Origin of the sequence: Pseudomonas sp. TAE6080 (assembly GCF_018732265.1) — a bacterium.
In the GTDB taxonomy this organism is placed as follows: domain Bacteria; phylum Pseudomonadota; class Gammaproteobacteria; order Pseudomonadales; family Pseudomonadaceae; genus Aquipseudomonas; species Aquipseudomonas brenneri.
The window spans coordinates 56,648-109,195 of the sequence record NZ_JAHIDY010000012.1; the positions used below are offsets into that span (position 1 = coordinate 56,648).

General features: G+C 61.8%; 69 protein-coding genes and 1 tRNA gene (2 of these 70 only partly in view). 11 read left to right on the top strand and 59 right to left on the bottom strand.

Features of this window, described 5'->3' with window-relative positions; all coding sequences use genetic code 11:
- The 3 genes from aguB to KL786_RS11345 all read left to right on the top strand — a co-directional run.
- Positions 1-428, top strand: the 3' end of a protein-coding gene (gene aguB, locus KL786_RS11335) for an N-carbamoylputrescine amidase (RefSeq protein WP_215517676.1). 451 nt of this gene lie to the left of the window's left edge; 428 of the gene's 879 nt are visible here — the last part of the coding sequence; its start codon lies off the left edge, out of view; the stop codon is at positions 426-428.
- 5 nt (positions 429-433) lie between these two features.
- A complete protein-coding gene (gene aguA / locus KL786_RS11340) occupies positions 434-1,540 on the top strand; it encodes an agmatine deiminase (protein ID WP_215517677.1) in 1,107 nt (368 codons plus the stop codon).
- Positions 1,541-1,783: 243 nt separating this feature from the next.
- Positions 1,784-1,996 (top strand): hypothetical protein, encoded by a 213-nt coding sequence (locus tag KL786_RS11345; protein ID WP_032856606.1) that lies wholly within the window; start codon positions 1,784-1,786, stop codon positions 1,994-1,996.
- 57 nt (positions 1,997-2,053) lie between these two features.
- On the opposite strand, the gene KL786_RS11350 is transcribed toward KL786_RS11345, so the two are convergent.
- Positions 2,054-4,141 (bottom strand): TonB-dependent receptor, encoded by a 2,088-nt coding sequence (locus KL786_RS11350; protein WP_215517678.1) that lies wholly within the window; start codon positions 4,139-4,141, stop codon positions 2,054-2,056.
- Between the two features lie 469 nt (positions 4,142-4,610).
- Between KL786_RS11350 and KL786_RS11355 the strand changes: the two genes are divergently transcribed.
- Positions 4,611-5,906 (top strand): OprD family porin, encoded by a 1,296-nt coding sequence (locus KL786_RS11355; RefSeq protein ID WP_090292708.1) that lies wholly within the window; start codon positions 4,611-4,613, stop codon positions 5,904-5,906.
- A 74-nt stretch (positions 5,907-5,980) separates the two neighbouring features.
- Here KL786_RS11355 and KL786_RS11360 read toward each other — a convergent pair whose 3' ends face one another.
- The 4 genes from KL786_RS11360 to KL786_RS11375 all read right to left on the bottom strand — a co-directional run bounded on the left by KL786_RS11360 (position 5,981) and on the right by KL786_RS11375 (position 10,332).
- Positions 5,981-7,546: a M48 family metallopeptidase gene (locus KL786_RS11360; protein ID WP_032856609.1), complete on the bottom strand. Its 1,566-nt coding sequence runs from the start codon at positions 7,544-7,546 to the stop codon at positions 5,981-5,983.
- A gap of 12 nt (positions 7,547-7,558) precedes the next feature.
- Positions 7,559-7,924, bottom strand: coding sequence for a hypothetical protein (locus KL786_RS11365; protein ID WP_032856610.1), 366 nt, complete (start codon positions 7,922-7,924; stop codon positions 7,559-7,561).
- A 38-nt stretch (positions 7,925-7,962) separates the two neighbouring features.
- The gene (locus tag KL786_RS11370; protein WP_215517679.1) at positions 7,963-9,306 is read right to left on the bottom strand and encodes a CHASE2 domain-containing protein; all 1,344 of its coding nucleotides are present in this window, start codon (positions 9,304-9,306) and stop codon (positions 7,963-7,965) included.
- Positions 9,307-9,444: 138 nt separating this feature from the next.
- Positions 9,445-10,332 carry an EamA family transporter gene (locus tag KL786_RS11375; RefSeq protein ID WP_215517680.1) on the bottom strand — a complete coding sequence of 296 codons (888 nt, stop codon included), beginning with the start codon at positions 10,330-10,332 and terminating at the stop codon, positions 9,445-9,447.
- Between the two features lie 120 nt (positions 10,333-10,452).
- On the opposite strand from KL786_RS11375, the gene KL786_RS11380 reads away from it, so the two are divergent.
- Positions 10,453-11,235 (top strand): AraC family transcriptional regulator, encoded by a 783-nt coding sequence (locus tag KL786_RS11380; protein WP_215517681.1) that lies wholly within the window; start codon positions 10,453-10,455, stop codon positions 11,233-11,235.
- 151 nt (positions 11,236-11,386) lie between these two features.
- On the opposite strand, the gene KL786_RS11385 is transcribed toward KL786_RS11380, so the two are convergent.
- From KL786_RS11385 to KL786_RS11485, 21 genes are all read right to left on the bottom strand, one after another.
- Positions 11,387-12,247: a tetratricopeptide repeat protein gene (locus KL786_RS11385; protein ID WP_169877124.1), complete on the bottom strand. Its 861-nt coding sequence runs from the start codon at positions 12,245-12,247 to the stop codon at positions 11,387-11,389.
- Positions 12,248-12,877: 630 nt separating this feature from the next.
- Positions 12,878-14,020, bottom strand: a complete 1,143-nt coding sequence (locus KL786_RS11390) for a site-specific integrase (protein WP_169901068.1) — start codon at positions 14,018-14,020, stop codon at positions 12,878-12,880.
- Positions 14,017-14,226, bottom strand: coding sequence for a DUF4224 domain-containing protein (locus KL786_RS11395; RefSeq protein ID WP_010213998.1), 210 nt, complete (start codon positions 14,224-14,226; stop codon positions 14,017-14,019). The genes KL786_RS11390 and KL786_RS11395 overlap by 4 nt, the downstream gene beginning before the upstream one ends.
- Before the next feature lie 78 nt (positions 14,227-14,304).
- Positions 14,305-14,511, bottom strand: coding sequence for a DUF7696 family protein (locus KL786_RS11400; protein WP_169901069.1), 207 nt, complete (start codon positions 14,509-14,511; stop codon positions 14,305-14,307).
- Positions 14,504-14,776, bottom strand: a complete 273-nt coding sequence (locus KL786_RS11405) for a type II toxin-antitoxin system HicA family toxin (RefSeq protein WP_236299364.1) — start codon at positions 14,774-14,776, stop codon at positions 14,504-14,506. The genes KL786_RS11400 and KL786_RS11405 overlap by 8 nt, the downstream gene beginning before the upstream one ends.
- Entirely contained in the window at positions 14,773-15,399 is a 627-nt protein-coding gene (locus KL786_RS11410; protein ID WP_169901070.1) for a hypothetical protein, read from the bottom strand. The genes KL786_RS11405 and KL786_RS11410 overlap by 4 nt, the downstream gene beginning before the upstream one ends.
- Positions 15,392-15,586: a hypothetical protein gene (locus KL786_RS11415; protein ID WP_099169298.1), complete on the bottom strand. Its 195-nt coding sequence runs from the start codon at positions 15,584-15,586 to the stop codon at positions 15,392-15,394. Before KL786_RS11415 ends, KL786_RS11410 begins: the two co-directional genes overlap by 8 nt.
- Positions 15,579-15,959: an ASCH domain-containing protein gene (locus KL786_RS11420; RefSeq protein WP_169901071.1), complete on the bottom strand. Its 381-nt coding sequence runs from the start codon at positions 15,957-15,959 to the stop codon at positions 15,579-15,581. The genes KL786_RS11415 and KL786_RS11420 overlap by 8 nt, the downstream gene beginning before the upstream one ends.
- A complete protein-coding gene (locus KL786_RS11425) occupies positions 15,956-16,288 on the bottom strand; it encodes a hypothetical protein (protein ID WP_169901072.1) in 333 nt (110 codons plus the stop codon). The genes KL786_RS11420 and KL786_RS11425 overlap by 4 nt, the downstream gene beginning before the upstream one ends.
- The gene (locus tag KL786_RS11430; RefSeq protein WP_169901073.1) at positions 16,278-16,475 is read right to left on the bottom strand and encodes a hypothetical protein; all 198 of its coding nucleotides are present in this window, start codon (positions 16,473-16,475) and stop codon (positions 16,278-16,280) included. Before KL786_RS11430 ends, KL786_RS11425 begins: the two co-directional genes overlap by 11 nt.
- Positions 16,468-17,031, bottom strand: a complete 564-nt coding sequence (locus KL786_RS11435) for a DUF2786 domain-containing protein (RefSeq protein WP_169901074.1) — start codon at positions 17,029-17,031, stop codon at positions 16,468-16,470. The genes KL786_RS11430 and KL786_RS11435 overlap by 8 nt, the downstream gene beginning before the upstream one ends.
- Positions 17,028-17,510: a hypothetical protein gene (locus KL786_RS11440; RefSeq protein ID WP_169901075.1), complete on the bottom strand. Its 483-nt coding sequence runs from the start codon at positions 17,508-17,510 to the stop codon at positions 17,028-17,030. The genes KL786_RS11435 and KL786_RS11440 overlap by 4 nt, the downstream gene beginning before the upstream one ends.
- A 58-nt stretch (positions 17,511-17,568) precedes the next feature.
- Positions 17,569-18,531 carry a hypothetical protein gene (locus KL786_RS11445; RefSeq protein ID WP_169901076.1) on the bottom strand — a complete coding sequence of 321 codons (963 nt, stop codon included), beginning with the start codon at positions 18,529-18,531 and terminating at the stop codon, positions 17,569-17,571.
- A gap of 53 nt (positions 18,532-18,584) precedes the next feature.
- On the bottom strand, positions 18,585-18,725 hold the full coding sequence (locus KL786_RS11450; protein ID WP_169901077.1) for a hypothetical protein: 141 nt from the start codon (positions 18,723-18,725) through the stop codon (positions 18,585-18,587).
- Between the two features lie 48 nt (positions 18,726-18,773).
- Positions 18,774-21,491 carry a toprim domain-containing protein gene (locus tag KL786_RS11455; RefSeq protein WP_169901108.1) on the bottom strand — a complete coding sequence of 906 codons (2,718 nt, stop codon included), beginning with the start codon at positions 21,489-21,491 and terminating at the stop codon, positions 18,774-18,776.
- A 15-nt stretch (positions 21,492-21,506) separates the two neighbouring features.
- Positions 21,507-21,740: a hypothetical protein gene (locus KL786_RS11460; protein WP_098480574.1), complete on the bottom strand. Its 234-nt coding sequence runs from the start codon at positions 21,738-21,740 to the stop codon at positions 21,507-21,509.
- Positions 21,741-21,806: 66 nt separating this feature from the next.
- Positions 21,807-22,169 (bottom strand): hypothetical protein, encoded by a 363-nt coding sequence (locus tag KL786_RS11465; protein WP_169901078.1) that lies wholly within the window; start codon positions 22,167-22,169, stop codon positions 21,807-21,809.
- Positions 22,170-22,172: 3 nt separating this feature from the next.
- Positions 22,173-22,475, bottom strand: coding sequence for an ogr/Delta-like zinc finger family protein (locus KL786_RS11470; protein WP_122428401.1), 303 nt, complete (start codon positions 22,473-22,475; stop codon positions 22,173-22,175).
- Positions 22,476-22,590: 115 nt separating this feature from the next.
- Positions 22,591-23,133 carry an antA/AntB antirepressor family protein gene (locus KL786_RS11475; protein WP_169901079.1) on the bottom strand — a complete coding sequence of 181 codons (543 nt, stop codon included), beginning with the start codon at positions 23,131-23,133 and terminating at the stop codon, positions 22,591-22,593.
- The gene (locus KL786_RS11480; RefSeq protein ID WP_169901080.1) at positions 23,130-23,606 is read right to left on the bottom strand and encodes a YmfL family putative regulatory protein; all 477 of its coding nucleotides are present in this window, start codon (positions 23,604-23,606) and stop codon (positions 23,130-23,132) included. Before KL786_RS11480 ends, KL786_RS11475 begins: the two co-directional genes overlap by 4 nt.
- Before the next feature lie 35 nt (positions 23,607-23,641).
- Entirely contained in the window at positions 23,642-23,878 is a 237-nt protein-coding gene (locus KL786_RS11485) for a helix-turn-helix domain-containing protein (RefSeq protein WP_169901081.1), read from the bottom strand.
- Positions 23,879-23,968: 90 nt separating this feature from the next.
- Here KL786_RS11485 and KL786_RS11490 point away from each other — a divergent pair, with 90 nt between their 5' ends.
- The 3 genes from KL786_RS11490 to KL786_RS11500 are packed head-to-tail and all read left to right on the top strand — an operon-like array spanning position 23,969 to position 25,317.
- Entirely contained in the window at positions 23,969-24,385 is a 417-nt protein-coding gene (locus KL786_RS11490; RefSeq protein ID WP_169901082.1) for a helix-turn-helix domain-containing protein, read from the top strand.
- A gap of 37 nt (positions 24,386-24,422) precedes the next feature.
- Positions 24,423-24,740 (top strand): hypothetical protein, encoded by a 318-nt coding sequence (locus KL786_RS11495; RefSeq protein WP_169901083.1) that lies wholly within the window; start codon positions 24,423-24,425, stop codon positions 24,738-24,740.
- Positions 24,741-24,765: 25 nt separating this feature from the next.
- Positions 24,766-25,317, top strand: coding sequence for a hypothetical protein (locus KL786_RS11500; protein WP_169901084.1), 552 nt, complete (start codon positions 24,766-24,768; stop codon positions 25,315-25,317).
- Between the two features lie 92 nt (positions 25,318-25,409).
- On the opposite strand, the gene KL786_RS11505 is transcribed toward KL786_RS11500, so the two are convergent.
- From KL786_RS11505 to KL786_RS11630, 27 genes are all read right to left on the bottom strand, one after another.
- On the bottom strand, positions 25,410-26,681 hold the full coding sequence (locus KL786_RS11505; RefSeq protein WP_169901085.1) for a phage late control D family protein: 1,272 nt from the start codon (positions 26,679-26,681) through the stop codon (positions 25,410-25,412).
- Positions 26,678-27,130, bottom strand: a complete 453-nt coding sequence (locus KL786_RS11510; RefSeq protein WP_010213956.1) for a phage tail protein — start codon at positions 27,128-27,130, stop codon at positions 26,678-26,680. Before KL786_RS11510 ends, KL786_RS11505 begins: the two co-directional genes overlap by 4 nt.
- Before the next feature lie 6 nt (positions 27,131-27,136).
- Entirely contained in the window at positions 27,137-29,719 is a 2,583-nt protein-coding gene (locus KL786_RS11515; RefSeq protein ID WP_236299366.1) for a phage tail tape measure protein, read from the bottom strand.
- On the bottom strand, positions 29,709-29,831 hold the full coding sequence (locus tag KL786_RS11520) for a GpE family phage tail protein (protein ID WP_010213954.1): 123 nt from the start codon (positions 29,829-29,831) through the stop codon (positions 29,709-29,711). Before KL786_RS11520 ends, KL786_RS11515 begins: the two co-directional genes overlap by 11 nt.
- An 8-nt stretch (positions 29,832-29,839) precedes the next feature.
- Entirely contained in the window at positions 29,840-30,202 is a 363-nt protein-coding gene (locus KL786_RS11525; protein ID WP_099169280.1) for a phage tail assembly protein, read from the bottom strand.
- 58 nt (positions 30,203-30,260) lie between these two features.
- Entirely contained in the window at positions 30,261-30,776 is a 516-nt protein-coding gene (locus KL786_RS11530) for a phage major tail tube protein (protein WP_169901086.1), read from the bottom strand.
- A gap of 47 nt (positions 30,777-30,823) precedes the next feature.
- The gene (locus KL786_RS11535) at positions 30,824-32,014 is read right to left on the bottom strand and encodes a phage tail sheath protein (protein ID WP_169901087.1); all 1,191 of its coding nucleotides are present in this window, start codon (positions 32,012-32,014) and stop codon (positions 30,824-30,826) included.
- A gap of 155 nt (positions 32,015-32,169) precedes the next feature.
- Positions 32,170-32,307, bottom strand: a complete 138-nt coding sequence (locus tag KL786_RS11540; protein WP_169901024.1) for a hypothetical protein — start codon at positions 32,305-32,307, stop codon at positions 32,170-32,172.
- 91 nt (positions 32,308-32,398) lie between these two features.
- Positions 32,399-33,004 (bottom strand): phage tail protein, encoded by a 606-nt coding sequence (locus KL786_RS11545; RefSeq protein WP_186353186.1) that lies wholly within the window; start codon positions 33,002-33,004, stop codon positions 32,399-32,401.
- A 1-nt stretch (position 33,005) separates the two neighbouring features.
- A complete protein-coding gene (locus KL786_RS11550) occupies positions 33,006-34,685 on the bottom strand; it encodes a phage tail protein (RefSeq protein WP_169901088.1) in 1,680 nt (559 codons plus the stop codon).
- Positions 34,682-35,296 carry a phage tail protein I gene (locus KL786_RS11555; protein WP_169901089.1) on the bottom strand — a complete coding sequence of 205 codons (615 nt, stop codon included), beginning with the start codon at positions 35,294-35,296 and terminating at the stop codon, positions 34,682-34,684. Before KL786_RS11555 ends, KL786_RS11550 begins: the two co-directional genes overlap by 4 nt.
- Entirely contained in the window at positions 35,296-36,207 is a 912-nt protein-coding gene (locus KL786_RS11560) for a baseplate J/gp47 family protein (protein ID WP_169901090.1), read from the bottom strand. Before KL786_RS11560 ends, KL786_RS11555 begins: the two co-directional genes overlap by 1 nt.
- Positions 36,204-36,557, bottom strand: a complete 354-nt coding sequence (locus tag KL786_RS11565; RefSeq protein WP_169901091.1) for a GPW/gp25 family protein — start codon at positions 36,555-36,557, stop codon at positions 36,204-36,206. The genes KL786_RS11560 and KL786_RS11565 overlap by 4 nt, the downstream gene beginning before the upstream one ends.
- A complete protein-coding gene (locus tag KL786_RS11570; protein WP_169901092.1) occupies positions 36,554-37,129 on the bottom strand; it encodes a phage baseplate assembly protein V in 576 nt (191 codons plus the stop codon). The genes KL786_RS11565 and KL786_RS11570 overlap by 4 nt, the downstream gene beginning before the upstream one ends.
- A gap of 74 nt (positions 37,130-37,203) precedes the next feature.
- The gene (locus KL786_RS11575) at positions 37,204-37,656 is read right to left on the bottom strand and encodes a phage virion morphogenesis protein (protein ID WP_099169271.1); all 453 of its coding nucleotides are present in this window, start codon (positions 37,654-37,656) and stop codon (positions 37,204-37,206) included.
- Positions 37,653-38,063 carry a phage tail protein gene (locus tag KL786_RS11580; protein WP_099169270.1) on the bottom strand — a complete coding sequence of 137 codons (411 nt, stop codon included), beginning with the start codon at positions 38,061-38,063 and terminating at the stop codon, positions 37,653-37,655. Before KL786_RS11580 ends, KL786_RS11575 begins: the two co-directional genes overlap by 4 nt.
- A complete protein-coding gene (gene lysC / locus KL786_RS11585; protein WP_236299399.1) occupies positions 38,060-38,281 on the bottom strand; it encodes an Rz1-like lysis system protein LysC in 222 nt (73 codons plus the stop codon). The genes KL786_RS11580 and lysC overlap by 4 nt, the downstream gene beginning before the upstream one ends.
- Positions 38,178-38,609, bottom strand: a complete 432-nt coding sequence (gene lysB / locus KL786_RS29560; protein WP_099169269.1) for an Rz-like lysis system protein LysB — start codon at positions 38,607-38,609, stop codon at positions 38,178-38,180. The genes lysC and lysB overlap by 104 nt, the downstream gene beginning before the upstream one ends.
- A complete protein-coding gene (locus tag KL786_RS11590; protein ID WP_099169268.1) occupies positions 38,606-38,851 on the bottom strand; it encodes a hypothetical protein in 246 nt (81 codons plus the stop codon). Before KL786_RS11590 ends, lysB begins: the two co-directional genes overlap by 4 nt.
- Positions 38,848-39,690, bottom strand: coding sequence for an N-acetylmuramidase domain-containing protein (locus KL786_RS11595; RefSeq protein ID WP_099169267.1), 843 nt, complete (start codon positions 39,688-39,690; stop codon positions 38,848-38,850). Before KL786_RS11595 ends, KL786_RS11590 begins: the two co-directional genes overlap by 4 nt.
- Positions 39,687-40,001, bottom strand: coding sequence for a phage holin, lambda family (locus tag KL786_RS11600; protein WP_019817924.1), 315 nt, complete (start codon positions 39,999-40,001; stop codon positions 39,687-39,689). The genes KL786_RS11595 and KL786_RS11600 overlap by 4 nt, the downstream gene beginning before the upstream one ends.
- A 99-nt stretch (positions 40,002-40,100) precedes the next feature.
- Positions 40,101-40,310: a tail protein X gene (locus KL786_RS11605; RefSeq protein WP_010213927.1), complete on the bottom strand. Its 210-nt coding sequence runs from the start codon at positions 40,308-40,310 to the stop codon at positions 40,101-40,103.
- Positions 40,310-40,507, bottom strand: coding sequence for a DUF7415 domain-containing protein (locus KL786_RS11610; protein ID WP_099169266.1), 198 nt, complete (start codon positions 40,505-40,507; stop codon positions 40,310-40,312). Before KL786_RS11610 ends, KL786_RS11605 begins: the two co-directional genes overlap by 1 nt.
- Positions 40,507-40,971, bottom strand: a complete 465-nt coding sequence (locus KL786_RS11615; RefSeq protein ID WP_169901093.1) for a head completion/stabilization protein — start codon at positions 40,969-40,971, stop codon at positions 40,507-40,509. Before KL786_RS11615 ends, KL786_RS11610 begins: the two co-directional genes overlap by 1 nt.
- A 103-nt stretch (positions 40,972-41,074) precedes the next feature.
- Positions 41,075-41,776, bottom strand: coding sequence for a phage terminase small subunit (gene gpM, locus KL786_RS11620; protein ID WP_169901094.1), 702 nt, complete (start codon positions 41,774-41,776; stop codon positions 41,075-41,077).
- Positions 41,777-41,779: 3 nt separating this feature from the next.
- The gene (locus KL786_RS11625) at positions 41,780-42,850 is read right to left on the bottom strand and encodes a phage major capsid protein, P2 family (RefSeq protein WP_169901095.1); all 1,071 of its coding nucleotides are present in this window, start codon (positions 42,848-42,850) and stop codon (positions 41,780-41,782) included.
- Positions 42,851-42,881: 31 nt separating this feature from the next.
- Complete coding sequence (locus tag KL786_RS11630; RefSeq protein WP_169901096.1) at positions 42,882-43,742, bottom strand: GPO family capsid scaffolding protein; 861 nt, start codon at positions 43,740-43,742, stop codon at positions 42,882-42,884.
- A gap of 154 nt (positions 43,743-43,896) precedes the next feature.
- On the opposite strand from KL786_RS11630, the gene KL786_RS11635 reads away from it, so the two are divergent.
- Together KL786_RS11635 and KL786_RS11640 are read left to right on the top strand one after the other, a co-directional pair.
- Positions 43,897-45,648, top strand: a complete 1,752-nt coding sequence (locus KL786_RS11635; RefSeq protein ID WP_169901111.1) for a terminase ATPase subunit family protein — start codon at positions 43,897-43,899, stop codon at positions 45,646-45,648.
- Positions 45,648-46,706 (top strand): phage portal protein, encoded by a 1,059-nt coding sequence (locus tag KL786_RS11640; RefSeq protein WP_169901097.1) that lies wholly within the window; start codon positions 45,648-45,650, stop codon positions 46,704-46,706. Before KL786_RS11635 ends, KL786_RS11640 begins: the two co-directional genes overlap by 1 nt.
- Positions 46,707-47,186: 480 nt before the next feature.
- On the opposite strand, the gene KL786_RS11645 is transcribed toward KL786_RS11640, so the two are convergent.
- Both KL786_RS11645 and KL786_RS11650 read right to left on the bottom strand, forming a co-directional pair.
- Positions 47,187-47,570, bottom strand: coding sequence for a DUF2513 domain-containing protein (locus KL786_RS11645; protein ID WP_169901098.1), 384 nt, complete (start codon positions 47,568-47,570; stop codon positions 47,187-47,189).
- A 704-nt stretch (positions 47,571-48,274) separates the two neighbouring features.
- Positions 48,275-48,350, bottom strand: a tRNA-Thr gene (locus KL786_RS11650).
- A 341-nt stretch (positions 48,351-48,691) separates the two neighbouring features.
- On the opposite strand from KL786_RS11650, the gene bcsQ reads away from it, so the two are divergent.
- The gene (bcsQ, locus tag KL786_RS11655; RefSeq protein WP_215517683.1) at positions 48,692-49,531 is read left to right on the top strand and encodes a cellulose biosynthesis protein BcsQ; all 840 of its coding nucleotides are present in this window, start codon (positions 48,692-48,694) and stop codon (positions 49,529-49,531) included.
- Positions 49,532-49,761: 230 nt separating this feature from the next.
- Here bcsQ and KL786_RS11660 read toward each other — a convergent pair whose 3' ends face one another.
- From KL786_RS11660 to KL786_RS11675, 4 genes are all read right to left on the bottom strand, one after another.
- A complete protein-coding gene (locus KL786_RS11660) occupies positions 49,762-50,985 on the bottom strand; it encodes a methyltransferase (protein WP_215517684.1) in 1,224 nt (407 codons plus the stop codon).
- A complete protein-coding gene (locus KL786_RS11665; RefSeq protein ID WP_032862362.1) occupies positions 50,966-51,655 on the bottom strand; it encodes an ABC transporter permease in 690 nt (229 codons plus the stop codon). Before KL786_RS11665 ends, KL786_RS11660 begins: the two co-directional genes overlap by 20 nt.
- A 38-nt stretch (positions 51,656-51,693) precedes the next feature.
- Positions 51,694-52,389 (bottom strand): ABC transporter permease, encoded by a 696-nt coding sequence (locus KL786_RS11670; protein WP_215517685.1) that lies wholly within the window; start codon positions 52,387-52,389, stop codon positions 51,694-51,696.
- Positions 52,390-52,462: 73 nt separating this feature from the next.
- Positions 52,463-52,548: the end of an ABC transporter substrate-binding protein gene (locus KL786_RS11675; protein ID WP_032862321.1), read on the bottom strand. The gene runs 667 nt beyond the window's last position; only the last 86 of its 753 coding nucleotides appear in the window; its start codon lies beyond the right edge, outside the window; its stop codon occupies positions 52,463-52,465.

The window sequence follows — 52,548 nt, forward strand, 5'->3', positions numbered from 1 at the left end:
TGGGCATCTGCTGGGACCAGTGGTTCCCGGAATGCGCCCGCAGCATGGCGCTGCAAGGCGCAGAAATCCTGTTCTACCCGACCGCCATCGGCAGCGAGCCACACGACAAGACCATTTCCTCCCGTGACCACTGGCAGCGCGTGCAGCAAGGCCATGCCGGCGCCAACCTGATGCCGCTGATCGCCAGCAACCGTATCGGCAATGAAGAGCAGGACGGCTACGACATCGACTTCTACGGCTCGTCGTTCATTGCCAACCAGTTCGGCGAAAAAGTCCAAGAACTCAACGAAACCGAAGAAGGCATCCTGGTGCACAGCTTCGACCTCGATGAGCTGGAGCACATCCGCAGCGCGTGGGGCTCGTTCCGTGATCGCCGGCCGAACCTGTACGGCGCGCTCAAGACCCTCGACGGTTCCCTGGAGTCCTGATCGCCATGACCACTTTGCACAGCACGCCTCGCGCTGACGGCTTCCATATGCCAGCCGAGTGGGCACCCCAGACCCAGGCCTGGATGATCTGGCCCGAGCGCCCGGACAACTGGCGCCTGGGCGGCAAGCCAGCGCAGGCGGCCCATGTGGCGGTGGCCAAGGCCATTGCGCGTTTTGAGCCGGTGACGGTCGCAGTGTCGGCCGGGCAGTACGAAAACGCCCGGGCGCGCCTGGATGTGCCGAATATCCGCGTGGTGGAGATGTCCAGCGACGATGCGTGGGTCCGCGACAGCGGGCCGACCTTCGTGATCAATGACCAGGGTGAAGTCCGTGGCGTGAATTGGGATTTCAATGCCTGGGGCGGGTTTGACGGCGGCTTGTATGCGCCGTGGAACCGCGACTCCCAGGTGGGCGGCAAGATCCTTGAGATCGAGCGCAGCCCGCGTTATCGCACCGAGGGGTTTGTGCTCGAAGGCGGTTCGATTCACGTCGACGGTGAAGGCACGCTGATCACCACCGAGGAATGCCTGCTCAACCGCAATCGCAACCCGCATCTGGAGCGTGGGCAAATCGAAGCGGTACTCAGCGCCAACCTGGCTGTGGATAAGATCATCTGGCTGCCCGACGGTCTGTTCAACGACGAAACCGACGGCCATGTGGATAACTTCTGCTGCTACGTGCGCCCGAGTGAAGTGTTGCTGGCCTGGACCGATGACCCGCAAGACCCGAACTATGTGCGCTGCCATGCCGCCATGGACGTGCTGCAAAACAGCACTGACGCCAAGGGGCGCGCGTTTATCGTGCATAAAATGCCGATCCCGGGGCCGTTGTATGCGACCGAGCAAGAGTGCGCCGGTGTTGACCCGGTGGACGGTAGCCAGGAGCGTAATCCGGGCGAGCGGTTGGCCGCCTCCTACGTCAACTTCCTGATCGTCAACGGCGGCATTATCGCGCCGAGCTTTGATGACCCGCTGGACGAACGCGCCCGGGAAATCCTCCAGGGCCTGTTCCCGCAACATGAAGTGGTGATGGTGCCAGGTCGTGAACTGTTACTGGGTGGCGGCAATATCCATTGCCTGACCCAACAACAGCCCGCACCGCACAAAATCTGAGTGCAGTTGTAACAGCCGATTTCCCGGGAAAGCGGCTGCTTGCCAGCCAGTGCACTTGGCAGTAACAGCAAGCCCATGGCCCATCAGGGCCGTGGGCTTTTTTGTGCCTGGGGTCCGATAATCCGGGCTTATTGGCACAGCTCTTGTATCGGCGCTGTGACAGTGATCGAGGTTTGTGACTGCGCAGTTCTGTCATAAACCTTGAGTAAGTTAGCCGCTCAAGCAGTAGGAGAGAGCGCTGAAATGAACGCCGATATCAACCTGGTCTATAAACGCGCGCCCCATCCCCTGGCAGTACGGGGCGACGCGATTCACGCGCTGGCACTCTGGTTGAAGGCCAACGGCTCGCGCCGGATCAGGCAGGCTGATCCGCGGCGGGTGATGAGTGAGCGTTATCCAGCGGGGTTGTTCAGCGAGGATGAAGTGCAGGTGTTGTGCGAGTTGATACAAAACTGACGGGCATTGATATGCAAATGTGGGAGCAAGCCCGCTCCCACATGAACCGCATGTGGCTTAGAAGTTATAGGTCCCAGTGACCACCAGGCTACGCGGGTCACCGAACTGGATCTGGTTGGCGCTGGTCGCCGACGCGTAGTACGTCTTGTCGCTGATGTTGTTCAGTGCTGCTTTCACATCCCATTCCTTGTGCCGGAACCCGGCCAGGGCGTCCCAGCGGCCATAGCCCGGCAATACAACGGTGTTGGCGTTGTCGGCATAACGCTCGCCCACCAGGGTCAGGCCGGTTTCGGCGTACCAGCCCATTTCCGGTTTCCAGGTGACGAACAGGCTGGCGTTGCGCTTGGCCACGTCGCTGATGCGTTTGCCTTCAAAGCCGTTGTTGTCTTTGACGACCTTGGCATCCTGCACACCGACGCCGCCGCGTACATACCAGTTGCCGACGATTTTGCCGGTGGTGGTCAGCTCGATCCCTCGGGAGCGCTGCACGCCGCTGAGCAGGGTGACGAGCGGGTTCTCCGGGTCGCGGGTGCGGCGGTTGTACAGCTCCAGTTCATAGACGGCGAGGGTGGTGCTCAGGCGGTCGTCGAGCCAGTCGCTCTTGACTCCGATTTCCTTTTGCTTGGTCAGCTCGGGGCTCAGGTCGTTGGCATTGCCGGCCGCATTCGGGGTGATGCCGATCAGGCCACCACCGGTGGGGGAAAACGTCTTGCTCCACGAGGCGTAGAACGAGTGGTTCTCCACCGGCGTCCACACCACGCCCAGCCGTGGGCTGGTGTTGTGGCTGTCGACCTTTTGCCGAGCGTTGGTGACCTTGCTGGTGGTGTCCACTTCGAAGCGGTCGTAGCGCAGGCCGGCGAGCACTTGCCATTGGTCGTTCAGGCGCAGTTGGTCCTGCACGTACAGGCCCTGGCTTTCGACTTCGGTGTGGTTATTGCTGGAAACAAACATCGGCCCGGTATGGCTCAGGTGGCGATTGGGGTGTTTCAGATCCAGGCTGGGGACCGCTTGGCCGCCGTCCTTGACGGCCGTTGAGGTCGACAGTTTAGGGTCACGGCGCTGGCTGCCCAGCTCAATGCCGGTCAACAGGCGATGCTCCAGGCCAAAGGTGTTGAAGCCGCCTTCAAGCTCGACGTTGTTGAACACATTGCGGGTTGTCAGGTCCTGCTGCCAGCGCTGGCGCCCGACGGTGTTGGTCTTGGCGTCGTAGCCGGTCAGGTAGGTGTTGTCGAAGTCACTGTCGAGTTTGAACACGCCCAGGGTGTGGCGCAGTTGCCAACTGTCATTGAGCTCATAGGCGAGCTTGGAGCGCAGCGATTGGGTGGTGTCGTCGATGTAGTCGCGCGGGTCGCCGTAGGTGGTGTCGCGGCTCACATCGGCCGGGCGTCCACGTACGCCAGGGATGCCACGGTCCGGGGTGCGGTCGTAGCGGCTGTATTCGTATTGCACCAGCCAGTTCAATTGCGGGGTCAGTTGCCAGCTCATCGACGGTGCGAACAGTTTACGGTTGCCGCTGATGTTGTCGCGGAAGCTGTCGGTGTCCTCGTTCCCCATGTTCAGCCGCAGGCTGATGTTGTCCGTCGGGTCGGCGCTCAAGTCGGTGTACAGGCTGCGCGTCCCGTTTGTGCCGCCCTGGGCTTCGATACTGGAAGCACGCCCGGCCTGGGGCAGCTTGCTGACGCGGTTGACGATCCCGCCCTGGCCACCACGCCCGTACAGCACTGCGGCTGGGCCTTTGAGCACGTCGATGCGCTCGATGTTGTGCAGGTCGCGCACGTATTGGCTGTCGTCACGGATGCCATCGAGGTAGAAGTCGCTGCTGGCTTCGAAGCCGCGGATACGCAGGCTGTCGAAGCGGGTATCGGCGCCGCTGCTGACGTTGGGGATACCGCTCAAGGCCTGGCCCAGATCGTTGGTGCCGTAGGCGCGCAGGTTCTCGGTCTTCACCGAGTCGATCGCCTGGGGTACGTAGCGCACCGGCGTGGCTGTGCGCGTGGCGGTGTTGGTGTTTTTGACGCGCGGATCGTCCTCGTCAGCTTCTGCACTGATGGAGGTAGCGGGCAGTGTCGTCGCGGCGCCGGCAAATCCGGCGCACAGCAGTGCAGAAAGCCCAAGGGTCATGGGCGTCAGGCGAGAGGCAGGCATTAAGGGGGTGCATCCGTAAGAGGGAGGAAAAATTGCGCGCGAATGATAATGCTTGCCATTTGCTGGCGTGATTTATTCCTGCTCGGTTGGCCTGAATAAATATTTCTAAATATTTCTGCGTGTTTTTATGGTTTTTTCTGTCGCACCGGAAAATGCGTTACCCGCCAGCGCTTATTCACGTTATGAGTCGGCTGAGCGTCTATAACGCGTAAATAGTGGCTAAATAATATTGCTTAGACTTTTTTCGCCTAAATTCAGACGATTCACTAAATTGACACGTGGTTCAGGGCACGGATAGGATTCGCCTCAACGCCTGTGGCTAACCGCCATGACTTCTCTATAAAAAAATGGCCCGCGGCATGTTCGGTCGTCCGCGGGCCTTTTTTTATCCGGGGAAAGTCGATACCAAAAAATCCAAACGGAGCCAGGTGTCACAGCGCGTACTCAACCAGTAATAAGGAATAAAAAAATGTTGAAGCAACGGATGGGTCTGATCGCTCTGGGGATTTTGAGCGCTACTCAGGCAATGGCAAACGACCAGGAGCAATCCAAGGGCTTCGTGGAAGACAGCCACCTGAACATCGCGGCGCGTAATGCGTATATCAGCCGCGATTACAAAGACGGCGGTAAAGATAAAGCCGAATGGGGCCAGGGCTTCATCGGTAAGTTCGAATCCGGCTTCACCCAAGGCACCGTCGGTGTGGGTGTGGACGTGATTGGCCAATACGCCATTCGTCTGGATGGTGGTAAAGGTCGCAGCGGCGCTGGCGGCATCAACTTCTTCAAACAAGGCGACAGCGGCGCAGCACCACACGACCTGGCCAAGGGCGGCGCAGCCGTCAAGGCTCGCATCTCCAACACTGTGCTGAAGTACGGTGACCAGATGCCAGCCGTGCCGGTCCTGCAGTACGACAACTCCCGTCTGTTGTCGGAAACCTACACCGGTACCTCGATCGTCTCCAAAGAGATCAAAGGTCTGGAGCTGCAAGGTGGTTACTTCACCAAGGAAGCCCAAAAAGGTGCCGAAGGCACCGACAGCGGCAACCTGAAAAACATCGCCTACCTGGGCGGTAGCTACAAGTTCACCGAAAGCCTGTCGGCCGCGCTGTACGCATCCGACATGGAAGACGTACTGAAGAAGCAATACGTCAACGTCAACTACGTGCTGGGCCTGCCACAGGAGCAGTCGCTGACGTTTGACTTCAACGGCTACAAGACCAAGCTGGACAAGAGCTTCGCCCAGCTGACCCAGGGTGATGCTGACGCTCGTGACAACAAAATCTGGAGCCTGGGTGCCACTTGGGCCTTCGGTCCGCACAGCCTGACCCTGGCTCACCAGCGCAGTTCCGGTGACACGGGCTACATGTACGGCGGCTATCGTAACAACACCAAGGGCAGTGGTATCGGCGACGGTGGTAACACCATCCTGCTGGCCAACTCCTACTGGTCTGACTTCAACGCTAAAGACGAGCGCTCTTGGCAGGTCGGCTACGGCATTGACTTCAGCACCTTCGGCGTACCGGGTCTGACTTACAACATCGCTTACGTGCGCGGCACCAACATCGACGACGGTAGCAACCGTGGCGATGGCACCGAGCGTGAAATCTTCAACCAGTTCAAGTACGTGGTACAGAGCGGCCCGGCTAAAGACCTGAGCCTGCGTGCCCGTGCCTCCTGGTTGCGTGTTTCGACCAACGCCAACAACTACAACGTTGGCGGCAACGAAATCCGTCTGTTCGCCGACTACCCGATCAACGTGTTCTAAGATCGCGCGTCGTGCCTGATACCAGGCAATAAAAAACCCCGACGTGTCGGGGTTTTTTTATGGCTGCCTGAAACCTACGCCTTTACCTGCGCCAGTTTCTGGCAGTTAGCCTTGCGCGCCGGGTACTGCCCGCATTTGCGCAACACACTCTGCACCTGCTGGGCATTCTGCAATTGCTGGCTAGCCAGCAGCTTTTCGGTGATGAACAGCTCTTCCGAGCCCAAGTTGCGTTCGGCCTTGTCGATCATCGCCAGCGCCGCCTTGCCGTCGCCGCGCTTGAGGTAATAGCTGATCATCAAGTCATAGGTCGAAGGCCCGGCCAGGGACCAGTCCTTGATCGCCTGCAACTCCTTCAACGCCTCGGCATTTCTGCCCTGGGCCAGACGCACGGCGTAGGCGGTGCGGCGGATGTTCGGCTGGTCCTTGACCGGTGAACCCAAGGCGCGGCGGATAAACGCATCGGCCTCGGGCACCTTGTTTTTTGCCAGGGCGGCGGTGGCGGCGTAGGCGTCCTTGTAGCCCTGCATCGCCTTGGCTACGGGGGCTGCGTCACGCACCTTTGGCCAGCTCTGCTTATTGACCCGGGCGCGGCGCTCCTTGGGGTATTCGCGTTGCAGGTATTGGCGCAGCTCGGTGTCACGGTCCAGCGCAGACATGTGGGAGCGGTTGAAGTATTGGCTGGTGGCGCTGATGGTGGTGTTCAGGCCGTCTTTGACCAACACATCCAACTCTTTGGTAAAGCGGTCGAGGTTGAACTGCTGCAACGAGTCTTGCATCGCGTTCTTGCGGGCGGTGAGAAAACCCGTCAGCAGCGGCTTCTGCTTGCCCTGGAAATCATTCAGGCGCTCCAGGCTGTGAGTGGCCGCGCGGGGGGCGTAGCCGGCACGAATCATCAGGTCGGTGCCGAGCAGATCTGCCTGGTCTTCCTGGCTGCGGCCCCAGGCGGTGCTCCACACATTGTCGGAAAAACTATTGGCCAGCGAGGTATACAACACGGTGTTGCCGATGGTTTTTTGCGTGCCGGCCGGGTCCTTGCTGAACAGCTTCATGGTGCCCGAACTGCGATCCACCCCGGTGTTGGCCGCCACTGTTGCCAGGGCCACGGTGGAGGCCACGGTGGTGAACATTTCTTTCTGCTGCTGGAAGGCGGCGGCGCGGTCATGGTGATGCAGCAACACATGGCTCATTTCATGGCCGAGCATGGCGGCGATCTCATCTTCGCTGCCGACGTTTTCCAGCATGCCCAGGGGCACGAAAATATTGCCGTAGGGATCCGCCGATGGGCCGAAGCTGTAGCTGTCGGTGATCTTCACCTGCAACAGCGGCAATTCCCCCGGCCAGCCCTTGGACAGGCGCGTGACGATGCCCTGCAAGTACACCTGCAACATTGGGATATCCACCAGGTTCTGCTGGCGCGCCTCGGCGGCAGGCACGGTGCGGCCGTCGTAACTCAAGCGCTGCTGGCCCGCGCGTTGCGGGTCGAGCTTGTAGTACTGGCGCACTTCGCTGTTATCCACGTAGTGGCCCTGGACCTGCGACTGGGTCGACGACCCCACCAGGTTCAGAAACGCCTGGTCCGCACCTTTCAAGGTGGCGCAACCGCTGAGCAATGCGCTGGCCAGCAATAGATATCCCTTCACCGCGATACTCCTTTATTGACTGCAACCGGCGCCGTAGCCGAGGGTGGATTTGTTGTGCGTGTCGCTGGCCAGGCTCTGGGGCATTTGCTGGCACGGCAGGCTCATGACATTCAGTGGCGGTTCGATTCGCAGGTCCCGGGTGTCCAGCCAGACTTTCTGCCCAGCCAATTCCACCAGGACCAGTTCGAGGTCCGTGTTGAGCTGCAACACCTGAACCGGTTGCTTGGGTGTGTCTTTGCGGGCGATTTCTCGCTGCAGCTTGCCTTGCTCGTCCACCACCTCCACCGGGTCGGCCAGGAACTCCTTGATGACGTGGGTTTCGGCCAGCACGCCCTGGCTGTAGAGCGCGGCGAGTAGCACGATGAGGATTCTGTTCATCCTTGGTTTCCTTGAGTGAGACGACATGGCGGCGCCCTTCAGTGGCCACGGTCGAAGAAGGCTTCGATCCGCTCGCTGAACAGCGCCAATGACAGCAAAACAATACCCAGTACGTTGACCAGGGTGATGTGGTTCAGATACAGCACGCCGCACACCGCCAGCAGCATCAGCATCACCAAGCCCCACGACCAGTAGGGTGAGGTGAAGAAGCGGACTTCTTGAGCGTGCCAGCGCGTCCAGCTCGGTAAGCCGGCCAGGCGCCGTGCATGCAGGGCCTTGAGTACGAGAATCAACGCCAGCAGCCCCAGCTCCAGCAGGTCCACCCAGTGCAGGTTGAAACCGGGGAAATTGGCCGGCTCGCGGTCGTAATCCATGCCCTTGTAGATCAGGTTGTCCAGGGCCATGGCATGCAGGTACACCCCGGGAATCAGCCCGTGTACGGGTGACTGCACCAGGTCGCCGGTGGACGTGATACTGGCCCCGACCATCACCAGGCGGTCGCGCAACAACCCGGCCACCAGTTCCTGATCCTCTGGCGAACTGACCTCCAGATCGCTGGCCGACAGGGTCAGGCTATAAGGGCAGCGAGCCTGGGCTGAGTCGTCGAGTTTCCAGAACACCGCCTGGAAAAACTGCGCCACCCAATCCAGCACAAAATTGCGCGGCGGCGCGCAGTGACGGATATCCGAGATCTGCGCCTGCTCGGGTGCCAGTTTCAAGCCCCATTGCACGGCGATCGGCTGCCGTTGCGCAGCCACCTCGGCATCCGCGGGCAGATCTGCACACGGCCGGTCCTTGCAGAACTGGCGGTACAGCGCCAGGGCCGGCGTCTCCATCACCCCCAACGCCGTCGGCATCGCCAAGGGGTACTTGTCGTCCACCCCCGACCACATCACCAGCCCTGGCTGGGTGAATGCGGCAAATTGTTCGAGAGTATTGGCTTGCCCATTCTCGCCCCGCGTCACCCCGGTATTGGCCAGCAACAAGGGAATGCCCCGGTGCTGATAGCGCTCGAACACATTCGCCAGTAACTGACTGCCGCGCGTCGGGTCGCCGAGGGAGTGATCGTGGCTGTACAACAAATCCACAAACACCGCCTTGGGCTTGTAGGCCAGCAGGCGCTTGAATAACTTGCTCTGCTCGCTATACGGCATCGGCCATGAGGTGTTGTTACGCATCAGGTAGGCGTCATCGATCAACACCACGGCGATGTGCTGCTGGCCGGTGCTGGGGTAATTGCTGGAAAACATCCGGTTGAGCCACTGGGCGGATGCCTTGTCACTGGAGCTTGCCAGGCCGAAGGGATCGAGCACCGCCAGCAACACGATAAAAAACGCGAGCAAATAGCGGCGACGATTGAACAGCGGGGGGTTGTTCGACATCCATGTCTCAATAAAAAACGGCGGGTGCTGTGACGGGGCAGGGTTTCCCGCATGAACGCAGCGAATGCATGGGTTTTAAAGGACGGGGAGGGGGGTGTCAATTAGAAATATGGCTAAGTGCCATCTCGCGCCCATCGCCTACGGCAGCAATCGGGGCGTGGCTGGTGGGGGCCGACGCCATTTCACCAACCCCACCGCGAGGGCAGACAGAATCAGCGCAATCGAGATTCCCTCGTTTAAGCCCACCCGGTGCCCAAGCAACAGCATGGAGCCGCTGACACCAAACACCGGGATCAGCAACGACAGCGGCGCCACCTTGGAAACCGGGTACTCGCGCAGCAACAGATTCCAGCCCCAGTAACAAAAGTGCGTGGCCGCGTACACCTGAAACAGCAGCGAGCACACCGTCAGCCACTCCACATGCGTCACCAGCTCATTGAACGGCGCCGATCCATGGGCCAGCCAGGTCAATAGCAGCAACGGAATCGGCGGGAACAGACTGGCCCACACCACAAAGGCAAACATCTCTCGCACTTTTGATTGCTTGATGATGACGTTGCCCACACTCCAACTGAACGCGCTTACCAGCAACAGGCCGTAACCCAGCGTGGTCGCTTCGCCTGGACTGCTGGCGATAATGCCGATCAGTCCTACAGCCGCCAGCCCCACCCCGAGGATCTGTCCGACGCTCAGTTGCTCGCGAAACAACAACACCCCCCAACCCAGGGTGAAAAATGCGCTGAACTGGATCAGCAAGGCCGCGGTGCCTGGCGGCACACCCAGTTCAATTCCCAAATTGATCAAGGCCCACATTGCCACCCCGAAAATCAAGCCATAGGCCACCAGCCACTTCATCGCAATAGCCGGGCGCCGCACAAAAAATACCCACGGCAACGCCGCCAGGGTAAAACGCAACGCGGTCAGCAACAGCGGATCGATCCCCACCAACCCCAGTTTGGTAATCGGAAAATTCAGCCCCCAGACAGCCGTCACCAACACGGCCAGGGCCAGATGCTTCTTTTGCATGGTGTTCTGATTCCACAAAACAGCGCCGGCGCCTTGAGTGCGCCAGCCAAGGCGCAACTATGCGTAACAGGCGTGATGGCTCGCTTGCACTATCAGGTCATAAATCATTAAATTCGGGCCATGCGCGACACAGACATCGACCCCTACGAAAACACCCCCCGCGACGCCGTGGTCACGGCCAACGACTACCGCGATGGCCAGCACTTTGCGCTGCACACCCATCAACGCGGGCAGTTTGCCTACGCCGCCTGTGGCGTGATTACCGTCTTCACCCAACAGGGCAACTGGGTCGTGCCACCACACCGCGCCATCTGGGTCCCGGCAGGTGTTGCCCATGAAATGAGCATGAGCGGCCCAGTGACCATGCTCAACACCTACATCCGCACCCCCGCTGCAACCCGGCTCAACCTGCCCACGCAGTGCCAGGTGTTCGGCGTATCGACCTTATTGCGAGAACTGCTGACCCGCGCCGTCGACCTTCCAGCGCTGTACGAAAAGGAGCACCGCGAAGGCCACCTGATGACCTTGCTACTCGACGAAATAGCCGCCATGCGCGCCCTCTCACTCAATGCCCCAATCCCCAACGACCCCCGCCTGGCCCACATTTGCCGCAACCTGCTGCAACAGCCATCCCTGGAAACCGGCATCGACGACATGACCCAACGCCTCGGCATGAGCCGCCGCACCTTTACCCGCTTGTTTCGCCAGCAAACGGGTATCAGCTTTGTGGAATGGCGCCAGCAGGCGTGCTTGTTGGCGGCGGTGGTGAGGTTGGGGAATGGCGAGTCGGTGACGCGGGTGGCGATTGATCTGGGGTATAGCAGTTCGAGTGCGTTTACGAGTGTGTTCAGGCGGGTGTTGGGGGAGGTGCCGAGTCGGTATTTTTTGAATAGGTTGGGTTGAGGTGGGGCGGGTTGAGTTTGGGTGCTGGTCAGCAGGCCGCCCGGCCGGACGTTAGGTATTGAAGCCAGAAGAGGTGGAGACAGGTCGGCTGTTTGACTAGGCTCGATGCGCAGCACGAAAGCCCGGCCCGCTGCGCAGCAAGGGAAACGTACTACTCCAAACTGCGTGGAGCTGAATTTGGGCTGAGACTGGTAACCAGCGGCCAAACGGTCTTGCCTTCGGGCATGATAGGTTCATAGCGAAATCTGTAGGAACTCATCCCCTTCAACACCATCTGATCGACGGAATTATTGCCCGAACTTTCGAGAAGCTCGATTTCAGGTACTAAGGACCCCTTGGTGTACTTCATCGCGAACCAAACTGGCTTGAGAGCAGGGCCCCGCCTTACTTCCAAGGGCAGACTGTTTTCTACCTGGAGTATCTTCATTTGACTGTAGGCAGTCACTCCCTTGAGCCAGCGTGCGTTGAAGTCTTCTATCTGCTCGGGGGTTAATGTCACACCTTTGGCGCGTAGCCGGTGCACACCTTCGCTGCTGCTTCGCAGATATAGCGCCATTGCCCCGTTAAGATCCTGGGGCCCTCCAATCCCTTCCTCCATGAATTTGGCCAACTTCGTTTTGCTATCAGAAACAGAAATAGACCGCTGGTAAAGGGCTCTTGCCTTCACATAGTCGGATGTCTCACCAATACCCTCCTCCGCCATGCGGCCAAGGTTGTGATAACCCGCTTCGTCCACATTCGCTATTGATTGAAAGAGCGCCCTGGCTTTCGGTATATCTTGCGGCACACCCGTGCCGCTCTCGTACATAAGGGCAAGTACGTTTTTGCAATAGAGGTCTCCGTCATCGCTTTGCGCGCGGATGTACTCGACATGCTCACTGGGGATGGGGGGGTGATCCAATGATTTCGAGCAACGTATGCTTGCGTAGGGGTCGCCCGGTGATCCTGGCCCGGTGTTTGTGCATCCGGCGACCAAAGCAGTAAATGTCAGTAAAAGAGCAGCTTTACGCATGGCTTGCTTCCGTTCAACGCGCTAATGAGGTCAGATTATTGCGGCGATATTGGCATGGTGCCCTACTATTCGGTCAAGCACGCAAACCTCCAGCCGGAGACGTTAGGGATTGAAGCCCGAAGGGAGTGAAAAGAGTGAAAAGGGGGCGGATTTATTTTCACCAGCGCCTGCCCTGAAATTTACTAGTGAGCTGACAGCAGCATCTCAACCGTCGAAATGAAGTGGTGGCGCGCGGCCTAGTAATTCCGGTGTGGACACATTGTGGACGTTTTGGAAAAGGAGACCGATTTATTCTCGGCCTCAATCTGGAGGCATCCCGCACGTCAGGTGCCGGGACGGAGCTAAGCAATGGCGAGGAGAGGACGGTGAAGAGGATGCCCACGGCGAGTGGAGAAGAAGGGTACGCTCAAAACCCCAAACCCCAGAAACAACAAAGCCCCCACATTTCTGTGGAGGCTTTGTTTTGTATGGTGCCGGCACCAGGAGTCGAACCCGGGACCTACTGATTACAAGAAAACCATTTTCGGCCTGCTGGTCAGTCACTTAGGTCGAGGGTTGTTACGTAATGGCAGCGCTGACGGCCGGATTCCATGCGGAGTCCGGCGCGCTTGTTACGCAGGTTTCGGGGGATCAGAGAGCTGATGGGGCGACCTTCGGGACGCTCAGGTCGTAGATGTCGAGCATGGACTCGTCGCGGTGGCCGCTGGCTTCCTGCTTGTCTGCCCTGGTGCCTGGGGTGTCAGTGATGCCGCGACGCTTGAGGTCGTGCAGGCCGAAGCGTTGCTCGGCGGTGATGACGCCCGCCACGATGGCGTTACGCATGAAGCGGTTCCAGGCGGTGTCCAGGCCGGACTTGCCCAGCGGGCCGCCGTGGTCGGCGGTGATGATGAAGCGTTTCTCGGGATTGACCGGCACGGCCGTGCCCCGGGCTTTCCATACTTGGGAGCGGCGGGTCTTTGCAGCGTCCCAGGCGGCTCGCAAGCGCGGCGTCCAGGTGACCACATTGTCACGGCTGCCCTTGCGTCGGTTGGTGAGCACGCCGTCGGCCAACTCGTTGGCGTCGGTCAGGGTGACGACCTCAATGCCGCGCAGCCGGCAGAGGTAGGCCAGTTCCATGACGTAGCTCAGATGCGGAGGTACCGCGTCCTTCTGCCCGCGTTTCAGTTGGCCGAGCTCGCGGGCGCGGTCGATCAGGCGTTGCATCACGTCATGGGACGGCAGCCGACGCTGCTTGCGCTCTGCAGGCGCCTCGATGCCCATGGCCGGATTGCTGTCCAGGTAGCCGCGGTTGCGGCCCCATTGCATCACCAAGCGTAGGTACCGCAGCGCATGGGCAGCCTTCGACGGCGTGCCCTCGTCGGCGATCCGGTCAATGATCCGCTGGATCAGCGCAGGGGTGAACTTGCGCACGGCCAGTTCGCCGAGGGGTTTGCCCAGCTTGGTGGGGATTTTGGCAAGAACGTCGCGCGACCAGGTGTAGCTGTCCTGGGTTTTCGGCGCGAGCCTCTTGAACCTGGCGCTGTCTTGGTACTGCTCGCACAGGTGGTTCAGGCTCTCGCGGTCGACGCCATTGCGGACTTCCATGATCTTGTGCAGCTCGGCCAGTGTGGCCGAACTGCTGGCTATGTTCTGCCGGCGCTGCCGGCCGGCCTCATCGCGGTGCAGGGTGTACCAGGTTCCCTTGCCTCGGTGGTCAAAGAAAACGGCCGCTGGGATAGCGGCCTGGTCGATGTGCGGGGGGATGTTGGGGTTGTTCTTCCTGGATCGCCTCATAGAATCTCGACGCCGTACTGCTCCTGGGTGCCGGCTTTCAGCCCGCCGGCCTGGTTGATTAGCTCCACGGTGGTCCAGGGGCCGGTGCGGCCCCGGAAAATGCGGATGCCCTGCTCGTGCAGGGTCCGCTCCACGTCTGCCCGTCGGGCATATCCGGTAATGCGCTTGAGGTCGTCGAATGTCAGCACGCGGGAGACTTCGCTCATGGCTGGGCCTCCAGTGTACTGCCGACGGCCTGTGGCCACCGCCGAGAATCGCAGCACCGGCCTTCTCGCCGCACGTCGTTACCCATGCTCCCTCCCTAGCCATTCATGGCGACGCCGCCACTGCTTGCGCATTTCCTCAATGAGCAGGTTGATGGCCTGCTCGCTGCGCTTCTTGAGGTGGGTTTCTTTCAGCTCGGCCACCTTCTCCGGCGTGGTGTTCCCACGCCGGAGCCAGTACCTGGCCTCGCATTCCAGCATGTGCTGGCGTTCGTCCTGGTCAGCCATGGTAGATGGCCACCCCATGCGAAAGCTCCACCACAGTCATCCGGTCGGCTCTGGCCAGGAGGGCCAAGGCGTTGTGGACAGCACGCCAATCGCTCGGCGTACTGCTGGTGTGGATGATTGGCCGCTCAGGCTTGGTAAAGCGCAGGTGTCCGCCGTTGGTGTAGACGACTGACCAGCCATTGCCCTGGGCGTACTGGAGCAGCGGCAGCAGGCGTTTGAAGCGACCACAGCGGCGGCCGCCCCGGACCATCAGACGGCGGCTCATGGCGCATTCCTCGCGCCGCAGTTGGGGCAATCCTCGAAGCGTTGGCGGTCACTGAGGAAGCGGCCGCAACCGTCGCAGTTGAGCCGGTCGCTGTGGCGGTGGGAGCGCGGGCGCTTAGGCTTGGGCAGCTTGAGGCCGACCGAGCGCAGTGCTTGCTTGTGGTCGAGCAGCGCAGCCAGGACTACCGGCCGGGAACGCTCGACGATGTATCCGCATGGCCACAGCTCGAAGCCTTGGGCTAGGTACCCAGCGGCATCTGCCGCCCCCGGGTGGATGGCGTCTTCCAGGTTGGCGGTTGGGCCTTTGCCGCCGCGCCATACCAGATCGTTGCCGTCCCACTCGCGGGCGTAGGCCACATATACGCGGCCGTCTTCGTTGCGGTAGGCCTCGGCCTCCGACCTGGTGAGGTATTGGCAGTCAACGCCGACCTCTGCCCGGGCGCGGACATAGTCCACGGGCCAGGGCAGGTCGGTTTCGCGGCACTCGTACTGCTTGACTGCGGACTCGCGCTTGAACTGCTCGGCCTCGTCCAGGTTCGAGGTGTAGCCGCCACCTTCGCGCCAGAACATTGCCCGGCTGCCCACGTTGGAGCGGCTGTCCTGCAGGTAGAAGAGGTCAGACATTGGCCACCTCCATGTCAGCGCAGAAAGCTCGCCACTTGGCGGCGTCTTCATGCAGAGAAACTTCAGCCTCTAGCCGCGCCTTCTCTCGAAGAGCCCGGTTCATCCGCCACTCGCATGGTTCAACCAGATACTGGACGACGCGCTCGTCATCGCCGCACTGGTTCAGGCAATCGCACGGTTCAGCCATGGGCCACCTCCTGGTAGTCGATATCGAAGAAGCCCAGCTGGCCCTTGTATGGGAGAAACGGCAGGGGCTTGGCGTCGGCCAGCTCGAAGCCGAACTTGCCGAAGAACCAGGGCGACAGGCAGTCGTCGCAGCAGCCGGTGACTGTGGCCTGACCGACGATGCCGCCGCGCTCCAGGTCGTTGAAGTGCGGGATGGTGGTGCCCTGGTCGAGGGCGAAGAAGTAGGCGTCGTTGTATTCGGCGCTGGTCATGCCCTTGGCGGCGTGGATCAGCACCGGTCCGCGGAAGCGGGTCGGCCAGCTACGGTTTTCGATGTCCTTGTGACCGTTGACGATCAGCCAGGCCCAAGGCTGACGGATACTCAGTGCTTTCATACTGCACCTCCGACGCGGGCCTTGGCCTCGTTGCAGGTTTCGGTGCGTGTGTGGCAGATGCCGCAGTTGGGGCAGTGGGCCTTGTCGCTGGTGTTCGTTGCCAGTTCACCGGAGTGTGAGAAGCGCGAGCAGCCGTAACCCAGCCCACCAATGGACTGTTCTTGGATCAAGCCAGGGGCTAGACCGAGCTTTTTGGCGAGTGCTTCGGCTGCCTGGAGCGGGCCGGTGGAGCAGCTGGCGGTGGGTTTGAGGCCCGGGGCCTTGGCGATGTAAGTGCCGGTGTTCTGGCGGATGTTGATGGTGATGGGCGAAGTGTTATCAGTTTGCATGGCGGCGGCCTCCCTGGGCTTTCTTGGCGGCGATGTTGTCCATGTAGCTGGCCCACTCTTCGCGCTTGAGTTGCTGGCGGGTTCGGCTGCAGGCGGCGTGCTTGCGGGTGGATCGGGCCTTGCCGCATATGTCGCAGATGCTGGGCAGGTCCAGGCGATGGCTGGCCATGGTTGGGCGCTCACGCATGGGGCACCTCCTTGGCGTGCTCCAGGCGGGGGTTGATTGGCGTAATGGGTACCGCCGCCGCCATCGACATGACGCGGAAATCGCGCTCGCTCAATGCCGCAGGTTGGTCGTCACTTGGAAGTGACGAGAACAGCCGATTGGCCTGAACGAACGCCGAGAAGGCATCGCCGAAGTGCTCGGCCAGTGCCTTGCGAAGGGTGTCGTAATGAAGTCCGAACTCGACGGCCTCTGCCGGCGTTGTCTCCACTCCGACGAGTTTCGGCCGCTGCTTGCTGGTGTAGATGCCGGGGTCGTCGGTGTTCCCGATCTTCGCCATGATCTGAGCGGCGAGCCGCCTATCGAACCTGTTGGCCGCCGGAAACCAGCGAATCTCGCCGCGCTCGTCGGCGAGGTCGTCCAGCGAAAGGCCATGACGCGCCAGCAGCTTTTCCAGCATGCGCTGGGCGTTGGCCTTCTCGCCGCCTTCGCCGCGCTCGGCGAGGGCCTGTAGCTTCCGCAACTTGGCCTGCACCTTGTCGCTGAGGTGATCCGTACCGTTCATGCTTGCCCCGGTCATAGCGCACCTCCTTGCTCATGCGCTGCGATGGCGGCGTCGATGGCCTTGCGCTTCACCTCTTTCGCGGTTGCTGAACCATTCGCCCAGTCCCCGGCATGGGTAACGGCGGGGTACTGCTCGTCGGCCATAAAGCCTTCCTCGACGTAGACCTCATGATGTCGACGGGGGAACAGAACCAGTTCGACCACCACCTTGCGGTGCTTCTCCAGCATGAAGTTGAGGCGGGCGGTGTCATCCAGAGCAGCGGGTTGAGTGCTGACGAGTAGTTCCTCGATAACCTTGAGCTGTTCCTGGGCACCGTTGACATAGGCCTGGTCGAAGCCATAGCCGCGCTGACCGCAGCCGGCCATCCAAATTACCTTCTGGCATGCGTCCAGCTCGCGGTGGATCTTCTGCAGCTGCTCGACACTGACAAGACGCAGGTCGGCGGCTGTCGTGGTAGCCTTCTCGGCGCTGACTTCTTGGGGGTTCACTTGCATGGTGCTTCTCCTTGGGGTTGGTCGGTCTCGGAGGGTTGCCGCCCTCCGGGGCCATCTTTTATGCCACCACGTAACCGGCGGCGGTCTTGCTCAGGAGACCGGCTTCGGCGGCCTTCTGCATCAGCCTGGTGGCTCTGTCGCTGCCTATCCGCAGAACCTTGGCGACCTGACGCACTGCCACCTTCGTTCCTCTTTCCGTGCTGGCTATGAGCTGCAGCAGATCGGCCGGCAGCCCTTCGCCGACTGCTGGTTCCTGCTCAGTTTTCTGACGTTCCTGTTGCTGTTCCTCGGCCTGTTCCTGTTCCGCTGCTACTGGTACCGGGGCACGTTCCTGCACGGGTGTTGGACGTAGGGCGGAAAGGATCAGGGCCGGCACAATCTCCAGCGCAGCGGCGAAGCCGAGGCAGAGCAGGGTGGCCAGTTCGAGGGGCAGGCCCGCGGCCTTGGCTGGCATGGCCAGCAGCGCGGTGAGCTCCCGCGACGCCTGGTCCCGGCGCTCATGGGCTCGCTCACGCTCGGCGTCGATGCGTGCCATGGCGGCTGTCTCCAGCTCCAGGGCACGGGTGACCATGCCTCGCTCGCGCAGTGCGTTGGCCTGCTGGTGGACGGCGGCCGCATCGCTGTCGAGCTGCTCGATGCGGGCGGCGTCTGCGTCGCGCTGCTCCACCAGGTCGATCTGGCGCTGTTCCTGGCGGGCCTGGTGCTCGGCGCGGCTGTTGATGATCGAGGACATGAGCCGGTCGTATGTGGCCCAGCCGGAGACGACGCCCAGGGCCAGCGCGCAGGCCATCATCAGCAGCGCGCACAGGGTTCGGCGCACGACCAGCAGGCCGAGGGCCAGCGGCCAGGCGACGTACTTGAACAGGTCAAGGACCACCGCGGCCGAGGCGAACAGAGCGGCGAGCAGGGTGTTGTCGATCAGTGCGGCGATGGCCAGAGCCACCGACGTGGCGGTCACGCCAGCCAGTGCGGCGACCATGGCCAGTAACGGCCAGCGGTGGTGTTGTTGTAAGTGGTGCATGGTGCTTCTCCTTGGGTTGGTTGCCCGGACGTTGCCGCGTCCGGGCGTTGGGTTTAGTGCAGTGCCACGGTCAGCAGAGACGGGGCGTAGTAGCCGGCCAGTGCTAGGGCCAGCAGGGTCAGGCCGCTGACGGCCAGGGTGACCAGCGTGTCGATGCGGTTGCTCTGGTAGAAGTGGTCGTTGTCGTTTTGCATGGTGCTTCTCCTTGGGGTTGATGCCGGCGTTGCCGCGCCGGGGTTGGGTTAAACCAGCTGGAACAGCCAGCAACGCACGGTCCTCGCGGAGCCGTGGGTGTCGACGGCGATGGCTGAGTTGATGGGCTTGTTGGTTTCCAGGAATTTCGGCGACTTGCTGGTCTTGAGCACGCGCTTAAGGTCGCTGAGGTTCGGCAGCTGCTGGCGCTTGTTGGCCGCTGTCTCGACGAACTCGTTGAGATTGATGGCGAAGAAGGCCGACTTGCGGGAATGGTTCAGCTTGCCGCCGGCATCGCCCAGAGGGCCGTTGAGGAACTCGACCATGTCCCAGAACTCGCGCACGAGGGGATGGTCGGCGTTGATAGCTTCCTGTCGCTCCTGGGCCATGCGCGCTACCTCGGCGTGGACCAGATCGGCGCGCTCATCGCTCAACGGGACCACCAACTGGAGGGCATCCACCAGGCTGCGCAACTGAGCGTGGTTCTTGGCGATACGCACGGTACGGATACCCGGTAGGGCCAGCAGCTGCTGCTCGTAGCCAGAGGTACGCTCGTCCAGCAGCTTGAGGACTTGAGCCTCGGGCTGCAGGGCCTTGATCAGAAAGCCGCTGAGCTGCTCAACCGGCATGCGCTCCAACTGCTCGGCGAACAGTTTGGTTTCCGGTGTCTGGTGCTCGCGGGTCAGGTGCACATGACCCAGGCGCTGGAGGATCGGCTCCGAGGCGTTGACAGCGTTGTTCTGGGCGATCAGCAGGGCTGCCCGGAACGGAGGTTCGCGGGTGTCGTTGCCGTTGTTCTTCACGCCGGTGGAGCGCACGCTGCGCCCGTTGTAGGCGGTCTTGAGCTCGTCCCAGTCGAAGTGCTTCACCGGGGCGCCTTCCTTCTGCTCGCGCTCGGACTCGATCAGCACCACCGGCAGGTTGCCGACCTGGGCGAAGTTCCGCGCCCGGCTGGCCGGGGTTGCCTTGGACGGGTCGAAGCCTTCGTACTCGGTGCGTCCGGTGGTTTTCCAGAGCAGCTCCACCAGAGTGGTCTTGCCGGAACCGGCTTCGCCGATCAGCTCCAAGAACAGGTAGGACTTATGTATATGGCGGATTTGCTCCGCATACAGAGCTCCCAGCCACCAGGCCAGGACCACAGCGCCGCGCACGCCGAAGCATTTCCAGAACAGTTCGAACCAGCCTTCGTTGTAAGCGCTGAGGTCTGGATTGATGTGCAGCACAGGTGACTGGCTCTGCGACTTCACGCTCAGCTTGCCGACGTCGAAGAAGTCCTCCTCGTTGAGCTTGTGCACCTTTCCGCCGGCGATGGCCAGGTCGTTGAACACGTAGACGCCGTGCTCGCGGGTGTAGCCGATCCAATCGATGGTGTTGACGGTCTTGAGGTTGTCGAGCTGTAAGCCGAGCATGCGCTCCAACTGCTGCGGGGTGCCGGTGAACATGGCTCCGTTACACTCGTTCAGCAGACGCTTTTTAAACTCCGGTGCGGCAGTTATCTGCGAGGCGGTGAAGGTTGTCTTAATGGCCTGGGTGTCTGGTCGATCCACGCGGAAGTAGTACCAGGCCTCTTGGGTCACGTCGTTGCGCATGTAGTACAGCGCCTGGAAATTGCAGTTGGCGATGCGCACCACGGAAGTACTTTGGCGCAGAGCCTTGTCCCGCCGTTGCTTGTCGCTGAGCAACTGATCTTCCTGGCGATCAGAGCCTTCCAGCTCGCGTGCGGCGCGTTCGTACTTCTCCAGGTCCAGGTGGAACCAGTACAGGCGGGAGCGGTAGGTAAAGTGGAATTCCTTGCGCTCGTCCCACTCGTACATGAGCAGGCCCTTTTCCTCGGCCGAGTCGGCCAGCAGCAGGGCGCCCTGGTGGCGGGCCTCGTCGAGGTCTTGCTCGATGCGCTTGGCGCGCTCGTCGTCGCCCTCGATGAAGGTCCAGCGCTGATGCAGGTCATTCCAGTCGACCTTTTTGGAGCCGCGCTGCGGGATGACAGCAGCCTCACACTTGAAGCCCAGAGCGCGGGCCTCCTTTGCCCAGCGGCGCATGTTGGCTTTGGCCACCGGTTCGTTGTCCAGTGCCCAGACCAGGCGCGGCAAGCGTTTGTCCGCCTCCTGGCAGGCCTTCTTGAGGGCGCGGAGCGACTCCTCGGGGAAAGGGGCGCTGCTCATCATAGAGACGGCGGGGATGCCCTGGTGCAGCAGGGCGATGGCGTCGAAGATGCCCTCGACAATGTAGAGCTCGTCGAGGTCCACCAGCGTGAGGGAAGGTGGGCACCACCAGACGCCTTTATAGCTCTCGCCCGGTTTGAAGCGAGCCTTCTGTTTGCCGAAGCGCTCGGGGCGGTCGATCAGCCTTTCCCAGTAGCCGCCCTTGTCCAGGGGGAAGCGAACGGTGGCGCTACCGGCGCCGATATCGCGGCTCCAGTAATTTTCCTGAGTGAACCAGCCGTCAATGAGCTCAAGACGGAAGCCCCGGGCAAACTGAAGGTAGGCGCGTGCGGTAGCGGTTGGCTCTTCGGCTGTGGACGGCGCCTGCTCGCTCCAGTCGTTGAACAGGTCGCTGTACAGGTCCTTGACGTGGACTCGGTGGTTGCACGCTTCCGGCCGGCCGCAGATCAGCATCCAGGGCGAGTCGTGGAAGGTGTACAGGGTGTTCTTGCCGCACTTATGCGCCGGGCATTTGCCCTTGCGCATGTAGTTGGTGCCGGTCATGTGCTTGAGACCGAAGTCGGACTCAATTCGGCGGAGCACCTCGCCCCTGAGTTTCTCTTGCATCGTCATGGAGTTGCCTTATTGATTGGCGGCAAGGGCGGCTTGCAGCGCGCCGATGGTGCGTTTGTGGCCGGCAAGGGCCGGGTAGTCGTCGAGGATGCGGTTGCTGCGCAGGCCTGCCGGCACGGTGCGGTAGCGGTCGTCATACCAGTGCTCGGTCATGCTCCGGCGCAGCTCGGCGCGCAGGCTGCTGAGCAGCGCTTCAGCCCAGGGCTTGGGCAGGTCCAGCTGGATCGCAACGGCGTTTTGCATGGCGCGTCCTCGGATTACGGATGCAACTTCCCCAAACCCACGGGAGTGGGGCTGGGCGTTTGTGGGTTAGCGTGGGGCCGGGTTGGTCAGGTCTTGCAGGAAGCTATGCAGCCTGTTCGAGCTCGGCACCTGAACGATCTTGTTGGCGCGGCGGTCGTGGAAAACGCAAAAGTCCGGGGCGCTGGCCATGTCTATGCCGATCCAACGGCGACCCTTGGGCAAACGCTCGGTCATGGCCAGGTGGACGAGGCGGTCGGCCATGAACACGGGCACGTCCCACACGTCGACCAGGTGGTTGACGGTGCGGTCGAACAGACTGTCGTCGTGCAGGTGTTCCTGCTGGTGGCGCTCAATGAAGGCCGCGGCGTGGTGCTGCATGCCGGTGCGGTAGTCGTTTAGTTGCGTGGCTGTGGGCTGGGCGAGTTCCATGGCTTAGGCCTCCAGGATCGCGAGCATGTCGAGTTGGTTGGTCTTCTCGGCGCTGTCGCGGATGGCCTGCCTACGCTTGACCGAAGGGGCGACGGGGAGGCGGACGCGCGGGCGGTCCAGGCCTGACGAAGTCAATTCGTACTCCCAGGACAGCGAGCCGCCATAGGTCGCGCCGCAGCCCAAGTTGGTGCATTCGCCGTACATAGTTTTGAAAATTGGCGTCTGCTCTTCCGAATTGCGGATGCGCATACGGCTGCCGCAGGCCGGGCACAGACACTTGTAACCGCCGCCGTGATTGGTGCTCATGAACTCTCCCCGCCGCGAGTGCGGCATTGGCCGAAGCCGAAAAATGCGACGCTTCGTGCGCCTACTTCTGTTCCTGGTTGCCCGGGTTTTTCCGGTGCAACCTTGGGCTCGGCGCCTACTGCGATACGGGGAACAGCTCGCCGTTTTCCGGCGTGGCACGGCCTACGCTCTCCAGTGCCGGTACTGGAAGGGCCAGTAGGTGGCAGTGTTGGGCTAGCTGCGCGTGAAGTGTGGCGCGGATGGTCGGGGCGGTTTCCGCCTTGAGCTGGCTGAGCAGCTTGGGCACCTGGCGGTGAATGGCCAATTGCTGCGACACGCTCAGGTAGGAGGCCCCCCGGCTCTCGCGTGCCTGGCGCTCCATGGCGATGAAGTAGCGGCGCACCTGGCGGCCCTGGTCGTTGTTTTCGACCATGGCCAGTTCCTTGGCCATATCCAGGGTGAAGTGGTATTCGGTGGCAGGCCGCCCACCCTCACTTTTACTCAGGAATGAGTAAAAGTCCTCGCCTTCGATGAAACCGTATTGCTCGATACGGCGGGCCACCCAATCGTTAAAACGGGTCTGAACATCCAGAAAAGAGTGCAGGTCTTGAGCGTTGCAGAGCTGCTGCGCGCGGCCATCGAGTTCGCCGTTGAATACCGGAATCAATTGCTGGGTCATGCTTGCTTTCCTTGTTGACGGTGCAGGGTGATCACGGCGCCGACCTCGGCATGCCGTGCGGCGATGTGGTCGCGGTGGGCGGCGACAATCTCGGCCAACTCGGCCTCGTCCAGCCGGCCATCGCGCAGGGCGTGGGCGATGATCTGGTTGACCTTGCCCTCGGCCACATCGGTGGCCAGTGCGCGGGCGTAGAGGTCGAGGTTGTCCAGCTCGGTATCCGCCGGCATGGGCACGAACACTCCGCCGTACAGACGACAGATGTAGTCCGGCAGCAGGCTGGTGCCGATGACTTGCTCCAGCAGGTAAATCTGCTCGTCGGCCAGCGGGCGGTGACCGTTGCTCTCGTAGGCCTGGTTGTCGAACTTCTTCAGTTCCAGGCCCAGCTGCGCGGCGGCGCACTCGCGGCCACCGGGGTAGGCGTTGATCAGCGCGCTCATGACCTTGCGGCGGCTGGTTAGAACGGGGCGCTTCATCTTCTTGTTTCTCACGGTTGGGCTGGCCCGTAGGGTCAGCTGGCCTTGGCGAAGGGGTGATTGAGCAGGCCAGGGATCAGCTCAGCGCCAATCTGCTGGGACAGGTCGCGCATGATCGAGAAGGCGATGCGGCCGTTGGGCAGGGTGGCTGAGCCGGCCCAGCGTGCGACTGTCTGGGTGACGGTGCGCGGGTCGTAACCCTTCGCCAGGGCGAACTGGCGGAATGACAGGTCCTGCTCGATGAGGCGAGCGCGGATTTGGTTGGGGTTCATGGCTTGCTATCTCCTTTATGGGTAAGCTGTACTCATTGCGCATAAGGATATTTATGCGAAAAGGATAAGTCAACATGGTTTTTGTTTGAAATGCATAAAGACTCTTTGGATGCCGTTCTTGGCCGGATGATGGGGTTCTTCGGGGTTACCACCGATAGCGCCCTTTCAAGGGCGCTTTCTGTGAATCGGCAAACACTCGCCGGCTGGCGGAAACGAGACAGTGTTCCTTATGGGGAATGCATAAAGTTTTGTGAGATGCATGGCATCAGTCTCGACTGGCTGTTGACTGGGGGCGGTCAGATGTTGCGCAGCGAGGTCGGCCACGCGTCCCCGGCGAGCACCGAGAACCCACGCGAGCAGGCCCTGCTGGCTTTATGGCGTGAATTGGACGATGACTCTCAGCGAGAAATACAGCTTGCTGCTGAGGAAAAGAAACGCTTGAAAACACTGGAACAACGCCTCCAGGAGTTGGAGGCCGTTGTCGCTTCTGGTAAAAAACAGGCGTGAACTGTTCCCATTGAGAACGGATAGCAGGAGCTAGGTAATGGACGACGAAGACTTTTACGACGAGCTTTTCAAGAACGCACAGCGGCTGCACGGCGTGCCATACCTAAGCCGTTTTAACCGCATTGAAGAGGTCGTCGAGATGGAACGTTTCATCAGGGAGGTTGCGGCGGCGGGATTGGAGGCGTGTTTGCGCGGGCTTTTTTACGACTCTAAGGCTGACATCTGCCAAATCGAGACTGTTGGCGGGCTTACTCAAGATGACCCCGATGCGGTTGCCCTTTTCCAGGTTGCCCGCAAGCACGTGGATCAATTCGACCTGCTCGGCCGCATTGGCCACGGTGGTGGTTTCGTCTAACCCTATCTTCAGTGTCGGAAATCCTATGCGCCGTCCTGTACCCGCCCCATCAGCCGCTCTTCATACAATTGAACTCTGCAAGCGCATTGTTTCTAGTGGGCTGCCAGTATCTGTTCCCCATTTGCCGCTGGCTGGCAAGCCACAGTTGGAGTGCTTCCAGACGGTGGCTGAATATGTCGCGGGGCACGGCGGCGAGAGCGTAATTGGCTGGGCTATCTGGGAAGTCCCTGGCGTTTATATCGAGGCTGAGTTTCACAGCGTTTGGAGGACTTCTGATGGAGTGTTACACGACCTCACACCTAGACCGATTCCGCTCGACTCCATCCTATTCCTGCCCGACCCTGATCGGGAGTATCGCGGCAGGCAAGTGGACAACGTCCGACAGCCGCTGGTGCATGATCGAGATGTTTTCCGGTATCTGTACCTAGCTACGCGGATTTTCGAGCTGACCAATGCAGGCCCGCTGGCAGATCAACATGGCGAAATCAGCTTGCCGCCCAAGGCAGCTAAGGAATACTGGAAAGTGATGGACGAGTTTGGAAAGCTTCAAGCGCGGCTTGACCGGCGCTACCCGTGAGTTCATGAAATATGCCGTCGGGCCCAGAGCGTGGTGCTTGTAGATAGTTGCTTGCCTCCTGTTCATCGGGGCCTCTAGTGGGGTGCTAGTTCTCATGTCTTTGACTCCTGCATCCGTTTCCACTCTCGATCCAGGGCACGCTTGGCTGATGCCTTGCTCTGGTAGAGGTGGGTGAGGCGGCGGGGCTTGGTTTGGTCGCCCTCGGTGACCTTATGCTGCTGGCCGGTCTTCTCGTCGCGATACCAGGTTACAAGGCCGGTGTAGTCGCCATCGTCATCGGCCAAGTCGCTCAGTTCGTCGCCGTCTGGTAGTTGTGACTCAAGCTCCATAGAGGTGGTGAGGCTGTCGGGCGTGAAGCTGTGGCGCAGATTGCCGCCGAGCCAGATGATGGCGGCGATTTCCGCCTTGATGCCGGTGAGGCTGTAGGTCTGATCCGGGATCAGCTCCGGACGGCCCCTGGCCAGGGTGTAGCTGAGCGTGGCGGTACCGCGCTGCAGGCGGTTCCACTCGGCGCGGGCGGCCTGCAGGGCGCTGGCCTGGTCGGTGAAGCTGTGGCGCAGTTCCTTGATGTTCTCGCCGCCACCGGTGATGGCTTCTTTCTTCTCGGCGCTGTTGACCTCGTAGTAGTAGGCCTTGACGCCGGTATAGGCGTCGCGGTCGGCCTGCAGGAAGCGGTGCTGATCGCCGTCTGACCTGGTGAGGGTGACGTGGGGCAGGGCAAGGCCGCTGGCGGTGGTGGCCTTGCCGGTGGGCAGGAATAGCAGGCGGTCGGCCTTCACGGTGGCGATGGCGTCATGCTCTCGGCCGAGGCGGCTGAGCAAATTGGCGTCCGACTCATTGGCCTGGTCCAGGTGCAGCAACTCGATGCCGGCGAGCACAGCGCTGACCACGGGGGTAAGGCCCTGAGCGGTGGCGATGGCGCCGATGACCGTGCCTAGGGTAGTGGCGTCGAAGCTGCGCTCTTTCTTGGCCTTGAGGCCGCCGCGTAGGTCCGCGCTGCGGGCGCGGATGCTGAGTGTGTCCGGTGCGCCGCTGTGCTCGGTTTCGTCCACGGTGAAGCTGCCCTTGTCGATAAGGCCGGTGTCATCCCAGCCCAGCCAGAGGCGCACGGTGGCGCCCCGAGGAGGGATGGCGAGCAGGCCGTCGTGGTCGCTGAGGGTGATGTCGAGCTGATCGGCCTCCAGACCGCGGTTGTCGGTGAGTTCGATGCTGACCAGGCGTGGCTGCTGCCCGCCGAGCAGCAGGGCGGTGATGTCGTTGCCGTTGACCACCACCTTGCAGATGGGCCGCGGGTAGGCGGTGAGCTCGCGGTACTTCTGAGCAGCTTGGCCGAGCAGCTCGCCGGCCTGGTTCAGCAGGCTCACAGCAGGCCCCCGAGGGCACCGCGCAGGATGCCGCCGACTGAGCCGATTAGACTGCCGAGCATGTCGATGCGGCCGTCGTCGATGCGCTTGAGGCTGATGGTGAACTCGTAGCGGCGCGGTGTGCCGTCCTCGAAAAAGACCTGCTGCGTCTCGCTGATCGAGGTGATAACCCAAGTGCCGTAGATGCGGCCGGTGCCGCCGATTAGGGGCCAGGCCTTGCCGGTGTCGGCCATCTTGCGCAGCACGTCAAGGCTGAGGGGCGAGCCGACCAGGCCGGGCAGCAGGGTGCCGGGTAGCGTGATGGTGTCCTCGCCGCGGCCCAGGAACTGGCTGGCCGGGTTGGTACCGATGCGGCTGGTGGAGGAGTGGCGCCATTCGGTGGTGCGCTGGAGCTCCTGGTAGGCGAGCGTGGGCAGTCCGAAAACGAACATGCCGAGGGTCATCATCATGGTGGGTTACTCCTGGTCGCCCAGGCGCGAGCGGATGCGGGCGGCTTTGGCGCGCTCGCGTTCGTCCAGCAGCTGGTTGAGCATGTTGCGCAGCCCGTCAGTGTCGGTGCCCGGGGTGGCGCTGATGTTGATTTCGATGGTGTCACCCTGGACAACGATGCCGCTGCCCGCGTTGGCCGACAGCGGAGGGCGGTTGTCCATGGCGATGGCGCCGCCGGCAGCCCCGAAGCCAATGGCGCCGGTTGCGGCCATTTGCTTACCCATGTTGTTAACGGCGGTCAGCGGCCCTTGCTGGTTGTTTGTCAGCCCCTGCTCGAGCCCGGCCATGGTGTAGCCGCCCAACTCGGCGAATACGCGCGACGGCGAGTGGATGCCGAGCTTCTCCTTGAACCAGGTAATGCTGCTGTCAGCGGCGCCTGTGATGGCACCTTTCACGGCGGTCAGGCCGTTGGTGATGCCTTGCACCATGCCCTGCATGAGCATGGTGCCGAACTCGCTGAATTTGCCGGGCATCTCGACGCCGAAGTAGTTCATCACGCCGGCGAAAGCGCGATAGAACAGGCCCAGCGGGGAGAAGTTGAGGATCAGCGCGGCGATGCCGGCGAAGCCGCCGTTGAAGCCTTCCTTCACCTCTGCCCACAGGCCCAGGAAATAGGCCTTGATGGGGTCCCAATATTTGTAGATCAGGTAGGCGGCGGTGGCGATGGCCATCACGGCTAGGCCGATGGGGTTCATCAGCAGAGCGCGGCCGAGCCAGAGCACGGCCTTGCCGGTCCACAGCAGGGCGCTGCCCAGACCTTTCAGGGCGGTGACGGCGCCGAGGCTCTTAATGCCGAAGAAGGTGAGCGCGTAGCGGGCCATGGCGAAGGGGCCCAGGAAGCTGGCCATCATCAAAGTTACGCCGCCGCCGACGGCCAGCAGCATGGCCAGGCCGCCCGCAGTCTTGACGAGGGCGGCCGTGAGGCCGGGGTTTTCCTTGACCCAGTTCTTGACGCTGACGGCGAGCTCGCCGAAACCGTTGATGAGTTCCTTGAGCTCGGGCGCGATGGTGGCGCCAATCTCGCCCATGGCGTTGGTCCAGCTGCCTTCGGCTGCCTCGATGGTGTTGGTGAGGGTGCCGAGCTGCTCTTTGACGCGAGTCTGCAGGTCGGCTTGGTCGCGCATCTTGTCGGCGACTTCCTGGTAGCCGGCCAGCCCTTTGTTCATGAGGGTATTGACTACCTGCAGGGTCTCGGAGTCGTCACCAAACAGCTCCTTCATCACGCTGGTGCGCTGAACACTGGTGAGCTTCTTAAGTTTTTCCAATTGGGCGAAAAGCTGGTCCATGCCGCCGAACTCGCCCTTGCCGTTGGTGAAGTCGAGGTTAAACCCGGCCTTCATTTCGGCGAGGGCGGCATTGGCTTTGGTGAAGCGCTTCTCGTCCACTCCGGACTGGAACACTTTGCGTATGGCGTTGCCTGCGGACTCTCCGGCCATGCCGGTCTGATCCATCATCACCAGCAGCGGTGCCAGGGTGTTGGCCGCGTCGAGGCCTTCCTTCTTGATGATGCCCATGACCGGGCTGAGCTTGGTGAAGCCCTGGAGCATGTTGTTGTCGTCGACGCCCAGGTAGAAGGCCCGCTGGATGGTGTCCATCAGGCCCATCATGTCCTTTTCGCTGGTTCGGGTGGCGTCCTGCATCTTGGCCGCGAACTCGGCGGCCTCGGCCACAGGCTTCTGCAACTGGACGCCCAGGTAGGCGGCTGCCTCGCCGGTACCGCCCAGGATAGATTGGGCGCTGATGCCCTGACGGCGCAGCATGGTCATCATGTCCTGGAAGTCGGCGGTGGTACCTGGCAGGCGGTCGCCCAGGCCGGTGGCCAAGTCGCTGATCTTCTGGAAGTCGGCCGGGACCTGGCCAGTGCTATCCATCATGGCCACCTTGAGTTGGGTGGCGGCGTTCTCGGCCGGCGCGAATGCGTCCACGATGCCCTTGAGAGGCCTGGAGATGGCGTAGGCAGTACCGAGCCCCGCGGCGCCGCCGGCGGCCATGCTGCCGGCAAGCTGCTGTGACTTGTCATACTGGGCGCGGGCGTTGGCTAAGCGTTTGGATTGGGCGGCCAAGCGCTGCATACGTTGGGTCTGCTCGCTGATCTGCTGATTGGTATTGGCGATGCGGTCGCGGAGCTCGCGCTCGCCCTGCACGAGATTGCGCGTGCTGATGCCAGCGGCGCTGAGCTTGTTGCGCAGACCCTGCAGCTCGGTCTGCTGTCCCTGGTGCTGTTTCTTGAGATCGGAGGCGGCGCGGATTGCGGCTTGCATGTCCGCCGTCATCTGCTTGGTCGGCACGCCGGTGGCGGCCATCTGGCGGCCGAGTTCCTTCACTCGATCACGCGCGCCCTGGAGGGCCGTTTCGGTGTTGGCACTGATGGCTCGCAGGCGCTGCCAACTGCTGACATCGTTCTGCGTTGCCTGCAGCTGCTTGAGCTGGTCGCGGGACTCCTTGAGGGCACGGCCGAGGCCGACGCTTCCTTGCATCACTGCGCGGATGGGGCGGGTTGCGCGGTCGATAGCCTGGAGGATTACCTCCATTCTCAGATCATTGGCCATCGCTCTTCTCCCAGCGGCTTCTGGCCCGCTCGCGCCATTCCATCAGTTCTGACAGGGGCAACGGGTCCAAGTCCGCCGGCCCCCAGTGAAAGACCATGGCCAGGTCGGCCATGGCGTCCTCTACGCGACGAGGACAGCTTCCTTCGCCGACTTCTGCAGCAAAAAACTTGCAACAGCCAGCCCGCACTGGAACAGGTCCGCCGGGTCCATGCGGCCGACCTCGATGTCGGTGAGGCTGGGCGTGCTGATGCGCGGCAGTACCTTGCGCAGGGCGAGCACGTCCATCTGTGCCAAGTCGGACAGAGTCACGCCGCGCAGTTCGCCGCTCATGGGCTTGCGCAGTGTTACCTGCTCGATCTTCTGATCGCCGCGGATGATCGGGGTGTCGAGGTCGATGACTTCCTCGTTGGGGTTCTTGGTCGGGGCCGGTGCAGCCGCTGCAGCGGTGGTGCTGTCGTCGTGCTTGGCTTCTGGGGTCTGCATGAGGTGGTGCTCCTTGGTTCAGGGGGGAGTGCCGGCATGGGCGCCGGCGACTAGCGGATTAGAGGCCGATGTTCTTGCGGTGCGCGGCAAGCAGGTCTTCGCCATCGACGATGAACACGAGGTTCAGGAGGTCGATTTCGATGATGACCTCGCTGTCGACGGTGAGCCTGTAGTAGGTGCAGGTGGTGTTGATCTGGTGCTCGGTGTCTTCGCCCGGGGTGGACTCACCGAAGTCGAGCTCTTCATGCCGGCCGCGCACGAAGATTTCCACGGAGCTAGTGCGTCCGTCGTCTTCGCGCTGGACCGAGCCGGCGAAGCGCAGAGCAACGCCATCGGCACGAACCGCGCCGAACTGGCGCAGGGCGAGCAGGTCCCAGCCGCCCAGGGTCCAGGCGAGGACGATGCCGTCATCGCCGAAGCCGAGATCGACTTTGACCGGGCCGTCCATACCGCCGCCGCGGTAGGCCTCCATCTTGCGGGCCAGCTTGGGCAGAGTGACGGTCTTGGCGATGCCGCCGTAGACGTTACCGTCGTTGAACAGGTTGAAGTGCTTGAGCTTCTTGGCTAGGGCCATGGTATGGCGCTCCTACAGCGCAGCCGGGGCCGCGCGGGTGAATGGGATCAGGCCTTGACGCTCTCGGCGAAGGTCATGAGGTAGCGGTCGGTGATGCGCTGGCGGAACAGCAGGTTTTCCAGCGGCGGGACCGGGGTGTAGTCGTAGTCGAGGAACAGCTTGCCGGCCTTGAGAGTGGTGGCGTCGTTGGCAGCCGGGTCGAACCAGCACTGGCCGTCGATGAGGTAGCCGCCGGTTTTCAGCTCGCGGAACTTGGCGTTCACGCCTTCAATGATGTCTTTGACCAGGCTGGCGTGCATGGGCTTGTCCACAGCCCAGAAGTGGGCCTCGGCCATGGTGTCGGCCAGCACCTGGGCGGTGCGGGTGTAGTTCTCGAAAGCGAACAGCGGGTCGGCGCTGGTGGTTCGGTTGCCCCAGAAGCGGAAGCCTTCGCGACGGATCAGGGTGGTGACCTCGGCTGCGTTGAGCAGGCCGGCGTCGGTGGCGGGGTTCTGCAGGTCCCAGAAGATGTCCTTGGACAGACCCGACACACCGTTGACCGGCACGTTGGACAGGGTTTTGTGCCAGCCGACTTGCTCGTCGATCTTGGCGCGCAGGCCCAGGGCGCGAGCGACGGCCGAGGCCGGGGCATTGGTACTGGTGGCGGTGTCCCAGTTGACGAAGTCCGGCCAGATGAGCATGAGCTCGCGGGAGCCGAAGCCGTCACGATAGGCGATGGCTTCGGAGGCGTTCTCGCAGTCCCAGGCGCTGGCGTAGGAGAAGGCACGCATCTGCTCGGCAATGGCCGCCAGTTCGGTTGTGACGGCGAGGTTGTCCAGGCCCGGCACACCGAGGATGCGAGGGCGCACGCCGAGCTGCACTTCGGCCGCCAGCAGGGCCTTGAGGCCGGTGTACTGACCCTGGGCTGTGACGCCGCCGATGATCTTGGTGGTTTGGTTCGCTTCCTTGGCGGCATCGTCAGCGCCTTCGCCGTCGGCCACGCGCACCACGACGGTGACGGGGCTGGCCTGATCAGCGATGGCGTCCAGGCTACGGGCCAGGGTGCCCAACTCGCCGGCTTTGCCGGAGGCGGTGAGCACGTCTGTGAGCAGGACCGGGGTGTTGAGTGGGAAGGTAGCCGCGTCGGCGTCGCTGCCGGTGCAGACCATGCCCACCACGGCGGTGGCGATAGTGCGGATGGGACGTACGCCCCCGTTGATTTCGAGGACGCGAACGCCGTGATGGTAGTCGGTTGCCATTGAGCAGCTCCTGGTGGGCGTGATGCCGTTTCAGTGAGCCTTGAGAGTGGCGCGCGCGCGCAAGCGGGGCGAGCAGCGGGCGGTGTAACGGGGCGCGCTACAGCACGCGCAAGGAAAAGCACTGGCTTGGGGGGCTTGTTTCAGATGGGGGGAGATCAGCGGGCGTTGTTGCCGATGCCGGCGACAGTCGTGCAAAAAAGGCCGATGACTGCGGTGGAGATGGTGCGGATGGGGCGGGTGCCGCCGCTGAGTTCGATGACCCGCACGCCGTGGAGATAGTCTGAACCGGCCATGGGTGGTTGCCTGCGCTGTGGTGGAGTGACAGTGCACAGGCTGCCGCGCGCGCGCCGATTGGGCGAGCGCGCGGGCTTGTAGCCGCAACGCTTACAAGTTCTTGGTAGCGACCCAATCTGGTGTTACTGGCCGGAACTGTCTGTCTGGGAAATGTTCAGCGACGGGCCAGGTTCGCAGGTCCAAGCGATAGCGTTGCAACTGCTGATACTGTTCAGCCGTAAGCGTTGTAGCCTGTTGAAGCTCTAACTCGTCACGATGGCGCACAACTAAGCCGTCGGTGTTTGCCAAAGCTGAGTCGCGCCAAACACGCTCGCGCCGTTCAAGTTCTTCGTCACTGGGCGGCGGCGGATCAACAGCAACAGGGTCTCCTTTTGAGTTGGCTTGAATGACTTTACCTTGGGACTGTGCGGCTAGTAGCGCCAGGTACTTGTCCTGGGGCAAGTCCCGCAGTTCGGCTTTCGGGGGTAGCGAGCATTTAGGGTTCGGCACTTCAATTAGAGGCGGAACCGCGTCAGTATCCGGGACGCTGATCAGTGGAGCCTCTGCGCCTTCTTCATCGTCACTAGGAGCCCAGTCGGGATCAGCAATCTTGATTTCTGGCTGCTTCCACTTGGGATCAACTACCAAGATAGTCCGGGGGCCGTGAACCTCATCGGTATAGAACCCGACACTCTTTGCGTGAAAATAAGCGCTCATCTTAATAACCCTCCGCTTCTACGATCAGTGTCAGCCCGTACTGCGGATTTAACCCCCATTCATCTACGCGCAAATTGCACCCTGTGCGGGTCAGGTCGGCATACGCACATGAGACGGTTGCCGGCGAGCCATTGGTATGAAGAAACGAAAGTTTCACTGAGTCAGCTTGCTCTGCAAAGGCAACAGGCCATGTAACCGCACCCGCCCATGCCGTCGAGACATCACCGATATAGATGGAGACCCGCTGACGTAGCAGGCCGGTATCGGCGCATTTCCACCAGCCTGGAATACCCTTCTGGCAGGTGTTTTTCGGCAGGGTGGCTTGGGTGATGAAGTACACCGGCTGCTCATCGACAGCTCTCCTGAAGTAAGGGAGATTGATGTCTCCACCCCATAATCCAGCCACGCTAATCGCATCACGGGTGAGCTTTTGATTAAACCTCACATCCGACTGAGTTACGGAGTAGACGTCATAAATTCCATGCCCTACAGCGGTAGGCGGAAGCCCATCCAGGTCGGAAAAAGCGTGACGATGCACCCGGCGAGCAAGCTGCAAAATAGCGCCGGTCGAGGTCTGCATGAAATAAGGAAGGTCCGGGTTATCCGAAATCAACCCTGCGTGAGATATCCAATCGCTGACAACTCGCTGCGATAAACGGACATCTGCTTGCCCAATGGTGTAGGTATTGGACTTGTCTGCCTTCATGTCAGGATTGAAGTTCGACGTCAGCCATAACGCACCGAGGTCAGTAACATCAACGGCGGCTTTTAACCCCTCCGCAGCCCAGGAAAGAGTAATGCGGTTTTCCGAACCGGCTGCAACAAAACCGGCTCGTGTTTCGGTCTTTGTAAAAACATCGCTGAGTTTGTAGCCATCGCGTGTTGTTGGCTTGCCACTCAAGCTATCGAAGGTGTGACCATGAGATGACAGTGACAGGTTGATGATATGACCCACGGAGCCATCAGGGTTCTTGAACCTGAAATATGGCGCGCCTGGGTCTCCATTCACCACACCTGCCGCCAGTATGCTGTCTGCGGCAACCCGCTGATCGAGCAGGCTATCGGTCTGGTCTTTGGTGTAAGCGTTTTTAATGCCGAATCCGTCAAGCGTGGTTGGATTGCTGCCCGACACCACAATGCCCCGCGCATTGATCGTAACTCGGTGATAAGTACCGGGCGTTTTATCCGCCGGCAGCACGTCACCAATCGAACGATCCACATAATCCCGAGTTGCCAGGACTACTGACGGATCAATCTTCAGCACGATGTTGGCCAGGCTGGAAACGATCAGATTCATTCGAATAATCTGCGTTCGACCGGACCCTTGAGTCAGCAGCGGCTTGAAAGTTGGCGCGCAGTTGGCGACGGCCACCAGATCGCCGTCCGTGTCGTACAGGCCAATTTCCCGAATCCAAAAACCGCCGACGTTTTCCGGGATGACCTGCTCGGCAATGATGATGCCGGCGTTTTTCGGGTCTGGCTTGAGCTGGTTGAGCGGTGCACGGCGCCACTCGTTGATCAGCTTGGTTTGCAGGCGGTCGGGGAATGGGTCGGTGCCGTTGGCATCACCCACCCCCATCTGTGCGAACGTCCAGGGGATGCCGAGGGCGTCCGCGTTCGCCTGCTTGGCCTCGCCGATGGCCGTAAGAATGGCTTGAAACTGGCTGTTCTGGTCGATCATGGGAGGATGTCCATCGTATCAATGTGATGTTCGCGACCGCCTAGGAGCAGATAGCCGCTGACTTCGATGTCGCGTTGGGTCGGTGGGTAAACGCTGAGTTCATCGCCTTCGTTGACGCAGGCGCCGATATAGAAACTGCCGGTGGTTTCCAGGCTGATGGCCAGGCCGGTGAGGTGGCGGGTGAGGGGCTTGGCGTCATCGATCAGCCAAGTCAGCTCTTGGTACATTTCTTCGGTGATACCGGTCTCCAGCACACCAACCTTCAAGGCGAAGGTGCCGGGCACACCTTCCGGCACGGTCTGCCACCACTCCATCACCTCGATCAGGTAGCCAAGAGGCTCGACCACGCGGCGCAGCGCGCCGATGGTGCCCTTGCGGGTGTGGATGAAATAGGCGGCCTTGATGGAGTTGCGCTTCGCGCTCTCGGGCCAGGACTGGGACCAGCGGTCGACCGAGAAGGCCCAAGCCAAGTAGGGCAGCAGCTCGAGGGGGCAGGCGTCTGGATTCCAGAGATCGCGCAACGGCACAGGCACGCGCTCGATCTGCGCCAAGGCCTGGGCGGAGAGGCGCTCCAGCTCGGTGGCGTTGCCAGGCAGCAGGCACGCGACCATTACTCGGCCACCGTGACGCTGTAGGCGGTGCAGTAAGGCGCCTGGGCGAGGCTAGCGACGACGTCAGACCAGCCGGGCAGCTCGACGCGCTTGACGCCCTCGATGTGTAGCGCGGCATCCAGGGCGGAGCGGTTGACCTCCTGACCAAGGCGGCGGCGAGCGTTGACCAAGGCAGCAAGGCGGGCCTCGGCGGCGGCGCGGACCGGCTCAGACTCGGGGCCGGAGCTGTTTAGGTAGAGCACGGCCTCCACGGTGTAGGGCAGTACCTGTGCGCTCTGCACGGTGAGGCGGTCGGCTACTGGACGGCGGTCCTCGTCGCTGAGGTAGGCGGCGACTACGGTGAGCAGATCGGCCGCCGCGGTGCCGTGGCCCAAGGCGCTCTGTACGGTGACGATGACCTCGGCCGGGGCCGGGCTGATCGCCGAAGCATCGGCGACGCGACCGTCTGCGCTGCGGGCATGGAATATGTAGGCGTTGCGGGGGCCGGCGGTGCTAAGACCTTCCATGGCCATCTGGATGCGCTCGCGCAGGCTCTCATAGTCCTCCAGAACAGCCGCCACCGGGGGCACCGCGTACGGGTTCGCCGGCGTGATGACCAGGCGCACGACGTTGAAGCGGGCGCCGATCTGCTCCAGATCCGCGCCCTGGGCGAAGGGCAGCAGCACGGCAAGGGCCGCCTCGTTGACGCGCTGGCGGAGCAGCGTTTCGCGATAGGCGCTCTCCTGGAGCAGCTTGGTGAGCGGCTCGGATTCCAGAGCGAGGGTGGCGGCCACCTCGGCTTGCTGATCGGCCGGCCACAGGCTGACGGCGTATGCCTTGCGCTCGGCGAGGATCGCCTCGTAGTCGATCTGCTCGACTACGACGGGCGCTGGCAGTCGACTGAGGTCGATAGGGGTAAAGGTGGTGGTCATGTGGAGGCCCCCAGGCTCAGCGGTACGCGCAGGCTGAGCGCTTCGTTGGTGTCGGTGACGGTCCCCTCGACGTCCAGTACGGCGCCGCCCGGTTCGTCGGTAGGGGTGAGTTGCACGCGGCTGAGGCGGATACGTGGCTCCCAGCGCATGAGGGCCATGGTGATGGCGGCATAGGCTTGCAGGCGGGTGGCGCTGTTGAGCGGCCAGTCCATGAGGTCAGCCATCGGACTGCCGTACTCCCGGCGCATGATGCGGCTGCCGAGCGGCGTGGTGACGATGTCGGCGATGCATTGAGCCAGGTGCTGGCGGTCGCGGAGGGTGCGCCCGGTCTTGGTGCTCATGCCGATCATGGGGTTGGCCCTTCCGAAACGGCGGTGCCTTTGGTGATGCCCTTGGTGCGGTGTTTGCGCAGGCTGATGTCGGCGGCGATGACGTCCTCGCTGACGTTGACGGTGCCGGTGACGTGCTGGTTACCGGTCTGGGTGTAGTCACCGGTGTGGTTGATAGGGCCTTCGATGTTGATGCCGCCGGTGCTGACCAGGTCAGTCACGCCGCCTTCTGGCAGGGTGGCGCGGAGCACATGCGCAACAAAGTCGTACTCGACAACAGCGCCGTCTGGATAGGTACGGCGATGCAGGCCCTCGCGGTCGCCGTTCGCCGGGTTGGCATCACTGAAGAGGCCGACCAAGGCGACTCCTTGGGCGAGCACGCCGGATGGGCTCAGCAGGACGACTTGCTCGCCGACGGTGGGCGGGTCCCATTCCTTAGAGGTGCCTGCGCGCAGAGCCAACCAGGGCAGCCAGATGGTGGTGATTTCGCCGGATTTCACGCGGACACGGGGCTTGGCGACGTCGACCTCGGCGATGGTGCCGAGACGGACGAGGTTTTCGATGAGGCGGGCAAGTTCGGCGAGTTGGTTCATGCCGTTGATGCTGCAGTTCGCGCGCGCGGGGTGCACTTGGCGTGGGCTGTAGCGGGGCGCGCTACAGCGCGAGGTCAGGCGGTGAGGTGGGTCAAGAGGCGGTCGCGGATCATTTCGAGGTCGACATCGGTGAAGCCGAGCAGCTCACGGCGGTCGTACTGCACGTCGGCCTGGCCGCGCCCGGGGCGGTCGCGCAGGCCGTACTGGTGGACGCGGGCGATGCGCGAGACGCGACCGGCAAAGGCGATGGCGATGGTATTGGGGGTGCTCTGCAGGCGCAGGTACTTAGCCTGGCGCAAACGGGTGAACATCTGGCGCTTGATGCGGCCGACCTTGCCGCGCAGTTGACGGGGTTTGCGTGCGGCGTAGGGGGTGCCGTCCGGGTTGCGCTGGACGGCGATGCGCTTTTGCTGATTGCGGCGCAGCTCGCGGCCGATGTTGTTGCCAAGTTTGCGGCGCTCGCCTGGGGAGAGCTTGGCGAGCAGCGGGCTGACCCACTCTTCCAGGGCGTGGAGATTGTCTGTCACAGCTCGAAGTCCGGCTCTTCGGGGTGGCTTATGTCGAGGCTACCATCGTCCAGGCGTTTGACGATGACACGCTCGGTGAGTGGCAGCTTGAGGGACATATCGACCTTGCCGCCGTCCAGGATGTCGGCCTCGAAGGCGATGGCATCCTTTCCGCGCTCCAGGTTGGTGAGCAGCTCCGGCTGCTGGCGGCGCAGCCACTCCAGCACCGGAATGAACACGCTGTCCGGGTGGCCGGCGAATTCGGTAAGCAGGACCTGCAGAGTGTAGGTGTACTCGAAGGACAGGCCCTTAGCCGCCGTGCAGCGGACGCTGCCGGCGTCGATGAAGATGAGCATCCGGTCTGGGTTTTTCTTGAGGCCTGCGACGGCGGTGAGCAGGTGCTCGCGGAGGCTGTTGGGTTTTTTCATGGATTGGCTGCCTTCTGCTGGCACTCGTAGACTATGTCGACCTTGGCGGCGCAGGCTGCCCAGTCGGCCTCGGTAATGTCCTGGTCGTCGAGGAGCTCGCCGTTGGTGGCTGGATCAGTCGCGCTCAGGGTGCAGCGCGTTACGGCCGGACAGCCAGTCACGATATGCGTCTGCTCCGGTGATGGCGGGGCGCTGCCGCAGGCGGCGAGCAGCAGCAGGCAACTGAGCAGCAGCCCACTCGCGTAGTTCGGCGTTTTCACGTTTCAACTCCTTGATCTGTTGCTTGCGGACGTCCAGCTCGCGGCGCAGGTCCTGGCCAGTTTGTTGCAGCGAGGTCTGGGCCTGACGTTCGTCAGCGAGGGCGGTGCGAAGGGTGGCGATGGTTGTGGCGTCGCGTTCGACGCGAGCGTTAACGGTGGTCAGCTTCTCCTGGACCAGGGCGGTGCGCCCCTGCTCTGCCTCGCTGCGCTGGTAGGTGCCCCACAGCAGCAGGGCCAGGGCGCCGAGCAGGGCGCCGCCGTAGAGGGCCTGGCGCAGGGTGGTCATTTGCGGTACCAGCCGGCAGCATTCATGTCTGCCTCATCGAGGACCTGAAGGTCGCCACAGATAACGAGTGGCGGTACAGGCATTACGTGCTTGAGGGCATCGGCCAACTTTTGGCACTGGTCAATGGGCGTTCCGGCCGGCAGAAGAACAGCTCCGCACCCCCCGGTGGGCGACAGGCTTGTCATTCGCTGCACTAGTTCGCTGTATGGGAAACGCTCCGCTTGGCTCTTTACCTTGTTCATGCCGCCTCCTTGCTGCAGCCACAGTTGGCGTGCTGCTCGTAGGCGCGTTCGAGCTTTACGTCGTAGAGGTTACGGGCGTAAGCCGGGCCGTTGTAGGCCTTGGCGAAGGTTGCCCACTTCTTGCCCTTGAGGGCCTTGAGCAGGGCCGGGTCGGCCTCGATGAAGCGGACGAACGCCTCGAACTGCTGGTTCTCGTCCTGGCTCATCAGCCGGACGAACTCGTCGACGCTGGCGTAGCCCAGGCGCACGGCGTGGTAGCCCATGATCTGGAAGGCGCCCCAGCTGGCCGACTCGTTGGCACAGAGCGCGTCGATCATGCGGGCCTGGGCCAGGCGTTGGTGTTCCGCGGCGCCGCCGATGTAGCCGCCGGGCTTGGTGTTGACCAGGGCGGGATACTGGGCGGCGAGCTCGTCGGCGTGGCGGCGCAGAGCGGCCTGGTCGTCACCTTCGACGCGCGGCAGGGCCAGGCGTTGGTGCATAACGTGGCGCTCGAAGAGGATCTTCGGCTTGCCGGTGGCCAGGAAGCCGGAGCCGGCGCTCTCCACCTCGTTGACGGCGTAGATGGCGGCCAGCTCGACGCCCAAGCGCTTAGCCGCTGCCGCGAGGGTGGCATTGCGCAGCAGCTTGCTGCAGTCGGTGCCGGCCAGGGCGGCGAGGGTCTTCTCGCCGGCCTTGCCGTCGACCACCAGGCCGATCTTGGCTTGATACGCGCGGACGGCCTTTTCGGTTTCGTCGCCGTAGTCGCCATCGGTGGCCAGTTGGGCGCCGTGCGCGTTGAGTTGTTGCTGCAGGCGGCGGACGGCGAGGCCTTTGTCGCCGTGCTTGAGGGCTTCGGTCATAGCTGGTCTGCCTTGCGGGTAGCGATGCGTTTGAGGCTGGAGCGCACGAAGTCGGCGCCGAGCAGACCGACCACGCCGCCGAAGAAGGGCGCGAACTGTTCGGGGATGCCGAACAGGGCCAGACCGTTGCTCACTGCCAGGGTGATGAGGCCGCAGATGAAGCCTTCGCCCAGGGCACGGCGTAGGCTGCCGCCGGAATAGATGAAGCGGGCCGAGGCAAGCAGTGCCGAGAGCACTGCGGCATATATGAGTGGGTGGTGCTGCTCCATCCAGGCGAGCAGCATGGCCCAGGTTTCGGGGCGATCAGGCATCTGTGACATTCCTTGCGTCCTGTGGAAGAGAGTTGGCGAGCGGCACGAATGGCCGGCGGCTGAAGAGCTTGCCTTTGCCTTTGTAGACGGTGAGGTAGATCAGTCCCATAGGTTCACCACTTGGCGCTGTTCGGGTTGAGGGGCTGCGTCCGGCAGGATGACGGTGGTGCCGTGGGGGATGATCGGGCCGAGGTCGGCGAGGCCTGGGTTGGCGTCGAGAACGGCCTCGGTGACGCCCGCAGTGCGGCCGTAGTAGTGCCAGCAGAGGCTGTCGACGGTGTCGCCTTGGGCGGCGATGACGGTGGCCATCAGTCGCCCCCCTGTTGTTGGACTTGGTCGGGATAGACCCAGGGGCCGTCCTCGGAGACGAGCGCACCTGGAGAGCGGCCGGATTCGACTTCACGGCAAACGGCGTATCCCAGCGGGTGCATGATTTCTCGGTTGATTCGCTCCAGCAGACCGAGGCGGGAAATTTCGTTCCAGTCGATGACTTTGGGCTTGTTCATCAGAGCAGCTCCACGGTGGCGTGGCTGATGCCGAGGATGGTGCGCAGGGCCTTGCGGGCGTCGCGGCGCAGTTGGTCGGGGCTGCTCTCTTCCTCAGTGACCTTCTGCTCGCCGCTGTTGGTTGCGTCGAAGCTGTTGTAGCGCTCGATCAGCTCGGCCAGGGCGCCGCAGTAGATGACGCGGCAGTAGAGGTGCAGCAGCTGGCTTTTGCCCTTGATCTGCTCGGCCGGCACTTCGGCCAGGGTGGCATGGCCTTCGGCCTGGCGCGCGGCGCGGTAGGTGGCGAGCTCGCGGTTGGCCTCGATCATGGCATTGACGGTGGCCACTTCGAGACGGTCGTCGGTGACGCTGGAGTCAATACGCATGGCGGCGCGCAGTTGCTGGCCGTCGATCTCCGGCCAGAAGTCCGCGTTGCTGATCGGGTAGGCGGCGCCGGTGTCGCCGCCCGCAATGAATCCGCTCATGGTCGGGCCTTGAATTAGTGGGCGGTGGTCGGGGCTTCACAGCGCGGGAAGGAGTCACCCTGCTGATCCGCCCCGAGCCGCCCGGGTGCGGGGGACCGCTCGGTTAGCTGGCAGGGCCAGCGTGTTTCTTGAGGAGGCGCTCAGCGCGCTCCAGGTCTTTCTTGCCGCCGCAGCTGTTGTGCTGCTGGATGGCGCTTTTCAGTAGGTCAATGCCGGCCTGAATCTGGCCAGGTTGGCCTGGGTTTTTCTCGTCCAGGCCGACCAGAGTGGAACGGCCCAGGGCGAGGGTGAGCTTGGCGCGAGCTTCGTCCGGCATGTCCTGTTCCGCGGTGAGCACAGCGGTGCGGGTCAGGATGTCGTGCGCGAATACGCTGCCGGCCTTCTGGGCCGTCAGTGCGGCTTCTGCCACTTCCTCGGCCACCAGGCAGCCGGTGGTGCGGTTGAAGCGGTTCGGCGTCTGCAGGTTGTGGCGGATGACGTACTCAGCGATGTCCAGGCCGCCGGCGTAGTCGCCCGCGTCGAAGCGCCAGACCATGATGGTGACCAGCACGTCGTCCTGGGCACCCTGGCCGGCGGCGAGGACGCCGTCGACGTAGGGCACGTATTCCGGGAGCAGCTCGCCCTTGACCTTCGCCTTGTTCTGTTGCGACTGGACCTGCTTGAGGCGCAGTTGATCCTGCTGAAGCTTGGCGAGCATGAGCTCGTAGCTGGTGAGGCCATCCATAAGCGCGGCGGGCGCGGTGCGCGCCGCCTCCTGGGCGGCACGCTTGCGCAGTTGGGTGCTTTGAGCAAGGGTCAGGGCCATGGCTTATGCCTCAGTCGGGGCTGGGTAGGTCATGGCCTCGACGTTCTCCACCAGGGCAACCGCCTCGAAGTCCTCGATGACGTAGGCGTCATTGCTGGACTGGTAGTCAGCAATGCGGTCGAACTCCGGCTCGTCCTTCAGGTGGCGTCGGCGGGCGTCTTCCTGCCAATAGATGGAGAGGTTCTTGAGGAAGGTGACCAGCACGGTGCCCTCCGGGAAAAACGGGGCATCGACCACCGGCAGGCCACCGAGACGGGCGCGGCTGACGATTTCCCCTGCGGCGTTCTCTTCCTGGTTGGAGGCTGCGCCTTTTTCCACGGCCTTGAGCAGCTTCTCGTGCATCAGGTCGCGGCTGATCAGTACCACCAGGTCGGGACGGCTGCGGTGCCACGGAGCGAGCATCTGGATGGCGTCGAACACCAGGCCGTCGAGGGTCTGGTAGTCGCCGCTGATTTCGGTGTCGACGCCAGCCACCTTGATCACCTTGGTGCCGCCTACGGTGACTTTGCCGGCGACAGCACCCTCGTCCATAACGTGATCCGCGGCGCCTTCCCGGATCTTCTGCAGCCAGCCTTTGTTGACGTCCTGCAGCAGGGGGTTGTTAGCGCGGTCGGTAGCCAATGCCGCACTGGTACCGTTGAAGCCGATCATGATGCGGTCGAGGGACTGGCGCTCGATGATGGCGTTGGTCAGGCGTACCTGGAAGTCAGGGAACTTGGCCCAGGCGTCGAGTAGCGGGTAGGGGAACGCGGTGTCGAAGTTGGTTTGCTTGCAGGCGTACACGTCCTTGGTCAGTTTGGAGACGTCGGCCGGGTTGCGGCGGTTGCCCGCTGCGGTGTTGGTGCGGCTGGCGATGGGACCATTGACCCCGGCGAGCAGGGCTTCGCCTGTTTGCTCGTTGACGCCGAGCAGGTTGATGGCCTTGAGGAAGGCGCTGGACTCCTGCATGGCAGTTTCCAGCGTCTGCTGAACGCTGGGGGCGACGTTGAATTTCTCGGTTGCACTGGCAACGCCGTTGAGCAGAGCGATCTGCGCGGCCAGGGCGGTGAAAGCGAGGCGGGTTACGTTACGCATTAGATGTTCTCCGGGGGCGGGCTGGGTGGTGTCAGAACTTGGTCAGCACTTTGCCGTCGCCGCCCGTAGCTGGTGGGCGGTGCTGCTGGCTGTGGTCTTCGGTGTCACCCAGGCGCTTGAGCAGGTCAGCGAATTCGCCGGCCAGTTTTTCGTGGGCGGTTTGCAGAGTGTTGAGTTTGGTCTGCTCGGTGGTGAATGCTGTGCCCTGGTCCTTGGCGTGGTTGGCGAGCGCCTCAACGGCTTCCGTCAGCTCGGAGAATTGGGCGTCATCCTTGACAGACTTGTCCTTGCTCTTGCCGAGGGCATCCATGACCCGGTTAAACAGGCCCAAGGCCTTGTTTTCCGTTTCTGCGACTTCCTCGAATTTGATTTCAGCCTCCAGGGCCTCGGTGAACATCGAGGTCGCGGAGTAGTGGCGATCCTTGAATGGGCTGGCGTCTGGCTTCTGCGCAGAGAATGCGAGCACGTCGGTACCCAGGCTTGCTGGCGAATCGGTCACGGCCAGGCCGACGATGTAGGCCTCGCCGCTGTCGGCGAAGCTCTCGTCGATTTCGATGGAGGTATAAATCTTCTGCTTGGCCTTGTTCATGGCCACCAGCTCAGGGGTTGGTTCGATCTGGGCGAACAGGGCGAGCTTCTTCTGACCGGCGATCTCAACCTCTTCAGTCTTGACCGCCGTGATGTCGCCGTAGGCTTTGAAAGGGCTGTCCGGTAGCAGGCTGCGGAAGTGTTCCAGCCATACGCGGGCGCCATAGGTGTTCTGGCTGAAATTTTTGGCGGCTTGCTCCAGCCAAGTGCGCTCGATCTTGCGCTTATCGCTGGTGGCGCCTTCAACGGCGACACGGAACCAGTTAGAGCGGAATTTCTGGGCGGGGGCGTTGCTTGCGGCCATGTGGGCTGTCCTCGATGCGTTGGCGGCGGTTGCCGTTGCGTTGAGGGCATGGTCGACAGTGGAGGAACGCGCGGCAACGCTCTGAGCTTGTAGCGGGGCGCGCTACAGGGCGCGGAGTTAGGGGCTCGCGCGCGTGAGCGGCAGCATCTGCGTCATGAATGCAATCGCCCAGCCGACCACCGATCCGCGCCGCCACGCCAAGTTCCTGTATTGGACGGGCTGGCGCATCACCGATATCGCCGATTATCTCAGCGAGAAAGAGAAGACCCTGCACAGTTGGAAAACACGGGACGAGTGGGACCGGGCGGACAACGTTGAGCGGATCGGCGGGGCGCTGGAGGCGCGTCTGGTGCAGCTGATCCTCAAGGACGGCAAGACCGGCGGTGACTTCAAGGAAATCGACCTGTTACATCGGCAGTTGGAGCGGCAAGCCAGGATTCAGCGTTACCAGGACGGCGGGACCGAGACGGACCTCAACCCGAACATCGCCAAGCGAAACGAGGGGCCCAAGAAGGCACCCAAGCGCAACGAGCTGGACGAAGGGCAGATCGAGACACTGGTCGAGGCGTTCCGCGACAGCTGTTTCGACTATCAGCTTGACTGGCACCGCGCGGGGAACATGCGCACCCGCATGATCCTGAAGAGCCGGCAGATAGGCGCGACGTTCTACTTCGCCCGCGAGGCGCTGATCGACGCTATCACCACGGGCCGCAACCAGATTTTTCTGTCGGCCAGCAAGGCGCAGGCGCACCAGTTCAAGACCTACATGCAGTCCTTCCTCAACGAAGTGCTGGGGGTAAAGCTGAGTGGCGACCCCATTGTCCTGTGGAACAACGCCGAGCTGCACTTCCTGGGAACCAACTACCGCACGGCGCAGGGGCGCAGCGGAAACTTCTATTTCGACGAGTTTTTCTGGGTTCATGGCTTCGCCGAGATCAACAAAGTGGCCTCGGGTATGGCTCTGCACAAGAAGTGGCGTAAGACCTACTTCTCGACGCCCAGCAGCATGGCGCACCCGGCCTACAACTACTGGACGGGCGAGCGCTTCAACAAGGGCAAGCCAACGGCCCAGCATATCCAGCTGGATGTGAGTCACGAGGCGCTGCAGCAGGGCCGGTACTGCGAGGACCGCATCTGGCGCCAGATTGTCACCATCCTCGATGCGGAGGCACGTGGCTGCGACCTGTTTGACCTGGACGAACTGCGTGAGGAATACGACGCGGCGGCCTTCCAGAACTTGCTGATGTGCCAATTTGTCGATGACGGGCAGAGCATCTTCCCGCTGTCGATGCTGCAGCCGTGCATGGTGGAAAGCTGGGATTGGCCAGACTACAGCCCCTTTGCGATGCGGCCCTTCGGCGAGCGGCCCGTCTGGGTTGGGTACGATCCCGCCGAGAGCGGCGACTCTGCCGGCCTGGTGGTTGTGGGACCGCCGCTGGTGGCTGGTGGCAAGTTCCGTGTACTGGAGCGCCACCAGTTCCGGGGCATGGACTTCTCCGCGCAGGCCGAAACGATCCGGCAGGTTACCCGCCGCTACAACGTGGCCTATATCGGGATCGACACAACGGGCATCGGTAGCGCCGTTGCTCAGTTGGTGCGCCAGTTCTTCCCGGCGCTGAAGACGTTTTCCTACAACCCCGAAGTCAAGACCCGCCTGGTGATGAAGGCGTGGGACGTGATCAGCAAGGGTCGCCTTGAATTCGATGCCGGCTGGATCGACATCGCGCAGTCGCTCATGGCCATCCGCAAGACCATCACCCCAGGCGGACGCCAGTTCACCTATGTCGCGGGCCGCAACGACAGCACCGGCCACGCCGATCTGGCGTGGGCGCTCTTTCACGCATTGCACAACGAGCCGCTGGAGGGCCGGACAGCGGCCAACACCGGCATCATGGAGATCTACTGATGAGCAAGAATCGCAACCGCCGCAGCCAGGACCTGGCGGCAACTACCCAGGCGCGAGAAGGCGAGCTGCTGGTTAAGGATCAGGGTGGCCAGTCGATGGCCTTCACCTTCGGTGATCCGGTACCGGTGCTCGATGGTCGGGAGATCCTCGACTATCTGGAGTGCTGGGCCAATGGCCGGTGGTATGAGCCGCCAGTATCCCTGGACGGCCTGGCCCGCTCGACGAAGGCGAGCGTTTATCTGCAGTCTGGGCTCAACTTCAAGCGCAACGCACTGGCGCGCACCTTTATCCCTCATCGGTTGCTGAGCCGTGCGGCGTTCGAGCAGATAGTCATGGACTGGGGGTGGTGCGGCAATCTGTACCTGGAGAAGCGCGACAACATGCTGCGCCAGGCGCTTGGCCTGAAACCGTGCTTGGCGAAGTACATGCGACGCGGTACCGACCTGGTGACCTACTACCAGGTGCGCGGATGGAAGGACGAGCACGAGTTCAAGACTGGGAGCGTCTGCCACTTGCGTGAGGCGGATATCAACCAGGAGGTCTATGGCCTGCCGGAGTGGCTGGCGTCCCTGCAGAGCGCGCTGCTCAACGAGTCGGCCACGCTATTCCGCCGCAAGTATTACCAGAACGGCTCGCACGCGGGGTTCATCCTGTACATGACCGACGCGGCACAGAACGAGGATTTCGTCACTAACCTGCGCGACGCGATGAAGAGCAGCAAGGGCCCCGGCAACTTCCGCAACCTGTTCATGTACGCCCCGGGCGGCAAGAAGGATGGTATGCAACTGATCCCGATCAGCGAGGTGGCGGCCAAGGACGACTTCGCCTCGATCAAGAACATCAGCCGCGACGATCTGCTGGCGGCGCTACGTATTCCGCCCCAGCTCATGGGTATCGTGCCGCAGAACGCGGGCGGGTTCGGGTCGATCCGCGACGCCGCCCAGGTGTGGGCGCTCAACGAGTTGGAGCCGGTTCAGGCTCGACTGGCGCAGATCAACGATTGGCTGGGGGAAGAGGTAGTGAAGTTCCGGACCTATGAAGTCCCGGCTCAGCAGTGAGCCAAAAATAGCAACAGAAATGAAAAAGCCACCTCAAGGGTGGCTTTTTACTAAGCGACAAACGGTATTGACTTTCTTGAAATAAGCGCTACGCGATATTGACAAAACATTAAATGTGATGTCATACTTATATCAATGTGTGTAGAGCGAGCTACCCCACTCTGTTATTTCGTCTTGGTAAACAGATAATAGATATGGACAGTCACTATGTCAACTCAATTGACAAGATTTTTGGTGATCAAATGATCCGTCGGGGAGTTCGGTTTCCACCAGAGGTCCTGGGCTACGGCGCAGGTTCATCCACTGGAAGAGGAGTTCTCGACGATGTTGATAATCGAAACTGCGGTACTGATCCAAGCTTGCTATGTGCTGAAAGCCGCATACCTGGCGGTCCTGATCTACAAAGCGGCGACCAAGTAAAACCTCGGAGCCGGTCCGCGAGTATGTGGGGCCGGCTTCGTTGCATTTGCATTCTGGGGTTTAGATCTCGATGCCGGTGTGCTCGGAAATTTTCTTCTTGATGAAACCTTTGGCTAGGTCCTTCAGCAAATCTACGCTGAACCCACCGGCCGCATTCGCACCTTGGCGTGTCTTCTTCCAAATATCGTTATCACGGACTGCGTCAACAAAGTCGTGGCCTTCCCATGTCAGGCGTTTGAACATGAAGCCATTCATCGCACCCCTACCGCCTTGATCTACCAAGCCCGCCTCGGTGGCTAAATCCAGGTGGTAGGCCACTTGGTCCTGAGTAAACCCCTCAACCATCAGCTCTTCGTATTGGTAATAGCAGATCGAATGAGCGTCCTCATGAAGAACCTCAAGCTTCAATAGCAGCAGTCTGAGCAAGTCCATATCGCGGCGCATGCGTGTTTCTCCTCTCAGGTTGAGTCTTCAGCTTGCCGGGTGGTCAGATGCTCTGCAACTGTCATTCTGCACTCGGCGCGCGCGCTCGTCCCCCCGCCACGCCCGCGGGCTAAACGTGGCGCATTTTCTGCGCCCCTGCAGACCACCCAGCGCGGCCAAGGCAGCGGGCTGGAGGCAGGGTATGAGGCGAGGCAAAAACCTGCGATTCCCTGCATTGGAGGGGCTTTTACGGGGTATGGGGTGCATCCAGCTTCGAGGGGCTGGTCGGGGGCGATTTTCGGAAAGAGTAATTTCAGCAATCTGCGGGCAGACCGACCCTGGAGGCCGCGCCGTCCGTGGGTTCTGACATTACAAAGAGAGGTAACTTATGAGTAATCAAAAAAGTAATTTTTTATAAGGTGCTGATTTATAAGGCTTTTTTTTGGCCTCAATATCACCTTAAGAAAGAGTAACTAGATTACCTTTTAGTTACTTGAAAGTTACCTTTGCCCATTGCCGGAAAACCTTTGTAGATCAAGGCATTGCGCCCTTTTCTCAGCATGGGTTACAAAAATTACTATTTCTGCATACCCCCCAGTACCTCGGAGCGGATGCCAGCTACATGATGCGCGCCTGCGTGTGCGCGCTATCAAGTCTTGTTACGTGCGTTGTTACGCATCGCGGATAAAGCAAAGGCCTGCATCGCTGCAAGCCTTTGATTTGATTGGTGCCGGCACCAGGAGTCGAACCCGGGACCTACTGATTACAAGTCAGTTGCTCTACCAACTGAGCTATACCGGCGTGTTAGGGCGACGATTATAGCGATTGGAAAGGTTCTGTAAACCCCTGAATTCTGACTATTTTTCAGATCGTGGTTTTTCCGCTGCCGGCTGCGCTTTCCAGCGGATTCGTGGGGGTGAGATCCTGCTGTAGCAGCGGACAAATAATCGCCATTAATTTGACTATTTGCCGCTCGTCGAAATGGATCCAATAGAAAACACCAAAATAATGACACTCCCAAGCTCCTGTCCCACACTGCCTAAACAACAAGTGCACCTAAAAGGTGCCGTGAAAAGGGAGGATGGTCTGTGAGCCAGGACGACAAACGTTTTGCAACGAATACTGCCCGTCATGATCAGCAGATGACGTCGACGCTGCAGTTCTTCGAAGATACCCCCATAGCAGATGCGCCCTGCGCCGCTGAACAACCCCAGCCAACTGCTCTGCCAGCCTGCCGCGCACGGGTTGTGGTGTTGGCGTCGGTCAATGGCGGGGTGGGGCGCAGCACTCTGGCGACGGCGTTGGGCAGTGGCTTGCAACGATTGGGGCGTGCGGTGACGGTCCTGGAGCTGGACCCGCAAAACGCCCTGTACCTGCATTTTGGCCTGCCCCAGGACACCCCGGGCATTGGCCGCGCCAGTCTGTGCAATCAACCGTGGGATCACCTCGCCCAGCCCGGTTTCGCCGGCTGTCGGGTGGTGGTTTTTGGCGAGACCGACCTGCAACAGCAGGAGGACTTGCAGCGCTGGCTCAAGCAGGACCCGGATTGGCTGGCGCAACACCTGTCGCGCCTGGGCTTGAGTGAGCAGGATATGGTCATCATCGACACCCCCGCCGGCAATAACGTTTACCTGCACCAGGCGCTGCATGTCGCCAATAGCGTGGTGGTGGTTGCCCTGGCGGATGCGGCGTCGCTGGGTGTGCTGGAGCAAATGCAGCGCTTGCTGGCGCCGTACCTTGCGCGGCCGTCGGCCCCGCGTTGCCACGTGTTCGTCAACCAACTGGATGAAGGCAGCGCCTTCAGCCTGGATATGGTGGAGGTCTTCAAGCAGCGCCTTGGGGAAAACGGTCTGGAAGTGATCCATCGCGACCCGCTGATCAGTGAGGCACTGGCCTTTGGCGAGGACCCGCTGGACAGCGAGGCGGCGAGCATGGCCTGTGACGATATCCATGGGCTGTGCCAGCGATTGGATGGCGCTTGAACCGCGTCTTATACGGTTAACCGCAGATGCTTATGCACAATCTGTTGGTTGGACGGGTGTTGAAACAGTCATTTTGTGGAGCTGTTCTCATTACGCTGCAACTGCCTGTTTTGCGTGCGTTTTATTTTGTGAACAAAAAATGACCAGTCAGCATTTTTGCCTGTAGCGCCCGCTTCTACGGCGTCCTACAGAATTTCATCAACAGAGTTATCCACAGGGCGTGTTGCCCTCTAATCGCGCTCGGCGAGCACCATCAGGTTGCGTGGTGTCAGTGCGGTTTCGCAGAAGTGGCCGACTTGAGCCTTGTAGCCGTTTTCCTGAAGAAACAATGCCCGATCCAGAACCAGCCACAATTCCAATGGGCGACGAAACAGGCCACGCACCAGTTCCAGGTTTCGTACGTGGGCGAGGCGTTGCCAGCCGTGCTGTTCCAGCGCGACCCAGTCCTGTTCACCTGTGGATAACTCTTTGAGCGCCGCCAGGTGCTGGCAGTAATCGGCGAAGGGTCGATTCAGCCATTCGCTGGGCAACGAAGGCGTGGGCAGGTACTCGTCGCTCCCGCGCAGTTGCCGCTGTAACAGGTCGAAGCCCAGGCGCCGGGCCATGGAGGTGTCGCGTTGCAGGCGCACTCGCAAGCCTGCGGTGACGGTTTCGCTCAGGGGCAGGCCAAGGTCATCCCGCGACAAACGTAGCGCCGAAGCGCGGGCCGGGGCCGACAGGGCCTGGTAGTGCTCGCTGGCGATGCGGTTGTAACAGCAGGGCGCCACGGCCAGGTGCTGGCAGCCGGCGGCGCTGGCCAGTTGCAGCAGGCGCACGTGCAGGTCGCCACAGGCATGCAGGGCAACCGGGGTGTGCTCGTGGGTGAGTTGCTGCACGGCGCTCTCGGCCATCACGTCTTGCTGATGGTGGCGGGCGGGCATTTGATGATGGTCGCTGAGCGCCTGGCCTGCGGTGATCAGCACCGGATCGAACTCCAGGCAAGTCAGGTCTTGCCCCGGTTGCAACAGCCGACGACCAAGATGGCCTTTGCCGGCGCACCAGTCGAGCCAGTGGGTGGGGCGCTCGGCAAAGTGCAGAGCCGCGCCAAACGCCTCGATCTGCTGCCATTTGCGCCCGGGTACATCCACATTCAGGCGCGACGGCGGCGCATGTAGCGCCCCCGACGGTAACTTATCCACAGCACTCAGGCGCGTCGCCACCTCCGCCCATTGGCGAAACGGCGCTGGAGCCTGTAGTTCGGTGGGCAGGTTGTGGCTGCTTTCGGCCTCTGCCAGCGAGCGCTGGCGCAGCCATTGGGCAAGCATTGGATGCTGGGTTTCCCAAGGCAATTGCAGGTGGGTGAAGGGCCGTGGTCGCCACAGCCCTTGATGCTCGGTAAGGAATGCATCCAGCGCAAGGAAGCGGGCCAGCAGCCGCTCGCCCGTCAACTTTGTATCAGCGTCCCTGGCAGGCATCGACCCGCAACCAGCGTTCCAGCAGCTTGAAGCCGCGCACCAGTACATAGGCCATCAGCAGGTAGAACATCCCGGCGGCAAAGAAGATCTCCACCGGCAGGTAGGTACGGGCAATGATGGTGCGGGCCATGCCGGTCAGTTCGAGCAAGGTCACGGTACTGGCCAGGGCGCTGGCCTTGAGCATCAGGATCACTTCGTTGCTGTAGGCCGGCAGGCCGATGCGCGCGGCACGCGGCAGGATGATGTAGAACAGCGCCTTGGGCTTGGACATGCCCAGCGCCCGCGCCGCTTCGATTTCACCGGGCGGGATGGCCTGGATCGCGCCGCGCAGGATCTCGGCGATGTAGGCGGCGGTGTGCAGGGTCATGGTGGCGGTGGCGCACCAGAACGGGTCCCGCAGGTACGGCCACAGGGCGCTTTCGCGCACGGCGTCGAACTGCGCCAGGCCGTAGTAGACCAAGAACAACTGCACCAGCAGCGGTGTGCCGCGGAAGAAGAAAATGTAGCAGTAGGGCAGGGTACGTACGTACCACAGGCGCGAGGAACGGGCGATCCCCAGGGGAATCGCCAGCAGCAGCCCGGCGATCACTGCGATGGCTACCAGTTCCAGGGTCAGGGTCGCGCCCTGGGCCAGTCTCGGCAGCCACTTGATGATCACGGCCCAGTTCAGGCCCAGGTCGAAATGTGACAGCCAGCTGTAGTCGCCGTTCATTGTGTGCTCCTCGCAAAGCCGCGAGCGGCACGTTTTTCCAGGAAGTACATGCCGACCATGGCCAGGACGGTGAGGCCCAGGTACATAAAGGCCGCGACCATGAAGAAGGTGAACGGCTGCTTGGTGACGGTCACGCCGATCTGCGCGTGGCGCATGATTTCTTCCAGGCCGATCACCGAGACCAGCGCGGTGTCCTTCATCAGAATCATGAACAGGTTGCCCAAGCCCGGCAGGGCGATGCGCCACATCTGCGGCATGATCAACCGGGTGAAGATGCGCAGCTTCGACAGGCCCAGGGCAACGCCGGCTTCACGGTGGCCCTTGGGGATCGCCAGGATCGCGCCACGGAACACCTCGGTGGCGTAGGCGCCAAAGCACAGGCCCAGGGCGATCACCCCAGCGGCGAAGGCGCTGAGCGACAGGTCGGGGTTACCGAAAAACTCCCCCAGGGCCCGCATCATATTGACCGTGCCGAAGTAGATCAGCAGCACCCACAGCAGTTCGGGAATGCCCCGGACAATCGTCGAGTAAGCGCCGCCAAGCCATTGCAGGAACTTGTACGGGGAAGTCTTGGCCAGGGCGCCGGCGAGGCCGAGCACCAGCCCCAGGCATAACGCCGTGAGTGCCAGTTTGACGGTCATCAGCGCGCCGGCAGCGAGTGCGGGGCCGAATCCGTAGAGATCGAAATTCATGGTTTAGTCATATCGCGCAAGGCTTGCTAAAAGCCGGCACGCTCGGGTGAGCGCGCCGGGCAGGCCAATCAGATCATTCGATGCTGAAAGGGAAGTACTTGTCGTTGATTTTCTTGTAGGTGCCGTCGGCCTTGATTTCCGCCAGTGCCTTGTTCAGGC

Bases quoted from the DNA above. Each gene is read 5' to 3' on its own strand.
- KL786_RS11510 (WP_010213956.1), bottom strand. From the start codon at position 27,130: ATGATGATGACCCTCGGCATGTTCGTTTTCGGACTGCCCACGCTCGCC.
- KL786_RS11405 (WP_236299364.1), bottom strand. From the start codon at position 14,776: ATGAGCCGCCGTCTGATGGTCCGGGGCGGCCGCCGCTGTGGTCGCTTC.
- KL786_RS11580 (WP_099169270.1), bottom strand. From the start codon at position 38,063: ATGAAAAAACCCAACAGCCTCCGCGAGCACCTGCTCACCGCCGTCGCA.
- KL786_RS11610 (WP_099169266.1), bottom strand. From the start codon at position 40,507: ATGAACAAGCCCAAAGTCATCGACTGGAACGAAATTTCCCGCCTCGGT.
- KL786_RS11560 (WP_169901090.1), bottom strand. From the start codon at position 36,207: ATGACCACCACCTTTACCCCTATCGACCTCAGTCGACTGCCAGCGCCC.
- KL786_RS11490 (WP_169901082.1), top strand. From the start codon at position 23,969: ATGCATAAAGACTCTTTGGATGCCGTTCTTGGCCGGATGATGGGGTTC.
- KL786_RS11455 (WP_169901108.1), bottom strand. From the start codon at position 21,491: ATGCAAGAGAAACTCAGGGGCGAGGTGCTCCGCCGAATTGAGTCCGAC.
- KL786_RS11670 (WP_215517685.1), bottom strand. From the start codon at position 52,389: ATGAATTTCGATCTCTACGGATTCGGCCCCGCACTCGCTGCCGGCGCG.
- KL786_RS11660 (WP_215517684.1), bottom strand. From the start codon at position 50,985: ATGCCTGCCAGGGACGCTGATACAAAGTTGACGGGCGAGCGGCTGCTG.
- KL786_RS11500 (WP_169901084.1), top strand. From the start codon at position 24,766: ATGCGCCGTCCTGTACCCGCCCCATCAGCCGCTCTTCATACAATTGAA.
- KL786_RS11370 (WP_215517679.1), bottom strand. From the start codon at position 9,306: ATGTCGAACAACCCCCCGCTGTTCAATCGTCGCCGCTATTTGCTCGCG.
- KL786_RS11385 (WP_169877124.1), bottom strand. From the start codon at position 12,247: ATGCGTAAAGCTGCTCTTTTACTGACATTTACTGCTTTGGTCGCCGGA.
- lysB (WP_099169269.1), bottom strand. From the start codon at position 38,609: ATGACCACCCTGCGCCAGGCCCTCTACGGCGGCGCCCTGCTCGGCGCC.
- KL786_RS11395 (WP_010213998.1), bottom strand. From the start codon at position 14,226: ATGAGCGAAGTCTCCCGCGTGCTGACATTCGACGACCTCAAGCGCATT.
- aguA (WP_215517677.1), top strand. From the start codon at position 434: ATGACCACTTTGCACAGCACGCCTCGCGCTGACGGCTTCCATATGCCA.
- KL786_RS11550 (WP_169901088.1), bottom strand. From the start codon at position 34,685: ATGATCGACCAGAACAGCCAGTTTCAAGCCATTCTTACGGCCATCGGC.
- KL786_RS11535 (WP_169901087.1), bottom strand. From the start codon at position 32,014: ATGGCAACCGACTACCATCACGGCGTTCGCGTCCTCGAAATCAACGGG.
- KL786_RS11540 (WP_169901024.1), bottom strand. From the start codon at position 32,307: ATGGCCGGTTCAGACTATCTCCACGGCGTGCGGGTCATCGAACTCAGC.
- KL786_RS11520 (WP_010213954.1), bottom strand. From the start codon at position 29,831: ATGGCCGACCTGGCCATGGTCTTTCACTGGGGGCCGGCGGACTTGGAC.
- KL786_RS11605 (WP_010213927.1), bottom strand. From the start codon at position 40,310: ATGGCCACCGTCATCGCCGCCCAAGGCGACACCGTCGACAGCCTCTGC.
- KL786_RS11350 (WP_215517678.1), bottom strand. From the start codon at position 4,141: ATGCCTGCCTCTCGCCTGACGCCCATGACCCTTGGGCTTTCTGCACTG.
- KL786_RS11565 (WP_169901091.1), bottom strand. From the start codon at position 36,557: ATGATCGGCATGAGCACCAAGACCGGGCGCACCCTCCGCGACCGCCAG.
- KL786_RS11515 (WP_236299366.1), bottom strand. From the start codon at position 29,719: ATGGCCAATGATCTGAGAATGGAGGTAATCCTCCAGGCTATCGACCGC.
- KL786_RS11470 (WP_122428401.1), bottom strand. From the start codon at position 22,475: ATGAGCACCAATCACGGCGGCGGTTACAAGTGTCTGTGCCCGGCCTGC.
- KL786_RS11570 (WP_169901092.1), bottom strand. From the start codon at position 37,129: ATGAACCAACTCGCCGAACTTGCCCGCCTCATCGAAAACCTCGTCCGT.
- KL786_RS11475 (WP_169901079.1), bottom strand. From the start codon at position 23,133: ATGACCCAGCAATTGATTCCGGTATTCAACGGCGAACTCGATGGCCGC.
- KL786_RS11640 (WP_169901097.1), top strand. From the start codon at position 45,648: ATGAGCAAGAATCGCAACCGCCGCAGCCAGGACCTGGCGGCAACTACC.
- KL786_RS11555 (WP_169901089.1), bottom strand. From the start codon at position 35,296: ATGGTCGCGTGCCTGCTGCCTGGCAACGCCACCGAGCTGGAGCGCCTC.
- KL786_RS11590 (WP_099169268.1), bottom strand. From the start codon at position 38,851: ATGAACAAGGTAAAGAGCCAAGCGGAGCGTTTCCCATACAGCGAACTA.
- KL786_RS11480 (WP_169901080.1), bottom strand. From the start codon at position 23,606: ATGAAGCGCCCCGTTCTAACCAGCCGCCGCAAGGTCATGAGCGCGCTG.
- KL786_RS11380 (WP_215517681.1), top strand. From the start codon at position 10,453: ATGCGCGACACAGACATCGACCCCTACGAAAACACCCCCCGCGACGCC.
- KL786_RS11430 (WP_169901073.1), bottom strand. From the start codon at position 16,475: ATGCGTGAGCGCCCAACCATGGCCAGCCATCGCCTGGACCTGCCCAGC.
- KL786_RS11365 (WP_032856610.1), bottom strand. From the start codon at position 7,924: ATGAACAGAATCCTCATCGTGCTACTCGCCGCGCTCTACAGCCAGGGC.
- KL786_RS11495 (WP_169901083.1), top strand. From the start codon at position 24,423: ATGGACGACGAAGACTTTTACGACGAGCTTTTCAAGAACGCACAGCGG.
- KL786_RS11600 (WP_019817924.1), bottom strand. From the start codon at position 40,001: ATGCCTGATCGCCCCGAAACCTGGGCCATGCTGCTCGCCTGGATGGAG.
- KL786_RS11390 (WP_169901068.1), bottom strand. From the start codon at position 14,020: ATGAGGCGATCCAGGAAGAACAACCCCAACATCCCCCCGCACATCGAC.
- KL786_RS11425 (WP_169901072.1), bottom strand. From the start codon at position 16,288: ATGCAAACTGATAACACTTCGCCCATCACCATCAACATCCGCCAGAAC.
- bcsQ (WP_215517683.1), top strand. From the start codon at position 48,692: ATGACGTCGACGCTGCAGTTCTTCGAAGATACCCCCATAGCAGATGCG.
- KL786_RS11485 (WP_169901081.1), bottom strand. From the start codon at position 23,878: ATGAACCCCAACCAAATCCGCGCTCGCCTCATCGAGCAGGACCTGTCA.
- KL786_RS11625 (WP_169901095.1), bottom strand. From the start codon at position 42,850: ATGCGTAACGTAACCCGCCTCGCTTTCACCGCCCTGGCCGCGCAGATC.
- KL786_RS11450 (WP_169901077.1), bottom strand. From the start codon at position 18,725: ATGCAAAACGACAACGACCACTTCTACCAGAGCAACCGCATCGACACG.
- gpM (WP_169901094.1), bottom strand. From the start codon at position 41,776: ATGGCCCTGACCCTTGCTCAAAGCACCCAACTGCGCAAGCGTGCCGCC.
- KL786_RS11465 (WP_169901078.1), bottom strand. From the start codon at position 22,169: ATGGAACTCGCCCAGCCCACAGCCACGCAACTAAACGACTACCGCACC.
- KL786_RS11630 (WP_169901096.1), bottom strand. From the start codon at position 43,742: ATGGCCGCAAGCAACGCCCCCGCCCAGAAATTCCGCTCTAACTGGTTC.
- KL786_RS11345 (WP_032856606.1), top strand. From the start codon at position 1,784: ATGAACGCCGATATCAACCTGGTCTATAAACGCGCGCCCCATCCCCTG.
- KL786_RS11525 (WP_099169280.1), bottom strand. From the start codon at position 30,202: ATGCAGACCCCAGAAGCCAAGCACGACGACAGCACCACCGCTGCAGCG.
- KL786_RS11435 (WP_169901074.1), bottom strand. From the start codon at position 17,031: ATGACCGGGGCAAGCATGAACGGTACGGATCACCTCAGCGACAAGGTG.
- KL786_RS11420 (WP_169901071.1), bottom strand. From the start codon at position 15,959: ATGAAAGCACTGAGTATCCGTCAGCCTTGGGCCTGGCTGATCGTCAAC.
- KL786_RS11355 (WP_090292708.1), top strand. From the start codon at position 4,611: ATGTTGAAGCAACGGATGGGTCTGATCGCTCTGGGGATTTTGAGCGCT.
- KL786_RS11445 (WP_169901076.1), bottom strand. From the start codon at position 18,531: ATGCACCACTTACAACAACACCACCGCTGGCCGTTACTGGCCATGGTC.
- KL786_RS11635 (WP_169901111.1), top strand. From the start codon at position 43,897: ATGAATGCAATCGCCCAGCCGACCACCGATCCGCGCCGCCACGCCAAG.
- KL786_RS11415 (WP_099169298.1), bottom strand. From the start codon at position 15,586: ATGGCTGAACCGTGCGATTGCCTGAACCAGTGCGGCGATGACGAGCGC.
- KL786_RS11595 (WP_099169267.1), bottom strand. From the start codon at position 39,690: ATGACCGAAGCCCTCAAGCACGGCGACAAAGGCCTCGCCGTCCGCCGC.
- KL786_RS11375 (WP_215517680.1), bottom strand. From the start codon at position 10,332: ATGCAAAAGAAGCATCTGGCCCTGGCCGTGTTGGTGACGGCTGTCTGG.
- KL786_RS11645 (WP_169901098.1), bottom strand. From the start codon at position 47,570: ATGCGCCGCGATATGGACTTGCTCAGACTGCTGCTATTGAAGCTTGAG.
- KL786_RS11460 (WP_098480574.1), bottom strand. From the start codon at position 21,740: ATGCAAAACGCCGTTGCGATCCAGCTGGACCTGCCCAAGCCCTGGGCT.
- KL786_RS11530 (WP_169901086.1), bottom strand. From the start codon at position 30,776: ATGGCCCTAGCCAAGAAGCTCAAGCACTTCAACCTGTTCAACGACGGT.
- KL786_RS11400 (WP_169901069.1), bottom strand. From the start codon at position 14,511: ATGGCTGACCAGGACGAACGCCAGCACATGCTGGAATGCGAGGCCAGG.
- KL786_RS11410 (WP_169901070.1), bottom strand. From the start codon at position 15,399: ATGTCTGACCTCTTCTACCTGCAGGACAGCCGCTCCAACGTGGGCAGC.
- KL786_RS11545 (WP_186353186.1), bottom strand. From the start codon at position 33,004: ATGAGCGCTTATTTTCACGCAAAGAGTGTCGGGTTCTATACCGATGAG.
- KL786_RS11440 (WP_169901075.1), bottom strand. From the start codon at position 17,510: ATGCAAGTGAACCCCCAAGAAGTCAGCGCCGAGAAGGCTACCACGACA.
- KL786_RS11615 (WP_169901093.1), bottom strand. From the start codon at position 40,971: ATGAGCGGATTCATTGCGGGCGGCGACACCGGCGCCGCCTACCCGATC.